Source organism: Massilia agri (genome assembly GCF_024753255.1).
Classification (GTDB): domain Bacteria; phylum Pseudomonadota; class Gammaproteobacteria; order Burkholderiales; family Burkholderiaceae_D; genus Telluria; species Telluria agri.
Genome location: NZ_JANUHA010000002.1, coordinates 341284 through 398954, shown reverse-complemented (window position 1 = coordinate 398954; position 57671 = coordinate 341284). Strand labels below are relative to the sequence as shown.

The 57671-nt window shown below is 61.9% G+C and carries 45 protein-coding genes and 1 tRNA gene (2 of these 46 only partly in view); 28 read left to right on the top strand and 18 right to left on the bottom strand.

Features of this window, described 5'->3' with window-relative positions; translation table 11 throughout:
* Positions 1 to 575, bottom strand: the 5' end (the start) of a protein-coding gene (locus NX780_RS04790; protein WP_258826707.1) for a S41 family peptidase. 853 nt of this gene lie to the left of the window's left edge; the window shows 575 of its 1428 coding nt (coding positions 1–575); it begins with the start codon at positions 573 to 575; the stop codon falls past the left edge of the window.
* A 687-nt stretch (positions 576 to 1262) separates the two neighbouring features.
* Between NX780_RS04790 and NX780_RS04785 the strand changes: the two genes are divergently transcribed.
* Positions 1263 to 3314, top strand: a complete 2052-nt coding sequence (locus NX780_RS04785; protein WP_258826706.1) for a M13 family metallopeptidase — start codon at positions 1263 to 1265, stop codon at positions 3312 to 3314.
* 77 nt (positions 3315 to 3391) lie between these two features.
* Positions 3392 to 5455 (top strand): M13 family metallopeptidase, encoded by a 2064-nt coding sequence (locus NX780_RS04780; protein WP_307732647.1) that lies wholly within the window; start codon positions 3392 to 3394, stop codon positions 5453 to 5455.
* A gap of 72 nt (positions 5456 to 5527) precedes the next feature.
* On the opposite strand, the gene NX780_RS04775 is transcribed toward NX780_RS04780, so the two are convergent.
* Positions 5528 to 6712 (bottom strand): hypothetical protein, encoded by a 1185-nt coding sequence (locus tag NX780_RS04775; protein ID WP_258826705.1) that lies wholly within the window; start codon positions 6710 to 6712, stop codon positions 5528 to 5530.
* A gap of 259 nt (positions 6713 to 6971) precedes the next feature.
* On the opposite strand from NX780_RS04775, the gene NX780_RS04770 reads away from it, so the two are divergent.
* The gene (locus NX780_RS04770; protein ID WP_258826704.1) at positions 6972 to 7991 is read left to right on the top strand and encodes a glycosyltransferase family 2 protein; all 1020 of its coding nucleotides are present in this window, start codon (positions 6972 to 6974) and stop codon (positions 7989 to 7991) included.
* A gap of 84 nt (positions 7992 to 8075) precedes the next feature.
* On the opposite strand, the gene NX780_RS04765 is transcribed toward NX780_RS04770, so the two are convergent.
* Complete coding sequence (locus NX780_RS04765) at positions 8076 to 10277, bottom strand: RIFT barrel domain-containing protein (RefSeq protein WP_258826703.1); 2202 nt, start codon at positions 10275 to 10277, stop codon at positions 8076 to 8078.
* A 266-nt stretch (positions 10278 to 10543) separates the two neighbouring features.
* Complete coding sequence (locus NX780_RS04760) at positions 10544 to 11425, bottom strand: c-type cytochrome (RefSeq protein WP_258826702.1); 882 nt, start codon at positions 11423 to 11425, stop codon at positions 10544 to 10546.
* Between the two features lie 195 nt (positions 11426 to 11620).
* Between NX780_RS04760 and NX780_RS04755 the strand changes: the two genes are divergently transcribed.
* The 16 genes from NX780_RS04755 to NX780_RS04680 all read left to right on the top strand — a co-directional run bounded on the left by NX780_RS04755 (position 11621) and on the right by NX780_RS04680 (position 26783).
* A tRNA-Arg gene (locus tag NX780_RS04755) sits at positions 11621 to 11696 on the top strand.
* Between the two features lie 1208 nt (positions 11697 to 12904).
* On the top strand, positions 12905 to 13225 hold the full coding sequence (locus NX780_RS25310; RefSeq protein WP_258826701.1) for a hypothetical protein: 321 nt from the start codon (positions 12905 to 12907) through the stop codon (positions 13223 to 13225).
* Positions 13218 to 14438, top strand: coding sequence for a protein rep (locus NX780_RS04745; protein ID WP_258826700.1), 1221 nt, complete (start codon positions 13218 to 13220; stop codon positions 14436 to 14438). Before NX780_RS25310 ends, NX780_RS04745 begins: the two co-directional genes overlap by 8 nt.
* Before the next feature lie 3 nt (positions 14439 to 14441).
* A complete protein-coding gene (locus tag NX780_RS04740; protein WP_258826699.1) occupies positions 14442 to 14816 on the top strand; it encodes a hypothetical protein in 375 nt (124 codons plus the stop codon).
* 49 nt (positions 14817 to 14865) lie between these two features.
* Positions 14866 to 15117, top strand: coding sequence for a hypothetical protein (locus NX780_RS04735; protein ID WP_258826698.1), 252 nt, complete (start codon positions 14866 to 14868; stop codon positions 15115 to 15117).
* Positions 15118 to 15162: 45 nt separating this feature from the next.
* A complete protein-coding gene (locus tag NX780_RS04730; RefSeq protein ID WP_258826697.1) occupies positions 15163 to 15387 on the top strand; it encodes a hypothetical protein in 225 nt (74 codons plus the stop codon).
* A 164-nt stretch (positions 15388 to 15551) separates the two neighbouring features.
* Complete coding sequence (locus tag NX780_RS04725; protein WP_258826696.1) at positions 15552 to 16850, top strand: hypothetical protein; 1299 nt, start codon at positions 15552 to 15554, stop codon at positions 16848 to 16850.
* A 1-nt stretch (position 16851) separates the two neighbouring features.
* The gene (locus tag NX780_RS04720) at positions 16852 to 17127 is read left to right on the top strand and encodes a DUF2523 domain-containing protein (RefSeq protein ID WP_258826695.1); all 276 of its coding nucleotides are present in this window, start codon (positions 16852 to 16854) and stop codon (positions 17125 to 17127) included.
* A gap of 3 nt (positions 17128 to 17130) precedes the next feature.
* Positions 17131 to 18210 (top strand): zonular occludens toxin domain-containing protein, encoded by a 1080-nt coding sequence (locus tag NX780_RS04715; RefSeq protein WP_258826694.1) that lies wholly within the window; start codon positions 17131 to 17133, stop codon positions 18208 to 18210.
* Positions 18207 to 19496, top strand: a complete 1290-nt coding sequence (locus NX780_RS04710; RefSeq protein WP_258826693.1) for a type II secretion system protein GspD — start codon at positions 18207 to 18209, stop codon at positions 19494 to 19496. Before NX780_RS04715 ends, NX780_RS04710 begins: the two co-directional genes overlap by 4 nt.
* 696 nt (positions 19497 to 20192) lie before the next feature.
* Positions 20193 to 20936, top strand: coding sequence for a RipA family octameric membrane protein (locus NX780_RS04705; RefSeq protein WP_258826692.1), 744 nt, complete (start codon positions 20193 to 20195; stop codon positions 20934 to 20936).
* Positions 20937 to 21148: 212 nt separating this feature from the next.
* Entirely contained in the window at positions 21149 to 23122 is a 1974-nt protein-coding gene (locus NX780_RS04700) for a serine hydrolase domain-containing protein (RefSeq protein WP_258826691.1), read from the top strand.
* Between the two features lie 168 nt (positions 23123 to 23290).
* Positions 23291 to 24094: an IS5 family transposase gene (locus tag NX780_RS04695; RefSeq protein ID WP_258826690.1), complete on the top strand. Its 804-nt coding sequence runs from the start codon at positions 23291 to 23293 to the stop codon at positions 24092 to 24094.
* Positions 24095 to 24655: 561 nt separating this feature from the next.
* Complete coding sequence (locus tag NX780_RS04690) at positions 24656 to 25720, top strand: hypothetical protein (protein ID WP_258826689.1); 1065 nt, start codon at positions 24656 to 24658, stop codon at positions 25718 to 25720.
* Positions 25717 to 26136, top strand: coding sequence for a hypothetical protein (locus NX780_RS04685; RefSeq protein ID WP_258826688.1), 420 nt, complete (start codon positions 25717 to 25719; stop codon positions 26134 to 26136). The genes NX780_RS04690 and NX780_RS04685 overlap by 4 nt, the downstream gene beginning before the upstream one ends.
* Positions 26137 to 26153: 17 nt before the next feature.
* On the top strand, positions 26154 to 26783 hold the full coding sequence (locus NX780_RS04680; protein ID WP_258826687.1) for a hypothetical protein: 630 nt from the start codon (positions 26154 to 26156) through the stop codon (positions 26781 to 26783).
* A 1-nt stretch (position 26784) separates the two neighbouring features.
* Here NX780_RS04680 and NX780_RS04675 read toward each other — a convergent pair whose 3' ends face one another.
* The gene (locus NX780_RS04675) at positions 26785 to 27765 is read right to left on the bottom strand and encodes a site-specific integrase (RefSeq protein WP_258826686.1); all 981 of its coding nucleotides are present in this window, start codon (positions 27763 to 27765) and stop codon (positions 26785 to 26787) included.
* 855 nt (positions 27766 to 28620) lie between these two features.
* On the opposite strand from NX780_RS04675, the gene NX780_RS04670 reads away from it, so the two are divergent.
* The 6 genes from NX780_RS04670 to NX780_RS04645 all read left to right on the top strand — a co-directional run bounded on the left by NX780_RS04670 (position 28621) and on the right by NX780_RS04645 (position 37462).
* The gene (locus tag NX780_RS04670) at positions 28621 to 29910 is read left to right on the top strand and encodes a nucleotide sugar dehydrogenase (RefSeq protein WP_258826685.1); all 1290 of its coding nucleotides are present in this window, start codon (positions 28621 to 28623) and stop codon (positions 29908 to 29910) included.
* An 86-nt stretch (positions 29911 to 29996) separates the two neighbouring features.
* Positions 29997 to 31058, top strand: a complete 1062-nt coding sequence (locus tag NX780_RS04665; RefSeq protein ID WP_258826684.1) for an SDR family oxidoreductase — start codon at positions 29997 to 29999, stop codon at positions 31056 to 31058.
* A 17-nt stretch (positions 31059 to 31075) separates the two neighbouring features.
* Positions 31076 to 32479 (top strand): TIGR03013 family XrtA/PEP-CTERM system glycosyltransferase, encoded by a 1404-nt coding sequence (locus NX780_RS04660; RefSeq protein ID WP_258826683.1) that lies wholly within the window; start codon positions 31076 to 31078, stop codon positions 32477 to 32479.
* An 85-nt stretch (positions 32480 to 32564) separates the two neighbouring features.
* Entirely contained in the window at positions 32565 to 34664 is a 2100-nt protein-coding gene (gene prsK, locus NX780_RS04655; protein ID WP_258826682.1) for an XrtA/PEP-CTERM system histidine kinase PrsK, read from the top strand.
* A gap of 24 nt (positions 34665 to 34688) precedes the next feature.
* A complete protein-coding gene (prsR, locus tag NX780_RS04650; protein ID WP_258826681.1) occupies positions 34689 to 36050 on the top strand; it encodes a PEP-CTERM-box response regulator transcription factor in 1362 nt (453 codons plus the stop codon).
* On the top strand, positions 36047 to 37462 hold the full coding sequence (locus tag NX780_RS04645) for a right-handed parallel beta-helix repeat-containing protein (protein ID WP_258826680.1): 1416 nt from the start codon (positions 36047 to 36049) through the stop codon (positions 37460 to 37462). Before prsR ends, NX780_RS04645 begins: the two co-directional genes overlap by 4 nt.
* Here the strand turns inward: NX780_RS04645 and NX780_RS04640 are convergent.
* The 4 genes from NX780_RS04640 to NX780_RS04625 are packed head-to-tail and all read right to left on the bottom strand — an operon-like array spanning position 37459 to position 41683.
* Positions 37459 to 39201 (bottom strand): hydrolase 1, exosortase A system-associated, encoded by a 1743-nt coding sequence (locus NX780_RS04640; protein WP_258826679.1) that lies wholly within the window; start codon positions 39199 to 39201, stop codon positions 37459 to 37461. The genes NX780_RS04645 and NX780_RS04640 overlap by 4 nt on opposite strands.
* Before the next feature lie 3 nt (positions 39202 to 39204).
* Positions 39205 to 39450, bottom strand: a complete 246-nt coding sequence (locus NX780_RS04635) for an acyl carrier protein (protein ID WP_258826678.1) — start codon at positions 39448 to 39450, stop codon at positions 39205 to 39207.
* On the bottom strand, positions 39432 to 40505 hold the full coding sequence (locus NX780_RS04630; protein ID WP_258826677.1) for a GNAT family N-acetyltransferase: 1074 nt from the start codon (positions 40503 to 40505) through the stop codon (positions 39432 to 39434). Before NX780_RS04630 ends, NX780_RS04635 begins: the two co-directional genes overlap by 19 nt.
* Positions 40502 to 41683, bottom strand: coding sequence for a DegT/DnrJ/EryC1/StrS family aminotransferase (locus tag NX780_RS04625; protein ID WP_258826676.1), 1182 nt, complete (start codon positions 41681 to 41683; stop codon positions 40502 to 40504). The genes NX780_RS04630 and NX780_RS04625 overlap by 4 nt, the downstream gene beginning before the upstream one ends.
* A gap of 136 nt (positions 41684 to 41819) precedes the next feature.
* Between NX780_RS04625 and NX780_RS04620 the strand changes: the two genes are divergently transcribed.
* The 3 genes from NX780_RS04620 (at position 41820) to NX780_RS04610 (ending at position 45977) form a co-directional block, all read left to right on the top strand.
* Positions 41820 to 43409 (top strand): acyl-CoA ligase (AMP-forming), exosortase A system-associated, encoded by a 1590-nt coding sequence (locus tag NX780_RS04620; RefSeq protein ID WP_258826675.1) that lies wholly within the window; start codon positions 41820 to 41822, stop codon positions 43407 to 43409.
* Positions 43406 to 44668 carry a pyridoxal-dependent decarboxylase, exosortase A system-associated gene (locus tag NX780_RS04615; protein ID WP_258826674.1) on the top strand — a complete coding sequence of 421 codons (1263 nt, stop codon included), beginning with the start codon at positions 43406 to 43408 and terminating at the stop codon, positions 44666 to 44668. Before NX780_RS04620 ends, NX780_RS04615 begins: the two co-directional genes overlap by 4 nt.
* Positions 44669 to 44879: 211 nt before the next feature.
* Positions 44880 to 45977, top strand: coding sequence for a polysaccharide deacetylase family protein (locus NX780_RS04610; protein WP_258826673.1), 1098 nt, complete (start codon positions 44880 to 44882; stop codon positions 45975 to 45977).
* A 59-nt stretch (positions 45978 to 46036) separates the two neighbouring features.
* On the opposite strand, the gene NX780_RS04605 is transcribed toward NX780_RS04610, so the two are convergent.
* From NX780_RS04605 to xrtA, 9 genes are all read right to left on the bottom strand, one after another.
* Positions 46037 to 47554 carry a lipopolysaccharide biosynthesis protein gene (locus NX780_RS04605; RefSeq protein WP_258826672.1) on the bottom strand — a complete coding sequence of 506 codons (1518 nt, stop codon included), beginning with the start codon at positions 47552 to 47554 and terminating at the stop codon, positions 46037 to 46039.
* Positions 47551 to 48798 (bottom strand): glycosyltransferase, encoded by a 1248-nt coding sequence (locus NX780_RS04600; RefSeq protein WP_258826671.1) that lies wholly within the window; start codon positions 48796 to 48798, stop codon positions 47551 to 47553. The genes NX780_RS04605 and NX780_RS04600 overlap by 4 nt, the downstream gene beginning before the upstream one ends.
* Positions 48799 to 48834: 36 nt before the next feature.
* Positions 48835 to 49812 carry a polysaccharide deacetylase family protein gene (locus NX780_RS04595; protein ID WP_258826670.1) on the bottom strand — a complete coding sequence of 326 codons (978 nt, stop codon included), beginning with the start codon at positions 49810 to 49812 and terminating at the stop codon, positions 48835 to 48837.
* Positions 49809 to 51146: a putative O-glycosylation ligase, exosortase A system-associated gene (locus tag NX780_RS04590; protein ID WP_258826669.1), complete on the bottom strand. Its 1338-nt coding sequence runs from the start codon at positions 51144 to 51146 to the stop codon at positions 49809 to 49811. The genes NX780_RS04595 and NX780_RS04590 overlap by 4 nt, the downstream gene beginning before the upstream one ends.
* 144 nt (positions 51147 to 51290) lie before the next feature.
* Entirely contained in the window at positions 51291 to 52475 is a 1185-nt protein-coding gene (locus NX780_RS04585; RefSeq protein ID WP_258826668.1) for a glycosyltransferase family 4 protein, read from the bottom strand.
* Positions 52472 to 53698 carry a TIGR04063 family PEP-CTERM/XrtA system glycosyltransferase gene (locus NX780_RS04580; protein ID WP_258826667.1) on the bottom strand — a complete coding sequence of 409 codons (1227 nt, stop codon included), beginning with the start codon at positions 53696 to 53698 and terminating at the stop codon, positions 52472 to 52474. Before NX780_RS04580 ends, NX780_RS04585 begins: the two co-directional genes overlap by 4 nt.
* Positions 53699 to 53743: 45 nt before the next feature.
* Positions 53744 to 55675, bottom strand: coding sequence for an XrtA/PEP-CTERM system amidotransferase (locus NX780_RS04575; protein WP_258826666.1), 1932 nt, complete (start codon positions 55673 to 55675; stop codon positions 53744 to 53746).
* Positions 55663 to 56856 (bottom strand): TIGR03088 family PEP-CTERM/XrtA system glycosyltransferase, encoded by a 1194-nt coding sequence (locus NX780_RS04570; RefSeq protein WP_258826665.1) that lies wholly within the window; start codon positions 56854 to 56856, stop codon positions 55663 to 55665. The genes NX780_RS04575 and NX780_RS04570 overlap by 13 nt, the downstream gene beginning before the upstream one ends.
* A gap of 1 nt (position 56857) precedes the next feature.
* A protein-coding gene (gene xrtA / locus NX780_RS04565; protein WP_258826664.1) for an exosortase A crosses the window boundary here: on the bottom strand, positions 56858 to 57671 show its 3' portion. The gene runs 740 nt beyond the window's last position; only the last 814 of its 1554 coding nucleotides appear in the window; the start codon falls outside the window, past its right edge; its stop codon occupies positions 56858 to 56860.

The following is a 57671-nucleotide window of genomic DNA, read 5'->3' as shown; positions in this document are numbered from 1 at the left end:
ACGCTTTTCTGGATGATTTCGCTGCGCGCGATGGTGAAGGAGAGCGGGGCGGGGCTGTCCTTGCGCGCGATGGTGAGGGTGACCCTGGTGCCCGGCTCGCCGCGCATGCGCTTGATCGCTTCGTCGATCGGCAGGCCCTGCACCGGCAGGCCGTCGATCCGGGTGATCAGGTCGCCTTCCTTGATGCCGGCATGCCAGGCCGGCGAATCCTCGATCGGGGCGACGATTTCGACGTAGCCGTCGTCGCTCTCGGAAATCTCGATGCCGAGGCCCACGAAGCGGCCCTCGGTGCCTTCGCGCAGCTCGCGGTAGGCGCGCGGGTCGAGGTAGGCCGAATGCGGGTCGAGCGAAGCCACCATGCCGGAGATCGCCTGCGACAGCAGGGCCTTGTCCTCGACCGGCTCGACGTAGGTGGACTTGATGACGCCGTAGACGTCGGCCAGCTGGCGCAGCTCGGCCAACGGCATCCCGGCGTCGACCGGCTTCTGGGCCAGGGCCGAGAATTGCATGGTGATTGCAACGCCGGCGACGGCGCCGAGGCCGACGAGACAGGAATTCTTGAAAGTGGAGCCCATGGTTCACCCGGTTGGATGCGCATGCATGAGATGCGCTGGTCCAGTATAAACCCGAATTCCCCCGGTGGCTGCGAGCTCGGCCAAACGGACCTTTGTTGCACTGCTTGTTACGGTTTTCTGAGCTTGGTAAGCAATTGTAAGAGTCCAAGCAAGCGGTAGAGTGCGCTCCTATAGTGAGTCTCAGTTTTTCTCTCTCTCCACTTTTTGAAGTGGTCTTTGCCCGCGGCCCCCTCCGCGGGCTTTTTTATGCCCGGTTCACCTCACCATTTGCATTTCCCTCGGTAATGTTGCCGCTTGTCTATACTGCTGTTGTCACGTTCCAACACATGCATATGCCATAACAGTGCCTGCCGTGTATCGAAAAGTAAAAAAGCTTCCGCAGCCCGCCTCCGGGCTCGAAGCAGCCGCTAGAATGAATCGGCGTCCGCCTTTCGGAAATGGTGTGCGCATGACAGGGACGTCCACACTACAACAATAAAAGAATGAAGAATTTCGACTCGCTCGCCTGCAGTACGGCGATGCCCGGCCAGGGCCTCGTCTTCCATTCCGAAGCCCCTTTCCACGCAGACGCTACCCGTGCGACTGCCGGCGCGCGCCCGGAGCCCACGCTTCGATGACGCACATTCCCAGGGCCGGTCACAAGCCGGCCGTTTTCCAGCACCTTCCCAAGTAAGCGAGGACCCATCCGTGAAGCGAATCCTTTTGAGCACCCTGACGCTGTCCATCGCGGCAGCCTTTGCCAACGCGGCGGACAAAGCGCCCGCCAAGCCGGCCGGCGCGCCGATCTCGGGCGTCGACACGCAGTACATCGACACCAGCGTGCGTCCCCAGGACGATTTCTTCACCTACCTGAACGGCAAGTGGCTGAAAGAGACCGAGATCCCGAGCGACAAGGCGAGCTGGGGCACCTTCATGAAGCTGCGCGACGACACCAATCCGCAGATCAAGGCCATCATCGAGGCGGCGCAGGCCGACAAGTCGGCCAAGACCGGCTCGGAAACCCAGAAGATCGGCGACCTGTACGCCAGCTACATGGATGAGGCGCGCCGCGAAGCCCTGGGCACCAAGCCGCTCGCGGGCGAACTGCAGAAGATCCGCACCCTGAAGGACAAGAAGGGCCTGCCGACCCTGGTCGCCCACCTGGCGAAGATCGGCGTGTCGACCCCGTACGGCATCTACGTCAGCCAGGACATGCGCAACTCGACGCAGCACGTCGTGTACATCTCGCAGAGCGGCCTCGGTATGCCGGACCGCGACTACTACCTGAAGCAGGACGACGCCAAGCTGGCCGAAGTGCGCGCCAAGTACCTGGACCATGTCGAGAAGACCCTGGCACTGGCAGGCGAAAAGGATGCCAAGGCCCAGGCCAAGGCCATCGTCGACTTCGAGACCGAGCTGGCCAAGGTGCAGTGGACCCGAGTCGAGAACCGCGACCCGGTCAAGCGCTACAACAAGATGAGCGTGGCCGAGCTGGGCAAACTGGCCCCGGGCTACGACTGGAAAGCGGCCCTGGGCGCCGCCGGCGTGGGCAACAAGCTCGAGACCATCATCGTCAACCAGCCGAGCTATTTCAGCGGCCTGAACGAGGTGCTGGCCAGGACCGAGCTGTCGACCCTGAAGTCCTATTTCGAATGGCAGCTGCTGCGCGAATTCTCGCCCCTGCTGTCGAAAGCCTTCGTGGCCCAGAGCTTCTCCTTCTACGGCACCGCGCTGTCGGGCGTGAGCGAGCAGCCCCCGGTGTGGAAGCGCGGCGTGAACGTGGTCGAAGGCGCGCTGGGCGAAGCGGTGGGCAAGCTGTACGTGAAGGAGCACTTCCCGGCCGAGCGCAAGGCGCGCATGGAAGAACTGGTGAAGAACCTGATTGTCGCCTACGGCCAGTCGATCGACAACCTCGAGTGGATGAGCCCCGACACCAAGAAGGAAGCCCGCGCCAAGCTGGCCAAGTTCACCCCGAAGATCGGCTATCCGGACAAATGGCGCGACTATTCGAAGCTGACCATCAAGCGTGATGACCTGGTCGGCAACGCGATGCGCACCGCGACCTTCAAGTACAACTACCAGCTCAATAAACTGGGCAAGCCGGTCGACCGCACCGAATGGGGCATGACGCCGCAGACCGTCAACGCCTACTACCGCAGCACGACCAACGAGATCGTGTTCCCGGCCGCGATCCTGCAGCCGCCGTTCTTCGACATGCGCGCCGACGACGCGGTCAACTACGGTGCGATCGGCGCCGTGATCGGCCACGAGATCGGCCACGGCTTCGACGACAAGGGCAGCCAGTCGGACGGCGACGGCAACCTGCGCAACTGGTGGACCGAGCAGGACAAGGCCGCCTTCAAGGCCCGCACCGACAAGCTGGTCAAGCAGTTCAACGGCTTCTCGCCGCTGCCGGGCTATAACGTGAACGGCGAACTGACCCTGGGCGAGAACATCGGCGACAACGCCGGCCTGTCGATCGCCTATAAAGCCTACAAGCTGTCGCTGAACGGCAAGCCGGCGCCGGTGATCGACGGTCTCACCGGCGACCAGCGCTTCTTCATGGGCTTCGGCCAGGTGTGGCGTTCGAAGATGCGTGAAGCCCAGCAGATCAACCAGGTCAAGACCGACCCGCACTCGCCAGGCCAGTTCCGCGCCAACGGCACCGTGATGAACATGCCGGAGTTCTACCAGGCCTTCGATGTCAAGCCGGGCGACAAGATGTACCTGGCGCCGGAAGACCGCGTGATCATCTGGTAAGCAGTCCCTGAACGATGGGGCCGGCGCAAGCCGGCCCTTCGACCTTGTCGAGACCAATAACAGCAAACGGAAAAACCATGAAACGACATCTCCTGAGTGCCGCGGCGCTCCTCCTGGTGGCCTCGATGGCCCAGGCCGAATCGACCAAGAGCAGCGCCAAGGGCGCAGCCAAAGCCCCGGTGCTCTCCGCCGGCATCGCCCTCGAATACGTCGAGCCGAAAGTGCGTGCGCAGGACGACTTCTTCGAATACCTGAACGGCAAATGGCTCAAGACCGTCGAGATCCCGGCCGACAAATCGAGCTGGGGCGCCTTCCACAAGCTGCACGACGACACCCAGCCGCAGCTGCGCGCCATCATCGAACGCTCGGCTGCCGTCAAGGGCGCCCGCGCCGGCTCGGAAGAGCAGCTGATCGGCGACTTCTTCGCCAGCTACATGGACGAGGCGCGCCTCGAGCAGCTCGGCATCAGCCCACTGAAGGGCGAGCTGGCGAAAATCGACGCGATCAAGGACAAGTCGGAACTGCCGGCCTTGTTCGCGCACATGGGCAAGATCGGCGTGAACTCGCCCTTCGGCTTCTACATCCACCAGGACGCCAAGGATTCGACCAGGTACGTGGCCGACCTCCACCAGACTGGCCTGGGCATGCCGGACCGCGACTACTACCTGAAAACCGACGATGCAAAACTGGCCGGCATCCGCGCCAAGTACCAGGAGCACGTCGAGAAGTTGCTGGCGCTGTCGGGCGACCAGAACGCGGCCGCGAATGCCAAGGCCATCGTCGACCTGGAAACCGAACTGGCCAAGGTCCAGTGGACCAAGGTCGAGAACCGCGACCCGATCAAGACCTATAACAAGGTGGACGTCGCCAAGCTGGGCGAAGTGGCGCCGGGCTTTGCTTGGGATGCCTGGCTGAAGGCCGCCGGCATCGCCGGCAAGGCGGACTACGTCATCGTCAGCCAGCCGAGCTACCTGAAGGGCATGACCGAGGTCCTGAACCGCGTGCCGCTCGACACCTGGAAGACCTACCTGCGCCTGCACACCGTGAACAGCTACGCCAGCTACCTGTCGAAGGCCTTCGTCGACCAGCGCTTCGCCTTCTACGGCACCACGCTGTCGGGCGCGCTGGAGCTGGAACCGCGCTGGAAGCGCGGCGTGTCGACCATCGAAGGTTCGCTGGGCGACGCGGTGGGCAAGCTGTACGTAAAGGAGCACTTCCCGGCCGAGCGCAAGGCGCGCATGGAGGTGCTGGTGAAGAACCTGCTGGAAGCGTACAAGCAGTCGATCGACACCCTCGACTGGATGAGCCCCGCCACCAAGAAGGAAGCGCAGGCCAAGCTGGCCAAGTTCACGCCGAAGATCGGCTACCCGAACAAGTGGAAGGATTATTCGGCGCTTACCGTCAAGCGCGACGACCTGTTCGGCAACGAAATGCGCTCGCGCGAGGTCGAGTACAACCGCGAGCTCAATAAACTGGGCAAGCCGATCGACCGCGACGAATGGGGCATGACGCCGCAGACCGTCAACGCCTACTACAACCCGGAACTGAACGAGATCGTGTTCCCGGCCGCGATCCTGCAGCCGCCGTTCTTCGACGCGAACGCGGATGACGCCGTGAACTACGGCGGCATCGGCGCCGTGATCGGCCACGAGATCAGCCACGGCTTCGACGACCAGGGTTCGCAGTACGACGGCGACGGCAATATGCGCAACTGGTGGACCGAGGAAGACGGCAAGCGCTTCGCCGAGAAGACCAAGGTCCTGATTGCGCAGTACGCCTCGTACAGCCCGCTGCCGGGCTATAACGTGAACGGCGAACTGACCCTGGGCGAGAACATTGGCGACAACTCGGGCCTGGCGGTGGCCTACAAGGCCTATAAACTGTCCCTGAAGGGCAAGAAGGCCCCGGTGATCAATGGCCTCACCGGCGACCAGCGCTTCTTCATGGGCTGGGGCCAGGTGTGGCGCGCGAAGAAGCGCGAACCGGCGCTGATCAACCAGGTCAAGACCGACCCGCACTCGCCGGAGCAGTTCCGCGCCAACGGCACGCTGAAGAACCAGCCGGGCTTCTACGAAGCCTTCGGCGTCAAGCCGGGCGACAAGATGTACCTGGCGCCGAAGGATCGCGTGATCATCTGGTAATGCAGGCAAGGTAGACGCAAAAAGGGCCGCTTGAATGCAAGCGGCCCTTTTTTCATGCGGAGACGGCGCGGCTTACAGCGCCGATTCGTAGGCGCCGATGTCGATGGTCTTCACAAGGCTGCGGGTGCTGCCCGAGGCGACGTGCTTGTACACGGCGCCCGGCTTGAGCGAGACGCCGGCGGCCGAGACGCCAGGTGCCGAACCGGCATTGGCCACCAGGCCGTTGGCGGTCGGACGCAGGTCCCAGGCCGCGCGGTTGACGAAGCCCGGCGCCAGGGCGCGGTAGTTGGTCTTCTCGACGGCGCCGACCTGGGTGGTCAGGGTGCCCGTGCCACCGAAGATATTGTTCTGCAACAGGACCTTCTTGCTCACCTGGGCGCCCACCATGACGAAGGTGCCGCTCGAGCTGTTGTCGTTCAGGAACGTATTGTTGACGACGTAGAGGTCGTGGCCAGGATTGCTCGCGCCTTCCTCGCCGTAGGCCAGCAGAGTCGGGTTGTTGTTCGAGGCCGGCTGCTGGATCACGTTGCCGATCACATAGGAGGTGCCGGCGTTCGGCAGGTCGATCTCGTAGCTCGGCTTGCCGGCCGCGGTGCTGCCGGTCTGGCCCGCGTTCAGGCTCGAGAAGCGGTTGTAGGCGATCGTGTTGACGCGGGCGCGCGACTTCAGGTTGTGGCCGACGTGGGCATCGTGCGAGTAGTTGTAGCGGAAGGTCAGGCTGCCGACATTGCCGATATACAGGTTGTGGGTATAGCCGGTGCCATAGCCGTTGTGGCCGAATTCGCTGTATTCGATCACGATCTTGCTGTTCAGGTTGGCGCCGGTCAGGATGCCGTTTTCATTGTCGTGCAGGAAGGCGGAGCGCAGGGTGAAGTTGGTTCCCTCCAGGCGCAGGGCCGCGCCGTTCTGGTCCGGCACTTTGGCACCGTACATCTCGACGTTTTCGACGACGACGTTGTTGCCGACCACGACCCAGGTGCCCTTGCCCATGGCGTTCCTGCCGGCGGCATCGATCTTCGGGCGGCCGTTGACGCCGCGGATGGTCAGGTTGCTTGCATAGATGCCGCAGACGTCGCCGCGATAGATGGTGTTGCCGGTGATCTCGACCACGTCGCCGGTCTTGGCGGCAGCGAAGGCCTTGCAGGGCGTTGCGTAGGTCTTGCCGGGGCCGACGCTCAAGGTTGCTGCGGAAGCAGCGCCGGCGAGCACGGTGAGAGCAATGCCCAGGGCAGGGAAAACAAAACGCGTGGTGTGCATCAGACTTGTTCCTTTGAAATGTGTCGGAGAAATTTTTCTCGACGAAACATTTGTCAGCATAAAGAATGCGTGCAGGAAAAGCTGTAAGCAGATGTAAGAAAACCGGGCTTCGACAACAAAAATTGCGCGAATTTTGTACAGAAGATATGTCCTAGTGCGTTCCGAATGAAAACTAGTTATTTCTATGGGATAATAAAAATATAACATGCGGCGATGCTGTCGCGCCGCTATTCGCAGCATGATATTGTCAGGAAAGCATATGAGTTCAAGCAATCAAGCCCGTCTCGACGTCACTGTCGTCATGCCCTCCTTTAACCGGTCGGCCCTGATCGTGCGTGCGCTGGACAGTGTGCGCAATCAGACTGCCCATCCGCATGAAATCATCGTGGTAGACGATGCTTCCACCGACGACACGGTCGCCCAGGTCGAAGCCTGGCGCGACCGGACCGGCTTCCCGGTGCGCATCGAGCGGCTGGCGAAGAATGGCGGCGTGGCGGCGGCGCGCAACCGCGCCATGGCGCTGGCAACGACGCGCTATATCTCCTTCCTCGATTCGGACGACGAACATTTGCCGCATACGCTGGCGCGGCTGGTGTCGGCTCTCGAACAAAGCCCCGGTGCGGTAGTCGCTTTCGGTGACGCCACCAAGGTCACGCCGGACAAGCGGATGCCGCATGCGATGTTCGGCGCCAAGGTCGATATCTCGACGATTGCCGATCCGATGGGCGAAGCGGAGCAGGGCCGCTACCGCTTGCGCGATGCAAAAAATACCTTTCTCAAGGCCAGCCTGATCGCTACGTGCTCGGCCTGCTTCGTTCGCGAAGAGGCGCTCGCAGCCGGCGGCATGCCGGTTGGCTACAAGATGGGTTCCGACTGGCTGTTCTGGCTGCGCCTGGCCCAGCGCGGCGACTTCGTGTTCGTCAACGAGGACGTATCGCTGGTGCACCGCCATCCCGACAACCTGACCCGCCCGGGTGCGGCGGCCGACACCTCGATCGCCAAGCTGGCCGGCTACACCTCCATCCTCGATGGCGCCCTGGGCATTTCGGTCGATCCTGCGCAACGCCGCCTCGTGGAAGGTTTCGTCGATGAGCGTATCGCTTTGCTGCGCTACCAGTCCTCGCTGCTGGGCTTCGACAGCTATCGGCGCTATGCGAAGCTGATCCCGGGTCGGCCCGGCCAGAGTCTGGTGGGCCACATGCTCGCCGATCCGAAAAGCGCAATGCGTTCGGTATTCTGCTCCTTCAAACGCAAGCAGGACAGCCATAGTATCGATTGACGCGCAAGGCGAAAAAAAAACCGGGCTCTGAGAGAGCCCGGTTTGTCTGCATCCGCTGCCGGCGCGAGACCGGCTGCCGTCTTGTCAGCGCGGTACGATGGCAAATTGCGCCGCGGTCGAATAGTCCGGCTTGACCGAACGCTTCATGAACTGCTCCCAGGCCTGCTTGCCGGCATCGCCGCTCACGCTCACGCCGTAGGCCAGAGCCGGCTGCATGTTCGACGGATAGCCGGTCGCTGCCGAGGAGTAGCCAGTCATTTCGCCGACCTTCAGCTTCAGCGCGCTCGCCATCGCCGAGCTGCCGCAGGCGAGACCGGCGAAGTCGGCGGTATGGCTCGCCTTGTAGGCTTCGGCCATCGAGGAATAGATGGGCGAGGTCGACGAATCACGGACCTTCATCGAGTAGATCGAACCATCGATCCAGCAGGCGCCAGATGCGACCATGCGGTCTACGGGAAACTTCGCCTTCCACTTAAGCAGCCTGGTCGCCTCGGTGAAACCGAGGTCCGACGCTTGGCCGACCGCCGAGGTGAAGAAGTCGTCCTGCCACGGACCGACGCCGGTCTTGTCGCCGTAGACGATCGCGTAGCCATTGACGATGATGCCGAGCTTGTTCGCAGCAGGATTGTCGGTGTAGTTCGCGTTGAACCAGGCCAGGTTGTTGTCCATGATCTGGGTGAAGTGTTGTTTCAGACGGTCACTGTCGGGGGTGATGTAGGCAACTTGGGCCAGCGTGCGCAGGGTCCACGCCTGGCCGCGGACCTGTTCGGATTTCACTAGACCCTTGATGTTGTCGCGATAGCCTGGGTTGGAGTTGAACACACTATACATGCCCCAGAACTGCAGTTCTTCCAAGAAGAAATGGTCGCCGGTCAACACATACGGCAGATAGGCGAAGCCCGGCTGATGCGAGACATCATGCGTGTAGGGAGTCTTGCACCCGGTCGATGTGGCGCAGGCCGGGAAGGCCTCCTGCCGCTTAGTGGCCGGGTTGTAGGTATCGCCCGACTTGCCCACCAGGGTCATGTAGGGATAGTCGATCAGGCTGACCGGCTGGCCTGTCTTCTTGTCGCGGTAGTGCGCGGAGAAGCTGCCCGCCAGCTCGGCGGTACCCAAGGCAACGTCGCGTGCACGCTGGTCCATGCTCAGCAGGTATGCAACGTTCCATTGCGGCAGCAGGCCGATGTCACCCCGGCCACCAGTCGAAGGCATATAGGTGACAGCCGCGCCGGTGCCCATCGGTTCGATCTTGGCGCCTGTCCAGTTCGCTTTTGAGCTGGACAGCGAGCTTTCCGGAACGCTCAGCGACTGGTCGTAGTTCGGCAGCGCGCGGCTGGCGATCAGGTAGCCGGTGTTGTGCTTGACATTGACCTGCGGGGCCGTGCCGTTCCACCAGAAGGTCTTGCGCCAGCGCGCGTGGTGGTAGTGGGTAAGGGCGCTCTTGGCATAGACGGTATTGCCGCCGACCAGGACCTGGGCGTTGTACGTGAAGTTTTGCGGTGCCGGCTCGTAGGCCCAGTTGTTTTCGATCGTGACGTCGACGCGCGCCTTCTTGATCGCGTCGTACCAGCGGACGGCAAAACGTGCGCTCAGGTGGGGGTGGGCGGCGCCGGCACTGGTTTTCAGCGGCGCCGACACTTCCCATTCGCTCACGGTGGAGCCGTTCAGCCACGTGACCGGCGCCGCCTGCTTGATCAGCTCATCCGCCGAAGCAATGTAACGCACGCCGCCGATGTTGGCCTCGAACGAACTCTTGAAACCGGCGTTGAGCAGGGCCGAGGCCGTCGGCGCGCTTGCTGCGGTAGGAGCGGTACGAACCAGGCTGACGGTGCGGACTTCGCCGGCGGCCAGCGTCGGCAGCACGGCCGAGATCACGGCATGGCGCACCGAGCCGTCCGGGTGCTTGGCCTTGACGTCGAGTTGCAGCGGAATGGTGACGCCGCTGTCGAGGCGGCCGGCCAGCGAAGTGTCGGCCGCCAGGTCGCCAGGAGCGAATACCTGGCCAAAAGTCACCGGGACGTTGGTCTGGGCAGCGCTGGAGGTGCTCTCGAAACGCACGTCGGTCACGGCGTCAGCCACGCCGGTATTGGTCGAAGGCGTCGTCGTCGTGGTGCCGCGGCTCTGCGGGATATACGCGGTCGAGGCCAGGGTGCGGCCGCTTTCCATACCGGAGGAGAGGGTTGCGCTTTGCTGCTCGCTCGAGCCGCCGCCGCCGCAGGCAGCCAGGGCGGCACCGAACAGAACGGTGTAGCCGGCGCGAATCGTCAGGGATTGCAGGAGTTTCATGGTGGGAGTCTCTTCAGGAGTGCGGGCGCTGGGATACGCCGCTGACAGACCTAAAGGTTACGCCATGGAAAAAAAGATTCCCAGCGGAATCTCAATTTCCGATCAGAATTTTCCCAAATTTTCGCCCAAATGCAACGCAACGTTACCCAGTTTTTAACAAATATTATTTGGTAGCAATCGTTTTCGTATTTACTTTCGATGCTTAATTGACAGTGGGCATTAAAAAAGCCCGCCGAAGACGGGCTTGATCAAAAGCAGGTACGTGCCTACTTGGAAGCGAGCACCATGTAGTCAACGGCGGCTTTGACGTCGGCGTCTGGTGCTGTGGAGCCGCCCTTCGGCGGCATCACGCCGGCCTTGCCCTGGAAGCCCTTGATGGCGTGCTCGTAGAGGGTCGCGTTGCCTTGGCCGATGCGCGCCGCCCAAGCTGCCTTGTCGCCGGTTTTCGGCGCACCGGCAATGCCGGCGCCGTGGCAGGCGACGCAGGCGCTGTTGTACAAGGTCTTCCCGGTTTCCGCGGAGGCGACGGCCGGTGCGGTCGCAGGGGCAGCGGCTGCGGGAGCTGCCGCAGTGGCCGCCGGGGCAGCCGGCGGTGCGGCCTCTGCAGTAGTGGTTTGCGGGGCAGGCGCGGCGGCCGGGGCGGGGGCGACGGGTTCCTTGAACGATGCGCCACTCCTGTTGGCCAGGAAGACCACGGCGCGTTCGACTTCAAGGTTGTCCAGGTCGGGGTTGCCGCCCTTGGCCGGCATCGCACGGATGCCTTCGATGGCATGCTTGACCAGGGTATCGTAGCCCTGTGCCAGGCGGGCGCTCCAGGCGCCGTTGTCGCCCAGCTTCGGCGCACCCGCGGCGCCGCTGTCGTGGCAGGCGGCGCACACGGCGGCGTAGACGGCATTGCCGGCTTGCAGGACTTTCGGTGCGTTGGCGTCCACCAGGGTGAAGCCCTCTTCGGCGACCGGTCGCAGGCGCTCCTGGACGGCTTCGGCGCTTTGGCTATCGGTACCGGCCCCGACCAGACGATCATTGGTAGCGAAAATCACGAGCAGGATGATGCCGATGACGATTACCAGGAAAAACCCTGTGACGGCTGCGATCAGTTGCTTGGGGGTACGGATCAGGGATTGGTGTTCGTTGTGTGCGTCGCTCATGATTTCCTTAATTCTATTAAAAAAACCTGCCACTACCGGCCTTTGCGACCACATGCTTTTTTGCAAATGCCGTCAAGCGGCTGATTATAGTAGAAAGCTGCCTTGGTGTAACGAAATTCATATTAGGCAAGAGTTTGCCCATGGACGTGCTCGAGGAAAGACTGTATCCTTCGCATCACTTTCTGTCCCCCTCACGCGGCTGTAGCTCAGTGGATAGAGTATTGGCCTCCGAAGCCAAGGGTCGTGGGTTCGATCCCCGCCAGCCGCGCCATCCTGTCTTTTAAATTCAACTAGTTAGATGTTGCAGGACAATGCAGTATTGTGCGTTGTTTTGAAGAGTTTGGCGTTATGACTGTGCCAAATCTGTGCCAACAATCTTTCTATCTTTGTTGCAATTTTGCTTGCGTAGCGTCTCCCGCATGAGCTTGTTGCATCCTTCTTCTTTCTCGCTCTACTACTCGCTATCTGGGTGTATCCCATCGTCATGATCGGGGACCCATGGGTTGACCTTCGCTGGCTGTTCGCGTATCCGATCTTCGTATGCTCCGAAGAGGATTCGCATTGAATGCACACTTATTTCTCGATCCCACGAAGAAGCGTTGAGCTTCTCCCAATCCCTGTCCCATTCCTTTGATGCCCGGTACGCCTCTCCTTGCTCCACGAGCTTGTCTTGCATAGCAATGCAATGCGACAAGTACTCGGCCGCACTTGGTCGACGCGCTGCGCTGTCTTCTGGCCATGTGACCGAAGTCGGTAGGTCTTTCGGGGCTGCGTGACCGTACTCACGATCTGTAATGCCTGTCGCGAGCCAAAAAGCGTACTGTGGCCACAACCTTGCAGCAGCCTCGATCATCTTGCCTCCCGGTGGTGCGTCATCCTTGTCCCACCAGGTCTGCCAAGTATTACGTGAGATCCCAGTCTTCCGTTGAAGCCACCCGAACCTCCCTGCTTCCTCAGTTTCCGCACTGATGATCGTTTTCAGGCGTTCATGGATCTGCATCACTACAAACATAAATTTCCACCCCAGTTTTGCTTGACGATGAGAAACACTGCCGATACTATGACGTTTATGCCGTAAATGCGGCATAAATGTACAAAGTACGGCAGTGTAACGGTTAAAGCGTTAAGAAAGCGCTTCTACCTGTTTTTCTTGCCGATTATGAATCTTGTGACGGAAGTTGTCACTGAAGCTGGAAAGCCCCCAATGGTTGAGCTGTTAGATGTCTCGCAACTCGCGGCACTGCTCAGAAAGACGGTTCCCTCAATTCGCAGTGATGTGTCCAGAAATCCAGCCGCCTTGCCTCCGCGTTGCAAGCTGCCGGGATCTCGTCGCTTGCTTTGGCGTGCTGAAGATGTAAATGCTTGGTTGGCCAGCTGCGTCGAAATCAACCCGGACGCGTCTCGTCCGGTTTCTCTCCTGGCGTCAATCCAATCTCCGCGTCGTGGTCGCCCACGAAAGACCGCGTCCGGGAGCAGATCGTGAAAAAGGGTTCCAATAACCAGACGTTCGATTTGTTCGGTGACGTGCAAAATCCGTCAGTTTCTACATCACAGAGTGGAAACCAAGGCGTAGTAGAGCGCTTGAATTGGTGGGTGGCACCTGAACGTGATGCTATGCGGAGCGACAGCGCTTGGTCGAAGGTATTCATCCATCTTCGCGCCGCTGTACATATGCAAGCGCTTACGCTGCCTGCCCGCAGCGCGAGCGAGGACAGCCAGCGTAAGCGCGCTGGCGGCGCGCCCCTTGGTATATATGGCGAAAACGCCGTCACCCTGCCGAAGCGGGGTTATCGTGAGTAATCAGGGAATCGTCACCCTTCCGCTGCCGAAGGGGTTTGGGATCGAGGTCGATCTTGAGTCCGGTGAGGTACGCAAGCAAATCGCTCCTGGCCAGTATGAAGTTGATCAATTCGAGGCGGTAGCAACCAGCTACCTCCTTCGGTCAGCAGCCCGCAAGTTGCTTGCCCGTTTCCGTTGGGTTAAGGCTAGTGGCATGGAAGTTCCTGCATATCGGGTCGTGCGTTGTGGTGTTGCCGTCATCGATCAAAAGCAGGGCGTCGCAATTTATCGTGCCATCCAACATAAGCGCGCTCATTTCGGGGGCATTGTGCAATGTGGTTCGGTATGGCACTGCCCGGTATGTGCCCGAAAAATTGCGGTTCGCCGTCGCGCCGAACTAGTCATTGCCACCAATCGGATGAATGAGTCTGGCGGTGTTTGTGGCCTTCTAACCTGTACTGTTCCGCACGCTGCATCGGATCGCTGTGCTGATGTCTTGGAACGTCTTCAGCGGCTATTTGATCGGCTCAACAGCGGCAAAGCAGCGAAGTCCTTCCGGGATCGTTTTGCCGTCGTGGGCCAGATCAGAGCGCTTGAATTTACCAAGGGGCTCAACGGTTGGCATCCGCATGTCCACAGCCTGTTGTTCTGTGAAAAGCCGGTCCAGTGGCTAGAAGTCGGTAACGCACTATGGTCGCGCTGGGCTTCCGCTGCGTTGAGGGAATACGGCTGGAACCTTCCACGCCTCGCTTTGGATGTGCGAGGCGGGAACACTGCTGGAGAGTATGTCGGCAAGTGGGGCCTCGAATTCGAGGTTGCCGGCGGTTCGCTCAAGTCCGCTCGTGGTGACTCTTTCACGCCTTTCGGTCTTCTCGGCCAGTACAGCGAAGGGGATAAGGCTGCCGGCGAATCCTGGGTGGAATACGCAACGGCGGTTTCGCGAATGGGCCAGGACCGAATCGAAAGTAGCCGCCAGCTTGTCTGGTCGCGTGGACTAAAGGCGCGCTTCCAGATCGCAGATCTCACTGATGAACAAATCGCCGAAGCGCAGGAAGAACCGTCGGTCCTGCTCGGCTCACTGAATTTTGAGCAATGGCTCAAGGTGCTTGGACAACCGTTCGACGCTCGGGTTGTCCTCTTGCAGATTGCGAGTGTCGGAACCTTTGAAGACGTTCTTTCTTTTGTAAACAGCCTTCCTGAATGTCAGGACAAAACACTTTTTTCTAGGAGCTAAACCATGTCTCTCTTCCTCGCGAATAACCGTTTCACGAAACGTACTTACCTCATGAACGCGTACGCCAGCAAGGGCGTCATCAAAGAAACCGGCCAAGCCTACGACTCGACCCACCTGTGGCTGATGTCGCCCCATAAGAATCCTGGCGGCACCTTCGGCCTCGGATACGAAGCAGTCAAATGGGGAGACGCCTCAAATTACGACCGCATCAAGCACATCAATCTGCTGTCGACCGGACCTGTTGAAGTAGAAGTGGAAATCGAAGAGGTCATGCAGGGCAGCGGTGACAAAGAACGCAAAGTAACGGTTGTACATAACCTTCGGCTTATTCAGCCTTCTGACAAGACTGAAGGTGTCGGTCAACGTAAAGCTAGTTAAACAGTGAGTCGTTTTTAGCCGCTAAATTTTTCGAAGAAGGATCTAAATCATGGCCTCGTCCAGTGTTGTCGTGTGCGTTGATACGGCGCAAAACACGTCGGCTGTTGCCGGTACGCCGTGTGGTGAAGGCCAAGGTTTGGTCACGGTTCAAGCTGTGCTCGCTTCGCCGTCTCAATCTCCATATGACGCGGTACAGGCTTCCGGGTTCTTCTTTTTTGGTTTCGGTGTCGTCGTATTCGGTTACTTGCTCGGCTTTGTCGTCGCTGCCGTGCGCAAACCCATTCGTCAGGGCGGTTCCTGACGGACGTTTCCGGGGCGTTTTCCCTGGTCTTTTGTTGGAGTGTTTATGAAGTTCTCGTCCATTCGTGCCAAAGCTGCTCTCGCTGGTGTCATGGCTCTTCCGATGCTGGCTCACGCCGAGGGTGCTACCGATGTCGCAGGTCTTTGGGCATCGATCAGCTTTCTGGACGTAACCGCTGCCATCTTCGGTATCGGCGCGTTGGTGATCGGCGTCGACCTGGCACAGCTCGGTTACATGAAGGTGCGCCGCATCGTCAAGGGCGCACACTAAGCGCCGCCCCTCGCGGGATCGTGTCAGCAGGGGTTGGACTTCGGTTCGACCCCTTTTTTTTCCTTCTCTGGTGGTGATATGGATGCTTCCTGGTGGTATTTAGCTTTCTTCTTTCTAGGTGTTTTCTCCGGCCATGCCTGTGTGCAGGGCCTGAAGGGGTGAACATGCGATCCTTCTTCAAGCTCTTTCTCGTGCGCTGGCTGCTGGCCGTGATCGTCTCGCCTGGCCTCGTATATGCACAGGCTAAACCTGCCTCCATGCAGGCCGCAGTTTCCGCCCTGGTGGTGTCCAAGGCCGGTCAGCGTGGGTTCGCCGCTAACGATCCGCGCATTGCGTCGACCATGCAGGGTATCGGTTCGACCGTCGCTGGGGGCGCTGCTGCTGCCGCTGTTGTTACTGCCGCAGGTGTTACTGCTCCCGCCTGGGTCACTGCTGCCGTGGTGGTGGGCCTTGGGGCGCTCTTCTCAGCTGGTATCAGTCTCGCGGTCGACAAGATCGCTGCTTGGTGGTTCGACTCGGATGGTTCTGTCAAGGTCCAGCTGCCGAGCACCGGTCCTGCTCTGGTCGACTACTTGTACACGATTAGGCCCAACAACGACCAGGATATGCAAGCCTGCGTCCAGACAAGCATTTATAACTGGTGCGACGAGACCGGCCCGAACATTCCAGGATGCCTTGCACCTGGTGCGAGCAACCCTACCAACTTCTGCCGCCCTGGTTGGGCTCCTGATGGCAAGACTTCGACGACGTTTCAGGATGCCATGGCGCGAGCTGGTTATTCCTACCGTACTACGACCGCACCTGGTCCTATTGAGACCAAAACCGCTGCCGATGCGGTCGCCGCGCTGACAGACGAACAGAAGGCCGCGCCGCTCAATCCGGAAGTGCTTGCCGCCATTGCCGATCAGGCCTGGAAGACCGCGTCCGAGCAGCCCGGTTATACCGGTGTTCCATACAGTAGCAGCAACCCGATTACTGCCGCTGACGCCGCAGCGTATCAGTCAGCGAACCCGACGACGTATCCCACTGTTGGCGATGCAGTTGCGCCTGTCACGGCTCCTGCAGGACAACCGGCGTCGGCTCCTTGGACTCCAGTTGTCCCGTCGACCGGCACGCAGCCAAGTACCGGCGGCGAGACTGGCGAGACAAATAATCCGGAATCGAAGCCCATCGACTGGGGCGTGTTTGCCCCACCAGTGCTGGAAGCCACACCGTCTATCGAAAGCATCCTTGATCCGCTATTGAACCTGTGGCCGGCGTGGTCGTCGTTTTCGTTCCCGGCGCACCAGTCGGAGTGCCCTACCCCTTCTTTCTCGCTGCCTGGCAGTGTGCTCAACGGGCATACGCTGCATTTCACGCAGATGTGCGATTTCCTTGAGGCGAACAATGTGCGCGTGGCGTTGCAAGCTGCTTTCGCTGTGGCCTGGGCGCTTCTGATCCTGTTTATCGTCATGGGGGCTTAAGATGGGTGCTCTTCTTTCAAGTGCCGTCGCTTTCCTGGTGCGCACGGTCTTGGTCAAGTTTTTGTTGTTCACCGTGATGTACCTGCTTGTGTCTGCGGTGTGCGGCTACCTAGTGTCGAAGCTGCCGGGGCCTGCCGACCTCAATTCCGCGCTCGCCGCCTGGACGCCTGCCATGTGGTATTTCGCTGACCTCACGATGTGGACGCAGTTTTTCCCTGGTGTGATCTCGGCCTATATCCTGCGCTTTGCGATCCGTCGTATACCCTTCTTCGGCTGACCCATGGCGATCAACTGCTATGTCGGCCTGATGGGCACAGGTAAATCGTACGAGGTCGTTTCGTCCGTTGTGGTTCCCGCGATCCGCGCCGGTCGTCGTGTCGTGTCCAACATCGCTGGTTTAAATAACGATGCGATCCGGGACTATTGCGCCTCCAAGTACGAGCTCGAGCTCGATCAGCTCGGGGAGGTCGTCAACGTCACCGACGAGCAGGTGCGGTCGGCTGAGTTCTTTCCTGACCATTCTGCAGCTCAGGGCGTGCCGCCCGATACGATCGTGCGCCCTGGTGACCTGGTTGCGATCGACGAGGCTTATAAGATCTGGGGTACCGATGAGAAGATTTCGCCAGCGCATCGTGTGTTCTTCCGCGAGCACCGCCATTACACGCATCCTGAAACTGGGGTGTCATGTGATCTAGTGTTGATGACTCAGGACATCAGCGACTTGCATAGGTCGTTGCGTGTCGTCGTGGGTAACAGCTTCAAGACCCACAAGGCCAAAGGCGTGGGTCTGGATAACGTCTATACGATCACGATGTGGGAGGGCTGGAAGCAGCATGCCAAGTACATCGTCAAGGATTGGACGAAGACTTACGATCCTGAGATTTTTCCACTTTACAAGAGCTATTCCGGGACGAAGCAGGGGAAAGAGGTGAATGCCGATTCCCGTATGAACATTTTTGCTGACGGTCGTCTACGCACGAAGATTATTGCCTTTGTCCTGATTGGCCTGTTCATCATTTGGCGTCTTGGCTCCTGGTGGTGGGGCAAGACGCACCCTGAAGCGGACAAATCAGTCGCCTCCGCCGCTGCGACCTCGGCCCTTGCTGCCGTACCTGGGGCGAAGGCTGCACCCAAGCCCGGGGTTTCGTCCTCCGACTATTCGTCTGATTTCCGTATCGCCGGAAGTTTGGCTTCCAATGGTGCCGCCTATGTCGTCTTGATTGGTCCTGCTGGCGTGCGTCTAGTCCCTGAAACCGGCTTCGGTGGCGTCGGGTTTGCTCAGGCCGGCACCGTCGACGGTCGAGTCGTTACGCGTTTTTCCGGTGCTCCTGCCGGTTCTGCTGTAGAGGTCAAAAAGTGAGAAAACTCCTATTCCTGTTGGTCTTGCTGGTCGTATTTTCCGGTCGCGTGTTCGCTGCGCCGTTGCCTCCCGCGTCTTTCGATTTTGACTCGATTCCGCTGGCAGACCTTGTGCGCGTTGTTTACGTCCAGGCCTTTCCGGCCGTGGCTTATACGGTCGATCCTGCGGCGCTACAGGATCGTCGTCCGGTCTCCTTCCGCTGGCGTACTGGTGATGGCGATTTTCGTACGGTGTTCGCTGCCTTCCTGCGCGGCCTTGGTTACGAGCTAGTGACGCGCGGTCGCCTCGACGTTGTTCGTCCGCTGCCAGCCGAGGTCGAGGCCTCCGCGGTTGAGGATGCATCGCGAGAGGTTATCGTGTATCGGCCGCGGTTCCGTGATGGTGCCCAGCTCATCGAAATGGTCGCTCCCCTGTTCAGTGGGCGTTTCACCAGCCAGCGCAGCATGAACATAGCGGCGCCGTCTAGCCCTTCGGTTGGTCCATCGGGTTCCGCTCCTGCGCCTGCTCCGGTTGCGGCGCCTTCCGGATCGCTGCTTGACCTGTCTAACCGAAGGTCTGACGAGATCATCTTTGCAGGCTCGCCGCGTGAGGTTGCCGCGCTGCGCAAGCTGTTTTCTCAGCTAGATGTAGACCCTGGTCAGGTTGTCGTAACTGGTGCTCTGTACGAGGTCAATACCGGCACGCAACAGTCGTCAGCTTTGCAGCTCGCCGCGTCCGTCCTGCGTGGCCGTTTCCGTTTCTCTTTAGGTGCCGCGCAGGAGGCTGGGAACTACCTCAGCCTGGGTGGTTCGTCCGTGACCACGATCATGCAGGCCTTGGACACCGATTCGCGATTTAAGGTACTTTCTTCGCCTTCGTTGCGTGTCGCTTCTGGCCAGACTGCTTCGCTGACTGTTGGTAATGATGTGCCTGTGCTAGGAGCCATTACCTATCCCTCTGGTGGTGGTGCTCCAGTTCAGTCTGTAGACTATCGTTCTTCGGGCGTGTTGTTCACTATCGCGCCTATCGTGCGCGACGCTTCTATTTCCGTGAAGGTCGACCAGCAGGTGTCGTCTTTCGTCGCGACTACTACAGGTGTCAATAATTCCCCTACGCTGACCAAGCGCGAGCTTTCTACCAGCGTGTCTCTGGCTGATGGTGATGTTGTTGTGATCGGTGGACTGCGTGAAGACAAGGACAGTTCAACAGCTTCTCGTCCGCCATTTTGGAAGTCGCTCTTCGGATCGAAGGCCCGCGAGACGGCCCACTCTGAGATCCTCCTATTTCTTCAACTGCGCAAGATCTAGTACCTAAGTACGCCTAACAAAACCCTCTCGTTGCTCTATCGGCAACAGCCGGATACACTGAGCCTTGCCGAACGTCCGCAATCGGCCAAAAGCGGACCTAATGCGGTGAAGACAACTTCATTAGTACCAAGGCAGTGAGCGAACCAAGTTAATCAGCGTGAAATTGTGTGACTTTTCATGTTCAAGCTCCACGTATCATGCTTCTCTTTCGGATCAACGTTGATTCAACATGGCAAACGTAGCTTGGTATTGGGTCGTTTCACTCGCACTGATAGGGATGATCGCGCTCTACCTTATCTTGCGACTTCCTAGCCAGCGCTGGCCGCGAGCAATGGCCGTCACGGCCGTAGGCGCGATTGTGTCTCTATTTTTCGGGGACGCCAGTGCGCTATGGCCCATTCTGCTTTCCGGTTCTGTCCTGACAATTTGTAGTGCAGCAGCGCAGCGCAAATAGTCGCGTCAACCCGTGCATGCAGCCTATGCCAGTTGTCCTCTCAAAGCTGTCGACTAAACGTCCGAAATGGGTCGGTTGCAGCCCTTCGTGACCCTCGTCAGCTTGAATGTCGCATGAAGGCTTGCGCTTCCCACACTCGCGCAGTTTCTTGGCTCTGCTGTACATATATACAGTATGGCATAGTTCATTGTGGTGCTTGCAATACTGGTAACATAATGGTTTGGTAAACAATCTCATGCGCTATGGCTACTTCAAGCAACCCTAACCCGTCTTCTACGTCAACGAGACCTGAGGAAGCGGACTCCCCTGTTGGAACTCTAACAAAAGCCTACGATTTTGCTCAACGTCAGCGCGAGTTCGAGATTTCGCAACTTACGCAACGCAATAACTTTTTTATGATTTTCCAAGGGGTGCTCATTGCAGGGATCGTTCAGTCCCAAGGCACTGCCGCCCCGATCATTACCTTCGCAGTATGTCTGGTTGGCTTGATCACGTCACTTCTTCAAGTCGGGATGGCCGCAGGCTCAAAATTTTGGCAAGTCCGGTGGGAGCGAGCAGCCAAAACTACTGAGATTTGGCTGCTCGAAGAACTCAAAGACTATAAACGAGTCAGCAATTTCCTAACGGCAGATGGTGACTTCCTAACTGCTGACGAGAAACGACGGCTCGCTGACGTAAATCTAACTGCAGCCCGATCGACCGATAAGATTGAGTACGACGCAGGGGCTATCACTGAAGCCAATAAAGTCGAGATAAGTCAAGGAGCGACTACCTGGAGACGCTGGCTTGAAAACCAACTCATCCTAAGCAAATTTTCAGTTAGTCGTATTCCAATCTGGGCCGCTATCACCCTGAGTTTATTTTGGCTCTACCTATTAGTGCCGACAATCTCAATCAATGGAAAAACAGTCGGTCCACTGCCGGGCTACTTTAACTTAGGCGTAGCGCCATTAAAAGTGGAGCCTTCTACGCGGAACGGCACTTAAGAACGCCTAACAAAACGTTCACGTTGCTCTGCAGGCAACAGACGGGTAAACTGAGCCGCACCAAGGGCCGCATTCGGCCAAGAGCGGGCATCCAGACAGTTCGTTAGCAAGATATTCGTTCGTTGTGAAATTCCGCGTATTTTCGCTTCGATCTTTTTGGTAGCGTCATTCCGTTTTACATTGAAAGTAATAGCAAAACGGAACGGCACAACGTGACCAAATACTCTAAGCTCTGGAAAAGCCCGATTCGACTGTTATGTCGGCTGTCGCAGGGTGCGGCCTTTACTGCAAGCCTGTATTTTGCCGCGGCTAATGCCGTCATGGCACAGCACGCGTCATCTCCAGTGACGATGACTTCTGACGATCTCAGCACTCTGTTCGACGAGCATGCCCATCGTGAAATGAAGCAGGCAGACATCGCCGGTGCCGCAATCGTGGTGGTGAAGGACGGCACGCTGCTGTTCGCACGCGGCTATGGATACGCCGACATCGAAAACAAAGTACCGATTTCTCCCATCCGTACTTTGTTTCGTATCGCATCGGTGTCGAAGGTCATTACCTATACTGCTGTGATGCAACTGGTCGAGCGCGGCAAGATTGACCTCGACGCGGACATTGCGCGCTACGTTGACTTCCCTATCCCTGCCAGATTCGGCAAGCCAATCACGATGCGCCACCTGATGTCCCATACGGCAGGCTTCGACGATACGGTGCAGGGACGCTGGGTTAAAGCTGGTGATCTAGGCCCACTTCGTGATTATCTTGTGCGGCACATGCCCGCGCGCCTGTATGCGCCGGGCACAGTACCGGCGTATTCGAGCTATAGCACCACGCTGGCGGGTTACATCGTCGAACGCGTTTCTGGTGAGCCTTTCAATACTTATATTGAAAACCACGTTTTTAAGCCGCTTGAGATGGATTATTCGAGCTTCGCGCAGCCCTTGCCCAGCCACCTAGCTCCACTCCTGGCCAAAGGGTATCGCACGGCGTCCGATGGTCCCAGTCCATTCGCTATCGCACAAGCGGCGCCCGCTACAAGTATGTCGAGTTCGGCAATGGATATGGCGCGCTTCATGCTTGCCCACCTCGGCGCCGACACTGCATCCGCCAAACCCTTGCTGAAGTCCACGACACTGGCAGCAATGCATTCCATACAATTTCGCCACCACCCAGCCGGGCCCGGCATTGCGCTTGGCACCTTCGAAATGGACAGCGCAGGCCCCCGAGTGATCGGGCATACCGGCGACATTCCGAACTATTATTCGGGGATGTATCTTTTCCCGCAACAACGGGTTGGACTGTTTATCGTTCAGAACTCCGAGGCGGGTGGGGACATGCGCAACAAGTTGCTGAGGGTGTTCGCCGCACGCTATTTTGCGCATCCCGCACAGGTTGCCCCACCGTTGCAAATAGTAGCGGCAGAGGGACCGGATGAGCTTTCTGGAAGCTATCGCAGGAGTTGGCGGTTCGATCGTTCGCCCTTATCGCTGAAATCTCTGCTCGTCGAACAAACAGTCGTGCGTTCGGTCGGGCGTGGAAATCTCGTCGTAGACTCGTATGTTGGTCCGAACGGCATTCCTGTCGCGTGGCGGCAGATCGAAGCCGGCGTCTGGCAGAGCTTGGGCGATCCACTCCAACGGCTCTACTTTAAAAAGAATGCAGAAGGAGAGTGGGAGCTGAGCGGCAACGGCGGCCCGCCGAGCATTAGGCAAAAGAGCCCGTGGTACCGACACCAGCTGTTCATGCGAGTCATCTTGATCTCTTCTCTCGTGATTCTACTGCTCAGCTCCCCATGGCAGCTATTGTCCGCCCTGTTTCGGAGTCGTCCCCAAGGGCGTGGTGTAGTGGCGTCTCGCGCGTTGCGAAGGAACCTATTTGTCGGCGCAACCGGTTTCGTTGTACTGGCACCATGGATCGTCTGCGGAGGCGTTACCCTCGCAATCGCGAACGACTTGCTGTTTGTCTCCTCACCAGCTTGCGGCGTGCTCTTGCGTCTCGCCCAGATTCTCGCCTGCGCGGGGGCTGTCGCCACGTTTTCGACACTCTGGATGACGGGTGTCCGCCTTCGCATGTCTGGCGGTTCCTGGGCCGGGCGGATGCACCATGCAGTCCTTTGCCTGGCATGCGTAGGCGCTACGGTAATGGCATGGCAGGGTGGACTGCTCTTCTGGGACGGCAGGTTCTAACGCGTCCGATTAGATGTGTCAGGCCAGTGCTGGAAATCGAAACCGTTACCGACAAGCTGAAAGCAAAAAATCGCTCGCGTCATAGGTCTGCTTTGGGTCGGAAGCGGACGTACGCGCGCCCAGTCGAGGCACTAACATGACGTCCGTGTTTGTAGACGGACTGATGCCATGGCCCGAGCACTTCTTCCTGAAGACCTGTGGTCGCTTATAGCAGCTGATCTTCCGGCCCATCGCCGATCGCCCAAAGGTGGCCGTCCACGTATCGATGACCGCGCGGCCCTGACAGGGATCCTCTTTGTCCTCAAGACTGGAATACCGTGGGAGTACTTGCCGCGCGAACTCGGCTGCGGCAGTGGTATGACATGCTGGCGTCGGCTTCACGAATGGATGCTAGCTGGCGTCTGGCAGCGTATTCACGAGACGATTCTGCGACGGCTCCGCGAACACGACCAGATCATGTGGGATCGAGCTAGCGTTGACGCTGCAAGCGTACCGGCGCCTGCCGGCGGCGAGCACACAGGCCGAAACCCTACCGATCGCGGCAAACTCGGCTGTAAACACCATTTACTGGTCGACGAGCGTGGGCTTCCATTGGTAGCCCAGATCTCGGGTGCGCAGGTACACGACTCGCGTTTCCTCATCCCGTTGGTAGAGTCCGTCCCGGCAGTTAAAGGGCTGGCAGGCCGTGCCCGCAAACGCCCAGGTAAGCTGCATGCCGATCGAGCCTATGCTTCGAGAGCCCATCGGGCTTGGCTGCGCCGTCGGGGAATCGCAGCTCGGATTGCGCGCTACGGCGTGGAGTCACGCGAACGGCTCGGCAGATGGCGGTGGGTTGTCGAGCGTACCCTGGGTTGGCCACACCGCTTTCGCAGATTACGCATACGACATGAGCGGCGAGCAGACATTCACCAGGCGTTCCTTTCACTTGCCTGTTCGCTCATCTGTTGGCGGTATGTCGAACGGTTTTGTTAGGCGCTCTAAAACGGAGCGTGGGTAAAGCCTCGAAGTTCATTGCTTCAGACGAATTTCTTGACGTCCAACGGAGCTACGTTCCCTCGTTTGTGAATACAAGCGAAGCGGTGCAGGACCTCAAGCCTATGTGGTTTACAATGGTCAGGTGCAGAAATTTGCCGGCTAAAATCGCAAACAATGTTCGACCCACAGCAGATTGAATCCATGAGCGAGCGCGAAGAGCGTAGGTTTTGGGCCTGTTGCTTGCGCCTCTTACGTCATGACGATGGCGAGGCAGCCAGGTCGCACCTCCAGGAAGGGCGGCCGATCTACTATTGTGACGATGAGGTGCCAGATGGGTTGATCCGCGAATGGCCCAATGGTCTTAGGGAAATAGTACAGGTAAGTGAAGACTCGACTGTGCTTGTCGTAGGTCGTGATGGGCGAATGTCCTAGCGGCAACTTTTATGCTTTTCAAGGCTTTACCCACGCCTGGTGTTGCTATATTGCAACGTTAAGAAAATTGCTGATTCGATAAAGTGGTTGGCATACAATAAATGAACATCCGTTCATTGACTTACTATGACCATCCAATCAGCACTGGCAAAGTTGCGTCGTCGCCAACCCAACTTCACGACCCTTCGAGCAGCCTTAGAACATAACGAACTGCCAACGAGCAACGGTTGGGCTGGCCTTGAGCGTAAATACGGCGATTTGCAGGTGCCTGCTATGACCGCTTCGTCGTATGCTTCTCGACTTGAAAAAATCTATCGAGATAACGTTGAGTGGGGTAATAAAGCTATACAGTTCGCAGTTTTTGAGCAAAAAGATAGCGCTTTATTGACGAAAGCAATTGCACATAGTTTTGTGCGTGAATACACCCCTACTGTGGCGTTTCCCGCATACGTTTCAGATCAGGAGCTTTCGGATCTAACACTCCGTCCGAAACTTGTGGCAAGCGAGTTGAATACGACCCGTACTGGCGTTACTTTATACTTTTATTCTCGCGCATACGAAACGGAAAGGGAAACGTTTGCTGTCGACGATATGAAGGATGCTGTGTCGCTCAAACGGTTTGCTGGATATGATCAAGTTGTTGCTTATAGGCAGTTAATTTTTCAGCGTATAGATTCGGTATACATTGATGCCAAAAATAAGCGTATCGAGTTCAGGGTCGATGGCACTCGCCTTAAAACTACCGATCGAATGGTGGAAGCTTTGAAAGAGCTCAAAGTCGCTTTTCGCGAATTGATGTCCAATCAAGTAGATAAGGCTTGGGAAAAGGTATCTTTTACATTGGTAAACTTTTTCCCTAAAATTGATTTGCTGTATCATGATAAAAATGGGCATCTTGTTGAGCTTGGTCATAACACTGCGGCAGGCTCTATTAACCATGGGAAAATGCGTGGTCTTAAGGGCAACATGAAAGATGACCCAAGCCACGTAGCAAGCATGTCGGCGTCTGCAACAGAAAAATTTGCAATCCAAAAGGCGTATAGCTATTACAAAGATTTGTCCATTGTTCGTCTTAAGATTCCTGGAAAATCTGCAGATACCGGCTCAGCTACTCCAACCGTCAATATGGCCATTGTGGAAGACTGCATTGATGGAAAACAATTTGAAGATATGATGCAACTACTGAGATGACCGCATCGCAAGTTTCACATTACAAGTTAGCGCTGGATTATGCCTCGACAGATTTTGACGAGGCTGACCCTGTTCGTCTTGCATTTGTGAACGTTGTGAATTTTCTTGTTGCAAATGCTGGTAAAAACATTCGTCATCTTACTTTTGGTATGCTGCGTGAAGCAGCAAAGTTAAACCGAGAGGATGGCGAAATACTTCACCGTACTATCGCCTACCTTACGGGCTCTCGGGCAAATTTGCTAACTATAGGCTATGAGTTTATTGACGAGGATTTCGAATACGAATTATCTGCTGAAGAAGTAGATATATTTTTAGATAGCAGTGAATTTTGCGATCCTAGAACTGGTGAGGAAGTTCCTGATTGCGCGAACTCTATCTACGTGTTCTTTCGCCCTAACTACGCTGCGTTCCATTGATGATTCTTCCGGATACGATGACTGTCGCGCAGGTACGGGACATTGAGAAAGTAAACCCTCAGGTACCTCAGTGGGCGCACCGTCTTACTGCCCGAACATACCAGGATTTCCTTGATACTCTTTATTGCGAAATTGACACGATTGTTGCTGCACTAGTCGCTGATGCGAATACACTTCAAGGCGATGGGCATACGGAAAATTCGATCAATGCTGATATTGTTCGTCAGCTGAACCGCTCGGGCTATACAGCTCACTTCGACAAAAACAAGCGAGGGCACGCAGATGTTACTGTTGAATATGGCCGTTATGAATGGATTGGCGAAGGAAAGAAAGTTAAGTCTGTAGATAACACCCATCTCAGAGGTGGCTACGACCAACTCAGGAATCGTTATGCATCCGGCACAACCAATGCGAACCAAGGTGGTCTTCTCATTTATTGCTACGCCCCGAGTGCAAAACATGTTTTGGCTCAATGGTCACAACATTTAGAAGCTCAAAATAAAACCAGTCCTGGGTATGGCGATGGAATTGTTCCATGTGTGGGAAACGAAGACTTCGCTTTTTGGTCAACAACTAATCATCCGTCCAGCGGATCAAAGCTCACTGTTAAGCATATAATAGCCTCACTGCATTGGGATCCCCCTTAAGTCATCCTAATTTCTTCGCGAGATCTTCTGCTCTTAAATGCGTGTAGCGTTTAAGCATGTCTAGTGTTTTGTGGCCGGTAATGGCCGCAACTTCCATCACATTTAAGCCTTTTTCAAATAGCCTACTTGTGGCCTCATGACGTAAATCATGGAAGCGTAAGTCGGCTATATTTGCCCGGTGTTTTTCACATGCTCGTTCAAACGCTTGGCTTATCGATTCAGCTTGAAGGGAAAATACTTGACCTTCACGTCCTTTGCTAAACTGTTGAAGCGTTTTTACTGCTACTTTGGATAGTGGGACTGTTCGCGGGACGTCAGTTTTTGTCTTTGCTAAATGCGCTGTTTGTTTCTTTAAGTCTATATCTTCCCAAGTTAAAGACGCTAATTCGCCCCGTCGCATACCGGTTTCTACTGCAAGGACGATTATTGTTTTAAGCTCGGGCGACTCCGTAGTATTTAAGATTTTCTCTATTTCTTCTCTCGATACTCGTCTGTCGCGACCTCGTGGCTTGGTTGGTTTCCTAACCTGTGTAGTCGGCAGGCCACCAGGTAAAGCAATGCCCCATTCCATGGTAGCCGCTTTGAGTACTCGGTTTAATAGATTAATCTCATGAATGACAGACTGTGGACTTACCGTTTTAAGCCGTTGATCGCGAAACTGAGCCACTTGCGAAGAATTCAGACTAGCTAGTCGGTATGCCCCGAAGGCTTCGGTTAATGTTTTGATACGTGACTTATCTGATTGCGCACTGCGCTTAGTTGGCAGTACTTCAACTGCATATCTTTGTAGCACTTCTGCAACAAGTGTTGCCTCGGCTTCCGTGCGTGACACAAAGACACCACGTTCCATTTCAGACTCGATAATGGTCGCCCATCGCCGCGCATCAGCTTCCTTGCTGAAGGTCTTAGTTTGGGTGGGATAGCCACGTTTGCGGATCTGAACGTGGTACTGGCCTTCGCCTCGTTTTCGTATGGTTGCCATGTTCGGCTCTGTTGTTAGCTGAGCCGTAAGTGTGCCAAAATTGTGCCAATAAATGGGAAATATCTGGAGAGGTGGCTTAGAGAAAGGCACTGTTTTGGGCCTCCGAAGCCAAGGGTCGCTGGTTCGATCCCAGCCAGCCGCGCCACTCCCCGTTTTACTCTGCCATATCCCTTTCTTGCCAGGAAGGGCGTGCTGGATTGCTCCAGCGGGTTCGTTTCGACCTCGCGCTTCATCTGGCACACCGCTCCTCAAACACGCCCCCAGCGGTCCAGTCTTTCGGGAAGCATCCTGTTCGCGGCGTACAGGCGCAAGGGATCCCTCATATATAAATGTTTCTCGTCGCCGAGTTGGTAACGATCCAAGAGGGAACCAGCTCGGCGCGCGGCAATGTGGTCGCGGACGGCGCAGCTTTTCAGGTTGCCCTGGAATCGGCACGCTACATTACAAGGGGCAGACGCGCTTCTTCGACGCCCCCTTCTTAATGTTGAATTGCAATCCTGCAAGGCCATTCGACTGACGCGTTTGCCCGTGTTTCCTTAGAGACTCGACCTTCAAACGGCGTGGCCGGCAATGATTTTTCATTGCAACATTGCTTATATTAATGCTATCAAAAGCCAGCGCACGATTCGTGCTTCCTTGGAACTTGTATTTCAGAAAATGCTAATATCACAAAACTTGCAAGGATGAGCTACATCCTTGTGGTCATGACACAGTCATGTCAACCAGCTATCGTTCCAACTGCTGTGTTGTTACTTCCAAACAAATTTTTAGTGTGAAGTTGAGTGTACTGATGCATTCATGCTACACTGAAAGTTAGCATAATTGCAAAAATCAATTCTTGGACGGAATCCTATAATGAATGCGAATGAAGTCGTTGCGGTTGTCGGGCTTGGTTACGTCGGTTTACCCCTGGCAGTAGAGTTCGGCAAGAAAGGACGCACGATCGGCTTCGACCTGTCGAGCGCCAAGATCGAAAATTACAAACGCTTCGTAGATCCGACCGGCGAAGTCTCGAGCGAGCAGCTGAAAGAGGCCCGCCACCTCGAAGTCACCACCGACCCGACACTCCTGGCCGAAGCCGACTACATCGTGGTCGCCGTGCCGACCCCGGTCGACATCGCCCACAACCCCGATTTCACCCCGCTGATCGGCGCCAGCCGCTCGGTCGGCGCGCACATGAAGCGCGGCGCCATCGTCGTGTACGAATCGACCGTCTATCCGGGCGCCACCGAAGAAGTCTGCATTCCGATCCTGGAAGAGAAGTCGGGCCTGAAGTGGAAAGAGGATTTCCACGTCGGCTTCTCGCCGGAGCGCATCAACCCGGGCGACAAGGAACACACCCTGACCACCATCCTGAAAGTGGTCTCCGGCGACGACGACGCATCGCTCGACCGCATCGCCAAGCTGTATGAATCGGTCGTTACCGCCGGCGTCTACCGCGCCTCGAGCATCAAGGTGGCCGAGGCCGCGAAGGTCATCGAGAACACCCAGCGCGACCTGAACATCGCCCTGATGAACGAGCTGGCGATCATCTTCGACAAGATCGGCATCGACACGCTGGAAGTGCTGAAGGCCGCGGGCACCAAGTGGAACTTCCTGCCTTTCCGTCCGGGCCTGGTGGGCGGCCACTGCATCGGCGTCGATCCCTATTACCTGACCCACAAGGCCGAGATGGTCGGCTACCACCCGCAGGTGATCCTGGCGGGCCGCCGCATCAACGACGGCATGGCCAAGTTCGTGGCCGAGAAGACCGTCAAGTCGATGATCTCCTCGGGCTTCCACGTCAAGGGTTCCAAGGTCAACGTGATCGGCCTGACCTTCAAGGAAAACTGCCCCGACCTGCGCAACTCGAAAGTGGCCGACATCGTCCACGAACTGGCCTCGTATGGCTGCGACGTGCACGTGTTCGACCCGCAGGCCGACGCAGAGGAAGCACAGCACGAATACGGCATCAAGCTGGAAAGCTGGGACAGCCTGCCGAAGGCGGATGCCCTGGTGGTCGCGGTGCCGCACAAGGAAGTGCTGGCCCTGTCGCTGGCGGACTTCCAGTCCAAACTGAATGAAAACGGCTGCTTCGTCGACGTGAAATCGCAGTTCGACCCGAAGGCCCTGCTGGAAGCCGGCTACTGCGTCTGGCGCCTGTAATCCCGCCCAGCCTTGCACCAAGCGCGGCGCGCATGCGCCGCGTCGACGCCGGCTTCGCGCCGGCGTGACCGAGAAAGCGTTCGAAAGTGAATAAGTTCCAAGACGTCCAGCAACACCTGCTGCAGCACCGCTACCACTGGCTCGTGACCGGTGCGGCCGGGTTCATCGGTTCGAACCTGGTCGAAGCCCTCCTGCGGCTTGGCCAGCAGGTCACCGGCCTGGACAACTTCGCGACCGGACACCGCCACAATCTCGACATGGTGCGTGACGCCGTCGGCGTGGATGCCTGGACACGCTTCGCCTTCATCGAGGCCGACATCCGCAATGAAGCCGAGTGCGCGCGCGCCTGCGCAGGCGTGGACTTCGTGCTGCACCAGGCGGCGCTGGGTTCCGTCTCGCGTTCGATCGACGATCCCCTGACCACCAACGCCACCAACGTCACGGGCTTTCTCAACATGCTGGTCGCCGCACGCGACGCGAAGGTCAGGCGCTTCATCTATGCCGCCTCGAGCTCGACCTACGGCGACCACCCCGACCTGCCCAAGGTCGAGGACCGCATCGGCAATCCGTTGTCGCCCTATGCGGTGACCAAGTACGTGAACGAGCTGTATGCGAACGTGTTTGGCCGCACCTATGGCATGGAATCGATCGGCCTGCGCTACTTCAACGTGTTCGGCCCGCGCCAGGATCCGAACGGCGCCTATGCTGCCGTGATCCCGCAGTGGGTGGCGGCGCTGATCCGCAACGAAGCGCTGCGCATCAACGGCGACGGCGAGACCAGCCGCGACTTCTGCTACATCGACAACGTGGTGCAGGCCAACCTGCTGTCGGCCCTCGCTTCCAACGAGGCCGCCAACCAGGTGTTCAACATCGCGGTCAATGAACGCACCAGTCTGAACCAGCTGTACGGGATGATGCGCGAGCTGCTGCGCGAGCGCTTCCCGCACCTGGAAACGCACCAGCCGCAGTACGTGGACTTCCGCCGCGGCGACGTGCGCCACTCGCAGGCCGATATCTCGAAGGCCGGCGCGCTGCTGGGCTACCAGCCCACGCACCGCATCGAGGAAGGCCTGCAGCAAGCGATGGCGTGGTACGTAGCGAACCTCGCGCCGTCGAGCGACACCAGTGCAAAACCAAATAAGCGATAAAAATCGGGGAGGCTACCGTGTTCAGGATTGCTAATCACTACGTATCCAAGATCGTCTTTCTGCTGCTGTTCGTCGAGGTGATCGTGCTGCTGGGGGCGGCCTACATCGGCTCCACGCTGCGCATGCTCGAATTCGGCGACGCGGCGGCAAGCGCCCATCTCGACCATTTCTTCACGTCGGCGGTCGCCTTCACCGTGGCCATCATCTTCAGCATGAGCGCGATGGGCATGTACCAGCTCGACTTCGACGAAGGCCTGCGCCATCCCTTCTTCATGAAGCTGATGCCGTCCTTCCTGATGGGCTTCGCGATCCTGGCGCTGCTGTTCTACATGGCGCCGGAGCTGTCCTTTGGACGCGGTGCGATGGCATTGACCTTCGCGCTGGCGGCGGTCGGCATCTTCACCGCACGCATGGCCTTCTTCAAGTCCTCGGAAGCGCGCTTCCTGCAGTCGCGCATCATGTTCCTCGGCGGCGGTCCGCTGGCCAAGGAGTGCAGCGAACTGGCGCAGAAGAATTCGAACTACCACCGCTACGACATCGCCGGCTTCATCCCAAGCGCGAGCGAGGAACTGTGCGTGCCCCAGTCGAACCTGCTGAAGGTGCGCGACGGCGACTCGCTGGTGTCGCTGGCGCGCCAGTACAACGTGTCCGAGATCGTGGTCTCGGTGCAGAACCGCCGCGGCGGCTTCCCGATCAAGGAACTCCTCGACTGCAAGCTGCAGGGCATCCGCGTTACCGACGCCGCCACCTTCTTCGAGCGCGAGACTTGCCAGATCCGCGTCGATTCGCTGCAGCCTTCCTGGCTGGTGTTCGGCGGCGGCTTCGACCAGAGTTTCGTGCGCACCTTCATGAAGCGCACCTTCGACCTGGTGTGCAGCACCCTGATCCTGCTCATGACCTTCCCGCTCATGCTGCTGGCGGCCCTGCTGGTGAAAATGGAAGACCGCGGCCCGGTGTTCTATTCGCAGGAACGGGTCGGCAAGGACGGCAAGACCTTCTTCGTGCACAAGTTCCGCAGCATGCGCGTCGACGCCGAGAAGGCCGGCAAGCCGCAGTGGGCCGCGCAGAACGACCCGCGCGTCACGCGCTTCGGCAACTTCATGCGCAAGACCCGCATCGACGAGCTGCCCCAGATCCTGAACGTGTTCAAGGGCGAGATGTCTTTCGTGGGCCCGCGTCCCGAGCGTCCCTATTTCGTCGAGCAGCTGATCGAAGTGGTCCCGTATTACAATGTGCGCCACAGCGTCAAGCCGGGCATCACCGGCTGGGCCCAGGTCCGCTACGGCTATGGTTCCTCGGCCGAGGACGCGCTGCAAAAGCTGCAGTACGACCTGTACTACGTGAAGAACAACAGCCTGTTCCTGGACGTGCTCATCCTGATCAACACGCTCAAGGTCGTGCTGTTCCGCAGCGGACGTTGAGCCGCCTGCGCCCGGTGGCCGCGCCGCCGGGCGCGCCACCTCCACCCGTAACCATCCACCCGCCCGCGCCGCCACCGTCGACTTCATGGATGTCTCCCTGACCAGCATCGCGGCCTACAGCTACGCGCTGGTATCCGCCTGCTTCCTCGTGCTGGGCGCGCCGCTCGCGGTGCGCCAGCGGCGCCGCCACGACGTCGCGCTCGGCCTGGCCTGCCTGGCCAGCGTGCTGTGGGGCGCGGCCCTGGCCTGGGAAGCCGCCTACGGCAGCATGTGGTCGTCGCTGGCCGACAGCACCGAACTGCTGCGCAATGCCGCCTGGTCGGTGTTCCTGCTGGTCCTGCGCGGCCACTTCACCGCGCCGGGCAGCCGCATGCCGATGCGCCTGCAGCCGGTGCTGGTGCTGGGGGCCCTGGTCTACATTGCCTGCCTGGTGGCGGCCCTCGGCGGCTACTGGAGCGTGGCCCAGGTCAAGTATTCCGGCGCGATGCCGATCGCGGTGCGGGTCGCCATGGCGGTGGCCGGCATGCTGCTGGTCGAGCACGTATACCGCAACCGCACCCTGCACGAACGCTGGGCCGTGAAGTTCGCCTGCCTCGGCATCGGGGCCATGTTCGCTTACGACTTCTTCCTGTACAGCCACACCCTGCTGTTCCGCAGCATCGACGCCGACATCTGGGCGGCGCGCGGTCTGATCAACGCGCTGACCGTGCCCCTGATCGCGGTGTCGCTGGGCCGCAGCAAGCTGTGGTCTTCGCCGCTGGCGGTGTCGCGCCGCGCGATGTTCCATTCGGCCACCCTGTTCGGTTCCGCCATCTACCTGCTCGCAATGGGCTCGGCCGGCTACTACCTGCGCTACTTCGGCGGCAGCTGGGGCACGGTGATGCAGGTGACCTTCCTGTTCGGCGCCCTGATGCTGCTGGCCGGGGTGCTGTTCTCGGGCAGCTTCCGGGCGCGCCTGAAGGTCTTCATCAGCAAGCACTTCTACCGCTACAACTACGACTACCGCGAAGAGTGGATGCGCTTCACGCGCACCCTGTCCAGGCCGGGGCCGGACCTGGGCGAGCGCGCCATCGAGGCGGTCGCCGCGCTGGTGGAAAGCCCGGGCGGCGCGCTGTGGCAGCGCACCGAGGGCGGGCGCTTCGAGCCGGTCGCGCACTGGCAGGCGCCGGCGTTGTCGGCCTCGGAGCCGGCCGATTCGGCCTTCTGCCAGTTCCTCGAGGCCAGCCAATGGGTGGTCGACCTGCACGAATACGCGCACAGCCCGGACAAGTACGACACCCTCGTGCTGCCCGAGTGGCTGGCCGGCTATCCGCGCGCCTGGCTGGTGGTGCCGCTGATCCTGCACGCGCGCCTGTTCGGCTTCGTGCTGCTGCAGAATCCGCGCAGCCCGGTCAAGCTGAACTGGGAAGTGATCGACGTGCTCGAGATCGCGGGCAGCCAGGCCGCCAGCCAGCTGGCCCAGCAGGACGCCGCCAATGCCCTGATGGTGGCGCGCCAGTTCGAGTCCTTCAACCGCATGTCGACCTTCGTGGTGCACGACCTGAAGAACCTGGTGCTGCAGCTGTCGCTGATGAACGCCAACGCGGCGAAGCACAAGGACAATCCCGAGTTCCAGGCCGACATGCTGGAGACGGTCGACTACTCGGTGCAGAAGATGAAGATCATGCTGCAGAAGCTGAGCCGCAGCGAGAATGCGGAGCAGCCGCTGGCGCTGGCGCTGGACCAGGTGGTCGCGCAGGCGGTGTCGCTGAAAGCCGCCTTCGAGCCGCGCCCAAGGCTGGAAGTCGGCGATGCTTCCCTGCACGTGCTGGCCGACCGCGAGCGCCTCGAGCGCGTGGTCGGTCACCTGATCCAGAACGCGATCGAGGCCACCCCCCGCACCGGCAGCGTCACGATCCGCCTGCTGCGCGAAAAAGCGCGCGGCGTGATCGAGATCATCGACACCGGCGAGGGCATGAGCGAGGACTTCATCCGCGAACGCCTGTTCAAGCCCTTCGACTCCACCAAGTCGGCCGGCATGGGCATCGGCGTGTTCGAGAGCCGTGAATACATCAATGAACTGGGCGGCAGCCTGGAGGTGAGCAGCACGCCAGGCGTGGGCACCACCTTCCGGGTTCTGCTGCCGCTTCACCAACAGGAAATGCCGGCGGAAGGTGGGGCGCAACACGCCCCGCGTGCCGCCTGAGTGAAGACATCACCGAGGAACGACGTGAGCCAGACCAAACCGAAACTCTTGATCATCGAAGACGATCCCGGGGTGCAGAAACAGCTGCGCTGGAGCCTCGACGCCTACGACGTCGTGGTGGCCGGCGACCGCGAGGCCGCGCTGGCCCAGGTCCGCCGCCACGAGCCGGCCGTGTGCACCATGGACCTCGGCCTGCCGCCCGACCCGGACGGCTCGACCGAAGGCCTGGCCACGCTGCAGCAGATCCTGGCGCTGGCGCCGGACACCCGGGTGATCGTCCTGACCGGCAACCAGGACCACACCAACGCGGTCAAGGCGGTCGCCATGGGCGCCTACGACTTCCACCAGAAGACCACCGACCCCGAGGTGCTGAACCTGGTGATCCAGCGCGCCTTCTTCCTGCACAACCTGCAGCAGGAGAACCGCCGCATGCAGCAGGCCCAGGCCGATTCGCCGCTGGCCGGCGTGATCTCGCGCGACCCCGGCATGCTGAAAGTCTGCCGCAACATCGAGAAGGTCGCCCCGACCTCGGCCTCCGTCATGCTGCTGGGTGAATCGGGCACCGGCAAGGAAGTGCTGGCGCGCGCCCTGCACCAATTGTCGCCGCGCGCCAAGGAACGCTTCATGGCGATCAACTGCGCGGCGATTCCGGAAAACCTGCTCGAATCCGAACTGTTCGGCTACGAGAAGGGCGCCTTCACCGGCGCGGCCAAGCAGACCAAGGGCAAGGTCGAGCTGGCGCACGGCGGCACCTTCTTCCTGGACGAGGTCGGCGACCTGCCGATGGCGCTGCAGGCCAAGCTGCTGCGCTTCCTGCAGGAGCGCGTCATCGAGCGCATCGGCGGCCACGAAGAGATTCCTGTCGACGTGCGCATCGTCTGCGCGACCCACCAGAAGCTCAAGGAACTGTGCGCCCAGGGGCGCTTTCGCGAGGACTTGTATTACCGCCTGTCCGAGATCGTCGTCACCATCCCGCCGATGCGCCAGCGGGAAGGCGACGCCGCCCTGCTGGCCCACCACTTCAAGAACAAGTTCTGCGCGGCCGAAGGCCGTTCGGCCCTGCACTTCGCGCCCGACGCGATCGCCGCGATCGAAGGCTACCAGTGGCCGGGCAATGTGCGCGAAATGGAAAACACCATCAAGCGCGCGGTCATCATGGCCGACGGGAACACCATCGTCGCCGACGACCTCGGGCTGCCGGGCGAGGGCGCCGAGGAAGAGCCGATCAACCTGCGCCAGGTGCGCGACGAGGCCGAGTACAAGGCCATCGTCAAGGCGCTGGCCCGGGTCGACGGCAATATCGTCAAGGCTTCCGAGATCCTCGGCGTGAGCCGGCCGACGCTGTACGACCTGATGGGACGGCACGGCATCAAGACCGGGGCATGAGGCTGCGGCTGTGGCTGGCGCTGGCCGCGCTGGCGGGCATCGGGACGGCGGCGGCCGGCATCGGCTACCTGCACAGCCAGGGCATTGCGCCGCGCACCCTGGCGCCCTATATCGCCAAACGAAGCTCCGGGCACAACGACCTGATCACCGGCAGCGGCGCATGGGTAGCCCGGACTCTGACCGGCCTCGATCGCGGCGCCGACGAACCTTCTGCATTGCCGGCGCTGGCGCTTGGCGCCCAGCCGCGTCCCGCTCCGGAAGCGCAAGGCATGCCGCGCCACGTGTCCACGGTCGAGGAACTGCGCGCCGCCATGGCTGCGGCGCAGCCGGGCGATGTCATCACGCTGGCGCCCGGCAACTACCTCGTGCGCAAGAAGGCGCTCGAGGCGCGCACGGCGGGGAGCGCGGCGCAGCCGATCGTCGTTCGTGCGCAGCACCCCGGCTCGGTCATGATCGACGTCACGACCCTCGAGGGGATCGTGGTGGCGGGGCCGTACTGGCGCTTCGAAAACCTGGGCCTGCGTGGCGTCTGCCGCAACCATGGTGACTGCGACCACGCCTTCCATGTGGTCGGCGGCGCCCACCACTTCACGGCCCTCAACAACACCCTGGTCGACTTCAACGCGCATTTCAAGATCAACGGCTGGCGCGGGCAGTTTCCGGACCACGGACGCATCGAAGGCAACACCCTGCGCAACGATGTGGCGCGCAGGACCCGTAGTCCAGTCACGCCGATCGACCTGGTCGCGGCCAATGACTGGCTCATCCGAGGCAACCTGATCGCCGACTTCGTCAAGCTGGGCGGCGACGGCATCAGCTACGGCGCCTTCGCCAAGGGCGCCGGCGCGCGCACGGTGTTCGAGCGCAACGTGGTGCTGTGCGAACAGCGGCTGCGCGCCGCCCGCGGCCTGCGCGTCGGCCTGTCGCTGGGCGGCGGCGGCACCGGCAAACCCTATTGCCGCGATGGCCGCTGCATCACCGAACAGGAAGAGGGCGTGATCCGCAACAACCTGATCGCGTCCTGCTCCGACGTCGGCATCTACGTCAACAGCGGGGCGCGCAGCCGCATCGTCCACAACACCCTGCTCGATACCGCCGGCATCGACGTGCGCTTCCCGGAGAGCAGCGCCGACATCGAGGGCAACCTGGTCGATGGCGGCATCCGCAGCCGCAACGGCGGACAGCTGCGCAGCCAGGACAACCTGGCGACGCCGGTCGGCCTGCTTTACCTGGGCGTGCATCCGCAGCGCGGCCATTTCATCGCGCCGGCCAGCCTGGACCTGCGCTGGGACGGGGAAGCCGAGCGGCGCGCCGTGAGCGAATCCACGCCTGACCTGTGCGGCAAGGCGCGGCCTGCCCAAGCGGCCTACGGCGCCTTCGAGGATTTCGAGGCCTGCCTGGCGCCGCGTTAAAGGTTCGCGCAGGCCTCGCCCTGCTCCGCATGCGCGAGCAGCCAGTCGCGGGTCCAGCCGCAGACCTCTTCATGCCATTCCGGACGCGAACACGTGTGGTCCGCCTTTGGCAGCGTCCTTCGCGTCACGCGTGGCGCCTCCAGCAAAGCCGCCCAGTCGGGCCGGCTGCCAGGGAGGTCGGCGAATTCCTGCGCCGTCAGGTCGGCCCCGCTCAGCATGACCAGCAGCGCGCCCCGAAAATCCTGCAGGGACGCCAGCATCCGGTCCGGCAGGGGCGCATCCTCCTGGATCGCCTGCGGTTTCGAGGCGAAGGCGCTGGAGGCCAGCGACAGGAAGGAAGCAGCGGCGCCGCGATAGTCGAAACGTCCGCCGGCGATCTTCTTCCACAGCGCCGGGTCCAGCAGGCGCCGGCCGTAGTAGTGGCGGATGGTGGCCCGGGCGGCACCTTCCTCGGTACGGACCCAGGGATTGAGCAGGGCCAGGCCGTGAACGCGCGCGTCGCCCGGCGCATACAGGCTCGATGCGGTGGCGCCGTCGCACAGGCCCCACAGCGTGACGCCTTCCAGCCCCGGGACGGCAGCGAAGAAAGCGTCCATGGCGGCGCGGATGTCGTTTTCGGCCGTATCGAAGGCGCGTGGTTCTCCCTCGCTGTCGCCCATGCCCCGGTAGTCGAAGCGCAGCACGGGAATGCCGGCCGCCGCCAGCACGCGCGCCAGCAGGGTGAACTGGCGGTGGCTTCCGGTGCGGACCTGGGGACCGCCGACCACGATCAGCACGCCGTGGCGGCGTGGCCGGGCCGGCGCGTGCAGGATGCCGTACAGCCAGTCGCCTTCGCAGGCAAAGACCAGGCCGCGTTCGGCCCCGTCGGTTGTTTTGCCTGCGGGGACGGGCGTTTCCGCCACGTCCGCAAGGGCGGCGTAGAGGGCGCTGCCTGCCTCCAGCAGGGCCGGCGCCTCGGCGATCTCGGGCGTCTGCCAGAAGGCCGGCCCCGCCACGGGGTGAAGGTGCAGGTCGACACCTTGCGCGCGCCAGTCTTCGGCCAGCCTGGCCACGGCGGGCGGCAGCGGACGCTCGGGGGCGGCAAGCAGCTCAACCCAGTGGACTGGACAGCCGCGTACCGGCAGCGAAGCAGCATTCGCCGCATCGACGGCCGCCGCCAACGCCGGATGCAGCGTATAACCTGCCACGTCGAGCGGGATGCCGGCGGCCAGCTGCGCGCGCAGGGCCTGGGTGCTGCTGCCTTCCTTCTGCTCATGCAGCAGCTCGCCCGCCAGGCGCAGGCGCAGGAACTGGGTCAGGAAGGCGGCGCCGTTCGTCACCGGCTGCCACAGCAGCAGGCGCTCGACCGGATGCGCTGCTTCGCGCGCGTAGTCGAGGGCGAGCAGGGCGCCCAGGCGCAGGCCCCACAAGCCGACCTCGCGTCCCGTTCGTTCGGCGAGCCAGGCGCAGGCTGCCGCCAGGTCGGCTTTCCAGCCTTCCCAGCGCGCGTCGAGGAATTCCCCCGCGCTGTCGCCGCAACCCTGCAGGTCGATCTGCAGCACGGCGACGCCGCGCGCGGCAAAGGCGCGCGCCTGCAGCGCCGCCATGCGGCGCGACTTGTTCATCTCTTCGGCGAAGGGATGGACGTAGACCAGGGCGCCGCGGCAGGAACCGGCGGGCCGGTGGAACAGGCAGAACCGGGCCCCACCCGCTGTGTCCAGGAACAGCGGCTCGGCGGGCGCGTGGCGCGGTCCCGGCATGGTTCAGGCCATCTTCGCGCTGACGAAGGCAGCCAGGCTGCCGAGCGTCTCGAAGGTGCTGGCGCTGATGTCGTCGTCGTCGATCATGATGCCGAAGTGTTCTTCGAGCGCGCCGATCAGGGTGACCACCGCCATCGAATCGAGTTCGGGCAGGCTGCCCAGCAGGGGAGAATCGGCCTGCAGCGCCTGACCGGCCGGGCCCAGGTTGAGTGTGTCGATCAACACGTTTTTCACTTCGTCGAGTTGCATGATGCTTCCTTTGTCTGAGCGTCGGTGGCGGGGGCGGGCTTGCCGCCTTTCGCGAGCAGCGCGTGCAGGCGGGCCAGGCCCGGCCACCGGTAGTAATTCACATGGTACATAGTGCGCACATCCTCCGTCCAGCGCAGGTGCCATTCCATCACGCGGCCGTAGAACTCGATGCGCGCGAAACGGCCTTCGTCGAACAGCTGGCGGCAGGCTTCCTCGCGCATCAGGAGGGCCGGCGAAAGGCTCTTCGGCACCGCTTCATCGTAGCTGGTCTTGAGGATGACGATGCAGTCGTGGTCTTCGATGCACAGGTCCATCGCCACCAGCTGCTCGCCGAACCAGTAGCGGTAGACGCTGCCGGCGCCGCGCCGGCAGAAGGCTTCCAGCATGGCGCGATAGTAGCGCCCCTGGGCATTGCCGGCATCCACCGCCGTGCCGCAGCCGGCCTTCCAGCCGGACGATTCGAGGCGGCCGTAGTCCGCCACCGCGGCCGCCATCTCTTCCGGCGCGCGACTGATCTGCAGGCGCGGCGCGACCCCGTCCTTCTCGAGCCGGGTGCGCTGCTTCTTGAGGTTGGCGCGCAGGTTCTTGCCGCGCGCGTTCCAGTAGTCCGCGAAGCTGCCGGCGATCGTCACCCGGGCGGTATCGATGTAGTCGCGGGTGCGGATGCGGCCCGCATCCAGGGGGCGCGGCATGAGTGCGGGGTCCATCTGGGTCAGCCCCAGCACCAGCGCGAAGCCGGGCAGGGCGGCGAGCAGGGAATCGGCCAGCGGCGCAAGTGCGATTCCGGGCTGCTGCAGCCACAGGCCGACCGGGGCCTGGGCCGGCTGGAAGGTCGACCAGGCGCCGCGTCCGCCGGGTGTCAGGAGCGCCATCGCCACCGTGGCGCCGGCCTTGTTGCAGCAGGCCAGCAGCACGCGTTTGTCAGCGAACTCGGCGACCAGGGGCGCCACGAAATCCGCCGCCAGCAGCGCCGACGCCCCGCTCGCCGCGTGCAGGGCCTGCCATTGCGCCGCGAATTCGGGGAAGCGCGCGGCGGGAAGCAGGGTCCACTTCATGCCGCCGCCTTGCGCACCGCGTCGATCAGCCAGGCCAGTTCGCCCTCGCGCAGCTCCTGGTGGCAGGGCAGGGCCAGCACCCGCCGCGAGAGGTCGGCGCTCACGGGGCAGGTGTGCTCGTCCACGCCCTGCCACAGCGGATGGCCGAAGCGCACCACGGGCACGCCGGCGGCCAGCAGGCGCTCGAACAGCGGCTCGGGGTCAATCACCAGCAGGGGATAGACCCAGGGGCAGACACCCGGCGGCAGGCTTGGATGGAGCGCGCGCATGCCGCGCAGGCTGCCCAGGGCCGCGTCGAGGCGTTCGTAGTTCCGTCGCCGCAGCGCCGCGATGCGCGAGGCGGGCACCAGGGCCAGCAGGGTGCGGGCGAACCAGGAAGAGCGCTTGTCCAGCCAGCCAGGGTCGAAGCTGTAGCTGCTGTCGGAGGACGAGGGCGCCAGCGCGGCCGGAGCCGGTCTGCGCTTCTTCAGCGCGCCCCACAGCCCGTCCTTGAGCTTGAGCGGCAGCCACATCGCGGCCTGCACGCCCTTGAGCCGGCGCCAGCTGAAACTGTTTTCCAGCGAAGTCAGCGCGACCTTGGCCTCGAAACCGGGGCCGGCCGAGCGCAGCGCCACCGTGCCCAGCGGCCTGCGCGCCGAGACCAGGGCCCCGCCCTCGTAGATGGGGAAGAATTTCATGCTGCTGGCGATGGCATAGTCGCCGATGGCGCCGACCGGGCGCCCCTCGCGCTCCCCGATGAAAGCGTGAGCGCAGTCCTCGATCAGGGCGACCCCGCGCGCATCGCACAGGGCGCGCAGCGGCGCCAGGTCCTGGATGAAGCCGAAATAATGGGTGACCATCACGGCGCGGGTGCGGCCGTCGATATGGCGCGCCAGGTCGATCAGGTCGGGCGCGGTGTCCGGCCGGATCCGGTAGAACAGGGGTGTGGCGCCCCGCCACAGCACCGGCGGCACCATCGACTGGCTGTGGTACGCCGGCACCAGTACCGTGTCGCCCGGCCCCACGCCGATCTCGCGCAGCGCCAGGCCGATCGCGATGCGCCCGCTGGTGACCAGGCGCGCCTCGCCGGCGTCCAGCACGGTCGCCGTCGGCGCGAAACCGGCGCGCCGGAACGATGCGCTCGAAAGAATCGGCGCGATCGGAATGGCGGGTTTCGTGGCGGCGGGACTCATGGACATGATGGAGTATAAACGGAGGCGTAAAAAGTTGTTCGCGAAACACGACGGGAAGCGTCGAATCGCGCGGGCAGGGGCCCCGAGCTGTTAAACTTGCGTGTTGCGCAGCGCCTTGTCCGTGCCCCTGAAAGAGCTCTGAATGCCTGACCTGATCCACGACTTCATTTTCGATTCCGCCCGCCGCACCCCAGGCACCGAAGCGCTGGTGTACGGGGCGCACCGGCTCGACTACGCCGCCCTGGCCGCCGCCGTCGAGCGCGCGGCCGGCGCGCTGCTGGCCGCGGGCATCAAACGCAACGAGCGGGTCGCCGTTTATCTTGAAAAGCGGATCGAGAACGTGGCCGCGATGTTTGGCGCCTCCCTGGCGGGCGCCGTCTTCGTACCGGTCAATCCCCTGCTCAAGGCCGAGCAGGTCGGCTACATCCTGGCCGATTGCGCGGTGCGCGTGCTGGTGACCTCCAGCGAGCGGCTGGCGCAGCTGGCCCCGGTGCTGGCCGCCTGCCCGCAGCTCTCCACCGTCTATGTCTGCAGCGCCGGCGCGGCCTTGCCTGAACTGCCGGGCATCGCGGTGCTTCCCTGGGATGCCGCGCAGGTGGCGCCCGCTCCAGGCGTCCTGCGCAGCCGCCGCGCGATCGACGCCGACATGGCCGCCATCCTCTACACCTCGGGCAGCACCGGCAAGCCCAAGGGCGTGGTGCTGTCGCACCGGAACATGGTGGCGGGCGCCGTCAGCGTCGCCAGCTATCTCGAGATCACGCCCGGGGACCGCATCCTGTCGGTCCTGCCGCTCAGTTTCGACTATGGCCTGTCGCAGCTGAGCACCGCTTTTCTTGCTGGCGCCACCGCCGTCCTGATCAACCACCTGTTCCCGCGCGATATCGTCAAGGCGGTTCAGGAGGAGCGCATCACCGGCCTGGCCGCCGTGCCGCCGCTGTGGATCCAGCTGTCCGCGCTCGCCTGGCCGGCCGGTTGCACCTTGCGCTACCTGACCAATTCGGGCGGCGCCATGCCGGTGGCGACCGTCGCGGCCTTGCGCGCGGCGATTCCGAACGCGCGCCTGTTCCTGATGTACGGCCTGACCGAAGCCTTCCGCTCGACCTACCTGCCGCCCGAGGAACTCGACCGGCGTCCCGATTCGATGGGCCGCGCCATCCCGAATGCCGAGGTGCTGGTGGTGCGTCCCGACGGCAGCCTGTGCTCGCCCGGCGAGCCGGGCGAGCTGGTGCACCGCGGCGCCCTGGTCGCGCTGGGCTACTGGAACGACCCGGCCAAGACCGCCGAGCGCTTCCGCCCCGCGCCCGGCCAGGACCCGGCCCTGCCGATCACGGAACTGGCCGTCTGGTCGGGCGACACCGTGCGCATGGATGAAGAGGGGTATCTCTACTTCATCGGCCGGACCGACGACATGATCAAGATCTCCGGCTACCGGGTCAGCCCGACCGAGGTCGAGGAGGCGATGCATGCCTGCGGCCTGGTCGAAGAGGCAGTCGCCTTCGGCGTGCCCCATCCGGCACTGGGCCAGGCCATCGTGCTGCTGGCGGTGGCGCGCGACGCCGCACTGAGCCCTGGCGACCTGTTCAAGGAATGCCAGCGCCGCCTGCCCGCATGGATGGTGCCGTCCCACATCGAATTGCGGCCCGGTCCGCTGCCGCGCAACCCGAACGGTAAATTCGACCGTTCCGTGCTGCGCATGCCTTTCACTGCATTGTTTGAGAGCACATCGCCATGAGCGCCACCACCCCTCCGAACCGGCCGGTCCACGCGCCGCAGAACGGCTTTCCTGTCGTCGACGGCTGCCTCCAGGTCGGCGGCATTTCCCTTCATCGCCTCGCGCACCGGGTGGGGAGCACGCCCTTCTATGCCTATGACCGCCAGCTGGTCAGGGAACGGGTCCGTCACGTACGCGCCCACCTGCCGGCCGCGGTGGAACTGCATTATTCGATCAAGGCCAACCCGATGCCGGCCCTGGTCCAGCACCTTGCAGGCCTGGTTGACGGTCTCGACGTTGCCTCTGGCGGCGAAATGAAAGTGGCGCTGGACACGGGCATGGCGCCGCAGCGTATCAGTTTTGCCGGTCCCGGCAAATCGGAAGCGGAGTTACGCCAGGCGGTGGCCGCTGGTATTTGCGTCCATGCCGAGTCGGAACGCGAGGTGCGCCTGCTTGCGCGCCTTGGGGAGGAGCTCGGCGTGGCGCCACTGCTCGTCCTGCGGATCAACCCCGATTTCGAACTGAAGGGATCCGGCATGCGCATGGGGGGAGGCGCCAAGCAGTTCGGTATCGATGCCGAAGACGCGCCGCGCCTGCTGCAGCTGGCAGCCGAGCTGGAGCTGGATGTGCTGGGCTTTCATATCTTCAGTGGTTCGCAGAGTCTGAAAGCCGATGCGATCGTGGAAGCCCAGGCCCAGACCCTGGCGCTTGCCTTGCGCCTGGCCGACGCTGCGCGCGATCCGGTACGGATGCTGAACATCGGCGGTGGCTTCGGCATTCCCTATTTTCCTGGAGAAGCGCCGCTCGACCTGGCGCCGATCGGCGAAAGTCTTGCCGCAGCCTTGCCCCGGGTGCATGCGGCGCTGCCGCAGGCCCAGTTGTCGATCGAGCTCGGTCGCTATCTGGTCGGCGAGGCCGGCGTCTATGTGGCGCGCGTGGTCGACCGCAAGGTCTCCCGTGGCCAAGTGTTTTTGGTAACTGACGGCGGCCTCCACCATCATCTTGCCGCCTCGGGCAATTTTGGACAGGTGATACGCAAGAACTACCCTGTCGTGATAGGCAACCGGATGGGGGCGCGGCAAGGAGAAAGTACTGCGAACGAGACCGTCTCTATCGTTGGCCCCCTTTGTACGCCACTTGATCTGCTGGCCGAGCGCATGGACCTGCCCGAGGCGCAAATCGGTGACCTCGTCGTCGTTTTCCAGTCCGGGGCATACGGCCGCTCGGCTAGCCCGCAGGGTTTTCTCAGTCATCCCGCAGCCCAGGAAGTACTGGTATGAAGCGCTCAGGAGCTCAGAAAGGTCACAAAGATGTTAAATGTGACGAATTCATGAATTAGCTCTCCCGAACTTTTACTTTGTGTAGTTTTATCGGCAAAACCATCAAATAAGCATTGCCGCCCTTCTGTTGCATTTATACAATTTAAATTTACGCTGATCAATACACAAATTGTGAAGCGTGAGCTGTTGCCGGTATGGCGTTGAATTGAGAATGAAATTGAAGCGGTTTGCGAAGCTCGTCGTATTACATGTTGCAAAGGCTGCCGGGGTGTTGGCCTTGTTGCGAGTCGTCACCCGAACACAGGCCCGCGTCTTGTGCTATCACGGCGGCAATATTGGTGATGAATGTCATTTCAACCCAAAATTGTTCTGCACAGCGGAGCATCTGGAACAGCGCCTTCGTTGGCTGCGTGCGAAAGGCTTCGTCCCCACGTCGCTGGATGAGGCGGCGAACCTGCGACCGCGCGTGAACACAGGAATCCCTGTAGCGCTGACGCTTGATGACGGCTGGTACTCGTCTGGCCGCGATCTTTTGCCATTAATGGCCAAGTACGCTCATCGCCCCGTTCTGTATCTTCATACCGAAGTGTATGAAACAGGCACGCCTGTCATCCCGGTCTGCCTTGGATACATTTTCTGGAAAGCGGGTCCCAAAAAAGTCACGCTGGCAGGTTTCGATCCAGCCATGGACGGTCATTGGCAGCTTGCCGATCCGGTGCAGCAGCGGCGTTTGCGCGCTGCGGCGGAAGCGTGGCTAGGGGAACAGTCGCCTCGCTTGCTCGCCGAATGTATCGAGCGCTTTGCGACGGCATTAGGCCTTCCTGCCTCATCCCTGGATCTGTCGTCGCGCCGCTTCAGCTATATGACGAATGAGGAACTGCATGCCGCGGTTGCTGCCGGCTGTACCATCGAAATGCATGGTCACGCACATAAGTACATCGTCGGCGAACCGGCAAGCAACAGGATGAATATCGAAGCCTGCCGGGCGCGCATTCTTGATGCGGGTCTGGACCAACCGCGCCATTATTGCTATCCAAGCGGAGTATTTGACGCAGAGGCAGCTAACACCTTACGTGCATTAAATATCGCTACCGCGACTACCTGCCTGCCTGGCTTGATCGCTGCGGACGATACCGATGCCCGGTTCTTCCTGCCGCGTTTTCTGGACGGAGGCAACGTCTCCATGATCGAGTTCGAGGCTGAGATGAGCGGCTTGCTGCATGTCATACGCGCTTTGCTGAAACGTCGGTCGATGAGGAACGTTGTTGTTCAGGAGAGCGAACTCGAGCTGACGCATTCTTCCGTTTAGGTGAGGCGTGGTCGGTCGGCCAGCCCGGGCGCTTTTCCTGGCCACCCGGACGTGGCGACTCAGGGACCGACCAGATTGACTCGAATCCCTGCCTTGCCGAGCAGTGTCTCGAGCTGGGCGAAGGCATGGCGCTCCGCGCCGTCAGGGCGCTTCCAGGCACGCCACACCACATACAGCACGATCACGTACACCAGCGCGCCGACTGCCGCGCACAGCAGCAGCGCAAGTGCGTAGTCCAGCGTATGGTGGCGCAGCACCAGCTGGCTCTTGAGTGCCAACACCACCGTGGCGATCGCCGCGGAAGCAATCAGGGGCCGCACCAGCGCCCTGCAGAACTGAGTAGCATTCAGCCCGAGGCATTCGGCAACCATGGCCTGGTTTACCGGGATCATCACGACCGCGGTGCCGAGCGATGCCCAGGCCGCGCCCATCGCCCCCCATCTGCTGATTGCCGGGTACAGGACAAGCAAGTAGATGATGACCTGGATGCCGCTGATGATGGTGCTGCGCTTGGCCATGCCGAGCGCCAGGTAAACATAAGGGATATTCGTCTGCAAGGCCTTGATCACGCCGTACACCGCCAATAGCTGAATCAGAGGGATGGCATCCAGCCATTTCCAGCCCAGCACGGCCGGGACAAACAGGTCTGCAACCACGGCCACGCCGACACCGGCCGGAATCGCTACCAGGGCAATCGAGGCAATCACCTTGAGGAAGGTGTCGCGCAGCTTGTCCAGGTCGTGGGCCGCTTTCGCGTAACCTGGAAAGGCGGCCCGGTTGATCGGCGCCACCAGCTCGTTCGAGGGTAGTGTGGAGATCTCCATGCCGATCGAGAATACGCCGACCGAGGGGGCGCCGGACAGACGGGCAAGCAGGAAGGGCGCCGAACGGCCGTGCAGGAAACCGAACAGGTTATTGATTACCAGCCACTTCGACGTATGGAAGAGTTCCAGCTTCGATTTCAGCGAGAAGCGTGGACGGTAGGTGCTCATGTAGTACGACAAGGCCACCGACAGCGCGGTGCTTGCCAGCTGGCCGATGACGAGCGCCCAGTAATTCCGCAGCCACAGGGCGAGCGGAATCGTGACCACCAGGCTGGCCATGCGTTTGCCGAGCAAGAACTTGAATTCGCGGTCGAACTGCATCTCGCGACGGAAGGCGACGGTGCCGATATTCGAGAATCCTTCCAGCGCGAATCCGAACGCCAGCGCATAGATGATCGCCTCCAGGCGCGGCTCACGATAGAACTGCGCCGCGGGGAGGGCCAGGCCCACCAGCACCAGGCCGCAGACGACCGAGAAAATCACCGTGAAGGTCCAGGCGGTGTCGAACTGGTCGCGACCGGCGTCGCGGTTCTGGATCAGCTGCACTTCGAAACCGAAGGAAATCAGGAGGTTCAGCGCCGCGAGCAGGATCATCGACATGGCCACGAGACCGAAGTCCTCGGGTGCGAGCATGCGCGCCAGGACGATGGTGCTGACGAGGCCAACGCTTTTGTCGACCACCTTGAAGGCGACCATCCAGGCCGCGCCCTTGGCGATCTGCTTGTTGATGCTGCCCTGTCCGGAATCGCTCATGCTGCCGCCTCGTCGAACAGGTCGGCCAGCTCGCGCGCCTTGTGCGCGCGCGATGCGCGGCCGATCACTTCGTCGCTCGCGACATGGGCCCTGCCTTCGCGAACCGCCGCCGTGAACTGTTCGAGGGCGGTGGCGATGTCGGCGCTGTTCTCGAGGTCGACGATGCTGTCGAATCCGGCGCCGCGCAGGACCGTGGCGGTCTCGCCGGCCGGATCGACCAGGCCCAGCACCGGCTTGCGGGTCCTGAAGTATTCGTAGATCTTGGCTGGAATCTGGTTGTTGAACGGGGTGCCCTGGAACAGCAGCAGGCCGTCGGCGGCCAGCATCTCGTTGAGCGCCTCGCGGTATGGCACCGGCGGCAGGACCTCGACGATGTCGCCGACCCCGTGTTCCGCCACGCCGGCCGCCACATCCTCGACGTCGCCCGGCGCGCGCAGGATGACCCGCAGCGAAGCGGCGTCGACACGCCCGGCAGCCTTCAGCCTGGCCAGCGCGGCCAGGAAGGCGGCCGGGTTGCGGCCGTTCTTGTACAGGATCCCGCTGTGCAGCAGGGTGATGCGCTCGCCACGTGGCGCAGGCGCCGCGGCCTCGTCCATCAAACGTCCGAATTCATCCTCGTCGAAACCGTTCTCGATCAGGCGGAACTTGGCCGGATCGACGCTGGGAAAGCGCGTCCTGTACGAATCGAGCGCGCGCTGGGTGGTGAAGACCGCATACCTGCAGCGCTGGATCGCCTGCTTCTCGATCCAGCCGTAGACGGCGCGCTGGCGGCTTGAGGTCGGGTAGGCCGGCTGCAGCATCGGGTCGCGGAAGTCGGCGATCCAGGGCAGGCCGGTGAGGCGATGCAGGACCAGGCCGATCAGGTGTGCCGTGGCGATCGGGAAGGTCGACCAGATCACGCCGGCCTTGTGGCGGCGCGCCAGGCGCAGGCCGGCCAGGACGCCGTGCGCCAGCCAGCTCACCCAGCGGTCGGGCAGCGCCATCAGTTCGAGGTAGCGGCCGCCGATCCCCAGATGGCGCTTGGTATCGAGTGCGAAGGCCCGCTGCACGACGAGGTCGGCCGGGAGGCTCGACAGCTGCGAGGCATTGTGCTCGGCATAGGCGCGGGGGTTGGCCGACAGGACCAGTGCTTCCCAGCCGTGCTGGCGCAGATGCTTGGAAAAGCTCAGGGTGCGTTGGATGCCGCTGCTGCCCGCCTGGGGCGGGAAGTGGAAAGCGACGAGCAGGGCTGTCTTCTTATTCATAGGTATGTTACTCGGTTACAGATACGGGCTATGGGTTCATGCCGCCAGCCAGCGCAGCAGGCGCAGTCCGAACATCAGGGGCGTCTTGTCCCATGGGCGGCTGCGCGACAGGGCAAAGCGGTCGTCGCCACGCCGGATGGCGCCCGGCAGGGTGGTGAAGGCGGCCATGAAACCAGCGTCGCGCGCCATGGCGACGTGGCGCGCATCGAAATCCTTGCCCGCCTTGCCGTTCGGGTAGGCGAACAGCCGCACGGGCTTGCCCAGCACGGCTTCGAGTTGCTCCTTGCCGGCGACGATCTCGTGACGTGCCGATTCGTCGTCGAGGCTGGTGAGGATGGGATGCGAGACGGTGTGCGCGCCGATCTCGATGCCGTGGCGGTCGAGACTGACCAGCATGTCGGCGCTCAGCATCGGGGCGCGGTCCGCATGGTCGCCGACCATGGCCGCCAGCCGTTCCACCAGGGCCAGCCGCGCCGGCGGCGGCAGGTATTTCGACGCCTCGGTCAATTCGCCGAGGGTGGTCTTGCGTTCTTCCAGGCTGCGCAGGGAATAGTTGCCCAGGCCGAGGTCGCGCAGGTCGAGCTGTCCCGCAGGCAGCTCCTGGACCGCTTCGATGATGTGGTCGTTCCACATCGTGCGCCCGTCGATGTAGCCGCTGGTGACGAAGACTGTCGCCGGAAGCCGGAATTCCTGCAGCACGGGGAGCGCCAGGTCGTACAGGGAACGGTATCCGTCGTCGAAGGTGATGCACACGGCGCGCGGCGGCAGGCGCCCCGCATCGAGCGCGGCCAGTGCCTCCGGCAGAGTAAGAACATTGAAACAGCGCGCCAGCAGGGCCATCTGCCAGCGGAAAGTCGATACGTCCGGCTCCGATTCCAGCATCGGGTCGGGGAGGGCCAGAATCCGGTGGTAGTTGACCACGCACAGCCGGTTGCCCCGGCCGGCCAGCGCGATGGCATCGCCCATGGTGCGGATGAGGCGTTCGGTCTTGCGGGTATGATGGAGCGCTGTCATTTGCTAAGGGATGGTGTTGCGGGTGGCGGCGGCGACTCCTTGAGCACGGAAGGCAGAATGCGCAACTCTAGGACGATGAGCAGGCCGATGATGGCATAGTACAGTTCGAAATAGGCGAAGCTCAGCGCGGCGCCGCCAAGCGCGTACGCGAACACGCTCAGCTGCAGCATCGTGGCCAGCGAGGCGATCCAGGCGGGCGCCCCCGCTTTCCTGGCCTTGCGCGCCAGGCGCCCTGCCTTCAGGAAGGTAGTGGCAAGCAGGATCATGAAGATCGCCAGGCCGACGAATCCATGCTCGCCCATTACCTGGAAATAAATGCTGTGGGCAGCGCGCGCGAACGTGGTCGGCGGCAGCGCGTCACCCGTATAGAACCAGCTATAGGAATAGAAGTCGCGCGACAGCTCGGCCCATACCGGGAAGTACTCGAGCGACTTGAATCCGCCTCCGAAAATCGGGTTCTTCATCGCCAGGATGAAACTGAGCTTCCATGCAACCACGCGTCCCATGAAAGAGGCGTCGTTCTCGGCGGTATCGATGGTATTCATGCGTGCAGTCCAGTCGCTCGAGACGATCTGGGACAGGCCGAAAATCAGGATGGCACCCATGATCGCCATGGGAATCTTCCGTTCGCTCTTGGCAAACAGGTAGAGACCAATTCCTGCCAATGCGATGAAGCCACCGCGCGACTGCGTGCCGACGACGGCGGTCACCAATAGCGCCATGGTGCCAAGCAGGCCCAGCCACATGATGCGGGAATGCTCCTTGTACTGCCCAAGCAGGTAGAAGCAGATGGGCAAGGTCATGACGAAGGCCACCGCCAGTTCGTTGCGGTCCCCCAGGACGTGGCCACGGAAGCCTTCGATCATGTGGCCGCCGCCGCTGGCGATGAACTTCAATGCTTCCAGGTTCGCATAGAAGCCGACCGATAGCACGATGCACCATAGGAAGAAATCGAGGTGCAGCTTTTTCTGGGCTACCAGCAGGATGAAGTAGAACAGTGCAATCCCTTTGGCGAAGCGGCTCCAGATGTCCCAGGAGCGTTCAGGGGGGGCGAGCGTCAGCATGGTAGAGACGGTTGTCCAGGCGAGGAACAGCAACACGAGCGCGCCGAGTGGACCGAATACCAGCTTTGGCTTGTTTTTCATCGCCAGGTAACTCAGGATGGCCACGCCCGTAAACAACAGGTTGTAGCGGATGCTGCCGGCGATGCCGTAGACCCAGGCGTTCGGGAAGAACATAGCGGTCCAGATCCACAGACCCATCGCGATAAAGGGGCGCCTGGCCATCGCATACAGGATGAACGGCAGGATGCCGAGCAGGACAAGGTCACGCATGGTTCAGGTTCGCTCCTGCTTGCGTTTTCGCTCGGCTACTGCCTCGGCCGTGTCGGCGCGCAGCGCCCAGCGGCACAAGAAAACCAGGAAGACAAGATCCAGGGCCCAGAGAAGTGATTCCATCGAAAGCTCGGGTAAGGCCGGTCAGCAGGCGAGCGCCCGGGACGGCTGGCGCAAGCGCCGGTTGAGGATATCCTGGAACAGGGCGATCTGGCCCGCGGTCGTGTCGTCCCAGCTGAAGCGTTCCGCATAGCGGCGGGTGGCGGCGCGGTCCGGATAAGCGGCGCGCAGGCGATCCACGGCATCGGCCACGCCCTGCGGCGTGCGCTCGTCCATCAGCACGCCCGCCTCGGGTGCGGCCACCACTTCGGGCGTGCCGTAGACGCGGCTGGCCACCACCGGCGTGCCGCAAGCCATCGATTCGAGCAGGACGTTGGCCCAGCCTTCGCGCGAGGAGGCCAGCACCAGGGCGTCGGCATTGCCGTAATGTCCGCGCAGCTGGGCCTGGGGCACGGCGCCGAGGAACTGCACGCGCGCCTCCACGCCGAGTTCGCGCGCCAGCGCTTCGAGCATGCCGCGGTTCGGGCCGTCGCCGGCCACCACCAGGCGCACGTCCGGCAGCAGGGGCAGGGCGGCGATGATCAGTTCCTGGGCCTTGACCGGTACCAGGTGGCCGACGGTGAGCAGGGTGAACAGCGGATTGGCCGTGCGCTCGATGGGGCGGAACAGCTGCAGGTCGACACCGTTGCGCAGCGAAGTCACGCGCTCCTGCGGCACGCCCAGGGCGACGACTTCGTCGCGCAGGGCATGGCAGACCGTGATGACGCCGTCGGCGCGGTTCGCCGCCCAGGTGATCATGCGGCGCGGCAGGGCGTACTGCGGCAGCAGCGTGATGTCGGATCCGCGCGCCGTGATCACCAGCGGTTTGTTGAAGTAGCGCGCCAGCATGGCCGCGGCGACGCCGTCGGGGTAAAAGTAATGCGCGTCGATCAGGTCGAAGTCGTAGCCTTCGTCGAGGATGCGCGCAATCGCAGGTTTTGCCGCCTGGGCCAGCAGCAGCGGGGCCACGTTCATGCCGATCTTCGGCAGCACCGGGTAGCGCGGGTGTTCCACCTGCAGGCCGTGGCGCACTTCGCTCTTCGGCACCCTGGCCAGCCTGGCGTAGTCTCCGAAGCGCGGATGCTTCGAGGGGAACCAGCCGATCGGCGCGACCACGCGCGATTCGACCTGGCCACTGGCGACCAGGTGGCGCAGGCGGGTTTCGACGAAGATCCCGTGGCCTGGCTTTTCCGTGTTGGGGAAGAGGGTGCTGAAAGTCAGGATCTTCATGCAGCCCTGGATTCGGTGGCGCGGCCGGTCAGGCGGCCGTAGATGTTCTTGTAGCGGGCCACGCTCACCGGCCAGTTGCGTTCGGTCTCGACGTATTCGCGGCCGGCCGCGCGCAGCGCCGGCCAGCGTTCCTGGGCGCGCAGCAGGGCGCCGACCTTGTCGGCCAGCGAGGCGGGATCATCGGCCTTGAACAGCACCCCGGTCTTGCCGTCGGCAATCAGTTCCAGGTGGCCGCCCACGTCGGAGGCGGCCAGGATGCGGCCCTGGGCCATGGCTTCCAGGGGTTTCAGCGGGGTGACCAGGTCGGTCAGGCGCATCGACAGGCGCGGGTAGACAAGCACGTCGAGCAGGTCGTAGTACTTCTGCACCTGGTCGTGCGGCACACGGCCCGTGAACACCACCTTATCAAGGATGTTCAGGTCCTTGGCCAGCTGGCGCAGCTGGGCGTCCTGGGGACCGCCGCCGACCAGCAGCACGCGCAGGTCCGGCAGGTCCCTGGCCAGCTGCGGCACGGCGCGCAGCAGGATGTCCAGGCCCTCATAGGCATAGAAGGAGCCGATGAAGCCGATCAGGCGCGAGCCCTGCAGGCCGAGTTTCGTCTTGAGTTCCTGGTCGGCGCTGCCGCCCACCGAGAACTTGTCGATGTCGACCGCGTTCGGGATCACGGTGACCTTGTCGGCCGGGATACCGCGCGCGACGATGTCTTTACGCAGGCCTTCGCAGATGGTGGTGACGGCGTCGGCGCGCTTCAGGGCCCAGGTCTCCAGCGCCCGGGTGGCGCGGTAACGCAGGCCATTCTCGCTGCTGGTGCCGTGGTCGACCGCCGCGTCTTCCCAGAAGGCGCGCACCTCGTAGACCACCGGGATGCCGAAGCGCTTGCCGGCGCGCAGGGCGGCGACCGCGTTCAGGCTGGGCGAGTGGGCGTGCAGCACGTCGGGCTTCACCTGCGGGATGATCTCGAGCAGGCGTTTGGTGAGGCCGTCGATGACTTCCTTCTGGTTCAGCACCGGCAGCCTGGCCAGCGCGCTTTTCGAGCTAGGGGTGCGGTAGAAGTGCAGGCCGTCCACCGTTTCCTCGCGCTGTTCGCCCGAGTTCTGCTTGGAGCCGGTGACGTGGAAGGTTTCCCAGCCGAGCGCGCGCTGTTCGCGCAGGATCGAGGCGGTACGGAAGGTGTAGCCGCTGTGCAGGGGGATCGAGTGGTCGAGGACGTGAAGGACTCGCATGTTCTTGTGGTTCCGGTTGCGCTGGTTGCGTTGTTCTGTTCTGGTTTATGCGGCGGCGGCGATGGCCGGGGCGCCGTCCTGGGCTCCGGCGCCGTTCTTGCGCAGGAAGGCGTCGAACATCAGCACCGACCACAGGGTGGTGCTGTGGTCCTTGGCGCCGGACTGGTGCTCCTCCACCATCTGCTTGAGGAAGGCCGGGTTGAAGATGCCGGTGTCGAGCAGCGCCGGATTGAGCACCGCGCGGCGCATCGCGTCCGCCAGCGGGCCGCGCAGCCAGGCCGCCAGCGGAATCGAGAAGCCCTGCTTCTTGCGGTACAGGATGTCCTCCGACAGGTAGGGCTGCAGCGCCTTCTTGAAGATGTGCTTGCCCTCGCCGTTGCGCAGCTTGGAGCCGGACGGCAGGCCGGACACCCATTCCACGAACTGGTGGTCGAGCAGGGGCACGCGCACTTCCAGCGCATGGGCCATGCTGGCGCGGTCGACCTTGGTCAGGATGTCGCCCGGCAGGTAGGTCTTCATGTCGAGGTACTGGATCAGCGACAGCGGATCGTCGGTCGGCGCCTTCTTCGCGTAGCCGCGCATCACCTCGACCGCGCGGTAGCCCTGCAGCTTCTGCTTGAAGCCGCTGGAGAACAGCTGGCCGCGGATGCGGTCGTTGTTGATCGAGACGCCGTGGAAGTAGCCCTCGGTGAGGTCGCGCGCCAGCGCCTCGAAGGTGGTCTTGGCGCGGAACATGCGCGGCGCCCAGTCGGCCTTCGGATACACGGCGCCCAGCACGCCGAAGACGGGTTTGCGCACGGCCAGCGGCAGCAGCGAGCGCACGCGGTTCTCGCCCATCGCCATGCGGTGACGGCGATAGCCGGCGAAGTTCTCGTCGCCGCCGTCGCCCGACAGGGCCACGGTGACGCGCTTCCTCGCCAGCTGGCAGACGCGGTAGGTCGGGATCGCCGAGCTGTCGGCATAGGGCTCGTCGTAGAGCGCGGCCAGGGTGTCGAGCAGGCCGTAGTCGTCCTTGTCGACGGTCTCGCACTGGTGGTTGGTCTGGTATTGCGCGGCGACCTGGCGCGCGTACTCGGACTCATCGAAAGCCGGGTCGTTGAAGGCGATCGAGCAGGTGTTGACCGCGCCGTCGCTCACGCCGGCCATCATGGCCACCACGGCGCTCGAGTCGACGCCGCCCGACAGGAAGGCACCCAGCGGGACGTCCGAGATCAGGTGGCTCTTCACGGCTTCGCGCAGGCGCTCGACGAGCTGCTCTTCCATCTCGCGCTCGCTCATGGCGGCGTGCGGGGCGAAGGGCACGTCCCAGTACTGCTTCGATTCCGGCACCGGCTGGCCCACGCGCAGGGTCAGGGTGTGGCCGGGCCGCAGCTTCTTCGCGCCCGTGAAGATGGTGCGCGGCTCCGGTACGTAGCCGTAGGCGAAATACTCCTCGACCGCCAGCGGGTCGATCTCGCGCTTGAGGTTCGGCAGCGTCAGGAGCGACTTCAGCTCGGAGCCGAAGGCGAACATGCCGTCGCTCAGGATCGCGTAGTGCATGGGCTTGATGCCGATGCGGTCGCGCGCCAGGAACAGGGTCTGTTTCGGGCGGTCCCAGATCGCGAAGGCGAACATGCCGCGCAGGTGGCCGACGCAGTCCTCGCCCCACTGTTCGTAGGCGTGCACGATGGTTTCGCTGTCCGACGGGGTGCGGAACACGTGGCCCAGGCCCTGCAGTTCGGCGCGCAGTTCGCGGAAGTTGTAGATCTCGCCGTTGAACACGAGGGCGATGGTCTCGTCCTCGTTGAACAGCGGCTGCAGCCCGGCTTCCAGGGCGATGATCGACAGGCGGCGGTGGCCGAAGGCCAGGCCGGGCTCCAGGTGCAGGTCGCCCTCCACCGGGCCGCGGTGGAACTGGCTCTCGTTCATCCGGTGCAGCAGGTGGCGGTCGATGGCGCGGCCGCCCTGCATATCAAAAATTCCAACTATTCCGCACATGGGGTGATCGCCTTCTTTGGTGTTCTGGGTGTTGTCTTGGTCTGGCACAGTTCGTCGTACAGGGCGACGTAGGCGGCCAGCATGGCCTGCATGCTGTATTGCTGCTCGACGCGCGCGCGTCCTTGTGCACCGTGGCGGCGAGCCAGCGCGCGGTCCTTCACGTAGGGGACAATCGCCGCGGCCAGGGCCTGTGGGTCGCGCGCCGGCACCAGGGCGCCGCTCACGCCAGGTGTGACGAGGTCGGGGATGCCGCCCACCGCGGTGGACACCACCGGCAGTTCGCTCGCCATCGCTTCGAGCATCGTCACAGGCGTGCCTTCGGCGATCGAGGACAGGGCGAACAGCGAGAAGCTGCGCATCACGGGCGCCACGTCGCTGCGCGGGCCGGGGAGAAAAGCGCAGTCCTGCAAACCGAGCGCGGCCACCCGGGCTTCCAGCTGCGCGCGCAGCGGGCCGTCGCCGACCAGCACCAGGCGCAGCTGTTCATTGGGGAGTTGGCGGCGCAGCAGGGCGAAGGCCTCGATCAGGGTAACTTGGTCCTTGACGTCCTGCAGGCGGCCGACGGTGCCGATCACGAAAGCGTCGGGGGCATCCTGCCAGGCTTCCGTGACGGCTGCCGTGCCGGCGCGGAAGCGTTCGGTATCGACGCCGTTGTCGATCAGCTGCAGCTTGCGCGCGGGGATGCGCACCACCCGCTCCAGCCAGCCGGCCAGGTCGCGCGAGACCGGCACGTAGCGGTCGATGACGGGGGTGAGCAGGCGGCGCAGCAGATTGTGTTTCGGGTTGATGCCTTGCGGGTCGCGCGCGTCGCGGCCGTGCTCGGCGTGGATGCGCACCGGCACGCCGGCGGCCCAGGCGGTGGCCGCGTATTCGATGGTGCCGAGGTTGTAGGTGTGCAGGATGTCTGGCGCCAGGCGGCGCAGCAGCCGGAACAGGTCGGCGTGGATGCCGAGGGCCAGGCCGGCCGGCTTGTGCAGGGCGTACAGCGCCACGTCCTGACGCGTGATGCGCTGGGCGAAGTCGGTGTAGTCGGTCAGGCAGATCACCGCATGGCGGTAGCGGCCGGGCGCCATGCGGTTGATCGTGTCGACCAGCAGCGTCTCCAGGCCGCCGATGTCCAGGCGGTAGATCAGGTGCGCGACCAGCGGCGGCTGCGGCACGATATCCGGCACGGCAGTCATCTCAGCGTCCCCGCGCCTTCACGAGGGCGGCGTCGACCGCGCCGAAGTGCTGGGCCAGGAAGGCGCGCAGGGTGGCGCGCGCCGCATCCTGGCTGTCGCCGGCCGGGGCGGCGATCGCCACCAGGGCGCCGTCGTCGCCGCGGAACTGCAGCTTGCCCTGGGCCTGGCGCAGCTTGCCCACCACATTGCTGGTGAGGTACTGGCCGTCCACCCACATCACGTGCCAGACCACGAGCTGGCCGTCGGCGCTGTGCATGACCGCTTCGCGCAGGGCCAGGGTGCGCCCGCCGGCCTGCTCGCTGCGCTGGCTGGAGGCGACCTGGTGATAGGCTTCCTTGTCGCCCGCCAGGCGGTTGACGGAACTGATCAGGCCCTTCTGCTTGGTCTGGTTACGGTAGTACAGCAGCTGCAGCTGGACCGGACGGCCGTCCGGCGCCTGGTAGACGCGCTTCATGCGCGCGTCCGGCTCCATGTAGTGCACTTCCCAGTCCGGGAAGCCGGCGGTCTGCGGCCAGGCGATGCCCGGTTCGGAGAGTTGCACCGGCTGCGGATTGTGGTTGGCGCGCTCGTTGACGGCGGCGAAGGCCGGCCACATGGCGGCGACCGCGACCACCGCCACGGCGACCGGCAGCAGCGAGGCGCTCTTGCCGGCGCCGACGACCGGTGCCGCGGCAGCGGCTGCGGGCTGCTCGTCCTCGCGCCAGTAGCTGCCGATCCAGAACATGATGAACATGATCACGCCGAAGAACAGCCAGCCGTAGACCAGGTGGTCGACGCCGGTGGCCAGCTCCATGCCGCTCATGTGGCCGATCATC

Bases quoted from the DNA above. Each gene is read 5' to 3' on its own strand.
- NX780_RS04780 (WP_307732647.1), top strand. From the start codon at position 3,392: ATGAAACGACATCTCCTGAGTGCCGCGGCGCTCCTCCTGGTGGCCTCG.
- NX780_RS04775 (WP_258826705.1), bottom strand. From the start codon at position 6,712: ATGCACACCACGCGTTTTGTTTTCCCTGCCCTGGGCATTGCTCTCACC.
- NX780_RS04770 (WP_258826704.1), top strand. From the start codon at position 6,972: ATGAGTTCAAGCAATCAAGCCCGTCTCGACGTCACTGTCGTCATGCCC.
- NX780_RS04765 (WP_258826703.1), bottom strand. From the start codon at position 10,277: ATGAAACTCCTGCAATCCCTGACGATTCGCGCCGGCTACACCGTTCTG.
- NX780_RS04760 (WP_258826702.1), bottom strand. From the start codon at position 11,425: ATGAGCGACGCACACAACGAACACCAATCCCTGATCCGTACCCCCAAG.
- NX780_RS04740 (WP_258826699.1), top strand. From the start codon at position 14,442: ATGTCTCTCTTCCTCGCGAATAACCGTTTCACGAAACGTACTTACCTC.
- NX780_RS04735 (WP_258826698.1), top strand. From the start codon at position 14,866: ATGGCCTCGTCCAGTGTTGTCGTGTGCGTTGATACGGCGCAAAACACG.
- NX780_RS04730 (WP_258826697.1), top strand. From the start codon at position 15,163: ATGAAGTTCTCGTCCATTCGTGCCAAAGCTGCTCTCGCTGGTGTCATG.
- NX780_RS04725 (WP_258826696.1), top strand. From the start codon at position 15,552: ATGCGATCCTTCTTCAAGCTCTTTCTCGTGCGCTGGCTGCTGGCCGTG.
- NX780_RS04720 (WP_258826695.1), top strand. From the start codon at position 16,852: ATGGGTGCTCTTCTTTCAAGTGCCGTCGCTTTCCTGGTGCGCACGGTC.
- NX780_RS04715 (WP_258826694.1), top strand. From the start codon at position 17,131: ATGGCGATCAACTGCTATGTCGGCCTGATGGGCACAGGTAAATCGTAC.
- NX780_RS04705 (WP_258826692.1), top strand. From the start codon at position 20,193: ATGGCTACTTCAAGCAACCCTAACCCGTCTTCTACGTCAACGAGACCT.
- NX780_RS04695 (WP_258826690.1), top strand. From the start codon at position 23,291: ATGGCCCGAGCACTTCTTCCTGAAGACCTGTGGTCGCTTATAGCAGCT.
- NX780_RS04690 (WP_258826689.1), top strand. From the start codon at position 24,656: ATGACCATCCAATCAGCACTGGCAAAGTTGCGTCGTCGCCAACCCAAC.
- NX780_RS04685 (WP_258826688.1), top strand. From the start codon at position 25,717: ATGACCGCATCGCAAGTTTCACATTACAAGTTAGCGCTGGATTATGCC.
- NX780_RS04680 (WP_258826687.1), top strand. From the start codon at position 26,154: ATGACTGTCGCGCAGGTACGGGACATTGAGAAAGTAAACCCTCAGGTA.
- NX780_RS04675 (WP_258826686.1), bottom strand. From the start codon at position 27,765: ATGGCAACCATACGAAAACGAGGCGAAGGCCAGTACCACGTTCAGATC.
- NX780_RS04670 (WP_258826685.1), top strand. From the start codon at position 28,621: ATGAATGCGAATGAAGTCGTTGCGGTTGTCGGGCTTGGTTACGTCGGT.
- prsK (WP_258826682.1), top strand. From the start codon at position 32,565: ATGGATGTCTCCCTGACCAGCATCGCGGCCTACAGCTACGCGCTGGTA.
- NX780_RS04645 (WP_258826680.1), top strand. From the start codon at position 36,047: ATGAGGCTGCGGCTGTGGCTGGCGCTGGCCGCGCTGGCGGGCATCGGG.
- NX780_RS04640 (WP_258826679.1), bottom strand. From the start codon at position 39,201: ATGCCGGGACCGCGCCACGCGCCCGCCGAGCCGCTGTTCCTGGACACA.
- NX780_RS04635 (WP_258826678.1), bottom strand. From the start codon at position 39,450: ATGCAACTCGACGAAGTGAAAAACGTGTTGATCGACACACTCAACCTG.
- NX780_RS04630 (WP_258826677.1), bottom strand. From the start codon at position 40,505: ATGAAGTGGACCCTGCTTCCCGCCGCGCGCTTCCCCGAATTCGCGGCG.
- NX780_RS04625 (WP_258826676.1), bottom strand. From the start codon at position 41,683: ATGTCCATGAGTCCCGCCGCCACGAAACCCGCCATTCCGATCGCGCCG.
- NX780_RS04620 (WP_258826675.1), top strand. From the start codon at position 41,820: ATGCCTGACCTGATCCACGACTTCATTTTCGATTCCGCCCGCCGCACC.
- NX780_RS04615 (WP_258826674.1), top strand. From the start codon at position 43,406: ATGAGCGCCACCACCCCTCCGAACCGGCCGGTCCACGCGCCGCAGAAC.
- NX780_RS04610 (WP_258826673.1), top strand. From the start codon at position 44,880: ATGAAATTGAAGCGGTTTGCGAAGCTCGTCGTATTACATGTTGCAAAG.
- NX780_RS04605 (WP_258826672.1), bottom strand. From the start codon at position 47,554: ATGAGCGATTCCGGACAGGGCAGCATCAACAAGCAGATCGCCAAGGGC.
- NX780_RS04600 (WP_258826671.1), bottom strand. From the start codon at position 48,798: ATGAATAAGAAGACAGCCCTGCTCGTCGCTTTCCACTTCCCGCCCCAG.
- NX780_RS04595 (WP_258826670.1), bottom strand. From the start codon at position 49,812: ATGACAGCGCTCCATCATACCCGCAAGACCGAACGCCTCATCCGCACC.
- NX780_RS04590 (WP_258826669.1), bottom strand. From the start codon at position 51,146: ATGCGTGACCTTGTCCTGCTCGGCATCCTGCCGTTCATCCTGTATGCG.
- NX780_RS04585 (WP_258826668.1), bottom strand. From the start codon at position 52,475: ATGAAGATCCTGACTTTCAGCACCCTCTTCCCCAACACGGAAAAGCCA.
- NX780_RS04580 (WP_258826667.1), bottom strand. From the start codon at position 53,698: ATGCGAGTCCTTCACGTCCTCGACCACTCGATCCCCCTGCACAGCGGC.
- NX780_RS04575 (WP_258826666.1), bottom strand. From the start codon at position 55,675: ATGTGCGGAATAGTTGGAATTTTTGATATGCAGGGCGGCCGCGCCATC.
- NX780_RS04570 (WP_258826665.1), bottom strand. From the start codon at position 56,856: ATGACTGCCGTGCCGGATATCGTGCCGCAGCCGCCGCTGGTCGCGCAC.